Below are 57671 nucleotides of genomic sequence, written 5' to 3' on the forward strand. Positions count from 1 at the left end.
CCGTGAAAGCCCCATCCTTCCCTACCATTCCTCACGGGTGGGAGGCGTCCATACCATTTCTCTCAGATGTTGGAGCCTCCTCAAAACCCGGGGCGGTTCATAATGCAATTTTCTTTCGATCAAGCCATGTCCCTCCAAAGCGCAACGCATTTCGGCGACGGAAAGAACTTTAACTTGGTCTAAAGCGTCATAAACCTTTCTCCTTATCTCAATTACCACCGCATCCCTACACTTCAAATCGTACCGAATTGCCCGCTACCCGATGTTTGCGCCAAAGTAGCAAAGCAGCAACTTATACGCCCGTCACCTTCCGTGAATCCTGGCACCAAGCTCCGCAAATATCCTGTTCATTATCACAGTAACGTCTTCCGGCTTCGTCATTCCCCCGAATCGGGCAGCAATTTACTCCCAACAAGCCGGATCCTTTAACCGTTCAGCAATCCCGATAATCGCAGCAGTCTGAGCGTGCTGCTCATGCACCGATAAGCGCGACAGCAAAGGATTCCCACTACTTCAGGCCCTGCCCTTATCCACACGTCGACGTTTACCGAGTGCTGGACATATTCGGCGTAATGGATCCATGTATTTGGATCCATGTATTCAGCACGCCGCAAAGAAGTTGCTTGTTGCTGGCAACCGGGGCGCGAAGGATGTCGGCAAGGACATCCAGGAAGCGATCGATACGCTGGAACGCTGGAAAGAAATGAGGGTTGAGGAATCATGAGACAGTACCACGACCTCAAATCCATTTCCGACCACTTCCAGCCGTCGGCGGAGGTATAAAGAGTTTTAAGATACGCAAGAATGACCGGAACTATCAGATCGGAGATACGGTAACGCTCCACGAGTATTGCTACGACCCCACCACCAAGCAAATGAAGGTTAAAGAAGGGCGAGATATTTACGTGACAGACGCAATGGTCGCGCTAGTGTACAAATGCGCTTCGGCAGTAACTTAGGATGCGATCGATCTGGCCTATTTAACCGGCCAACGCCCGGCCGACGTGCTTAAAATGCGATGGGATCAGGTCAAGAAAGAAGCGTTGTGGGTAGGCGAGGCTTCAAATCGATGTTGTCGGCGAACTCTCGCAACTGCTTGATCGCATCAAGTCACGCGGAGTCGTAGGTACAACCCTGCTCTGCGATCCGAAGGGGCAACAATTGAAACATTCGGGATACTTTCGTAGTCAGTTTAAACTTGCTCGTGATCCGGCAGAGAAACGCGCCGCAGAACTCGGGATTTAGCTTACCCTATTCCAATTCAGGGATCTTCGAGCCAAGAGCGCCCGAGATGGAGAGCATGTCTAAAGCACGGAAGTTGTTGTGCCACTCTACAGAATCGATGACTTACCGAATACGCCAGGGCGAGAGTCGGAGAAAAAGTCTCTCCGGTTTTGATCGCAGGTTATGCTAAACGATAAAAAGCGTAATTATGGCGAAACGTTTCGCCATTTCTCTATTCAATATTTTTGTAACTAATTGAATTGATGGAGGCGGGGGTCGGAATCGAACCGGCGTCCACGGCTTTGCAGGCCGCTGCATGACCACTCTGCCACCCCGCCATTGCTGCGTTACGCAAACTGGTTACATTGCACCGTTGCAGTGCGATAGGGAAAACTAAAAAGGGAAAACGGATTTCAGCAAGGGCGCAGAATATGCAAACGATGCCTCATGCAGATGAATCCATTTTCCCACTGACTGGAGCGGGAAACGAGGCTCGAACTCGCGACCCCAACCTTGGCAAGGTTGTGCTCTACCACTGAGCTATTCCCGCAAAAAAACAATCTGGCATTATAAGGATGCTGCTGTCTTTGTCAAGAAAAGGCGATGCAAGAGCAGGATTGGGACGTTTCAGCCATGCTTCAACGCCTGGGGTATTGCGACTTTAAGATAGTAGGCCATTGACCATAATGTCAGTACTGCCGCCAGATAGATCAGCCATGTGCCCACTTCCTGCGGGTTGAAATTTTCACCTATTTTTTCGTGATACAACAGCAGCGGAATGGCCGCCATTTGCGAGGTAGTTTTCAGTTTTCCCAAAAAGGAAACCGCCAGATTTTTTCCTTTGCCAATTTGCGCCATCCACTCGCGCAGCGCTGAAATGGTAATTTCGCGGCCGATAATGATAAAGGCGATAAGTGCGTCAAGCCTGCTCAGGTAGACCAGAACGATCAACGCCGCCGCCACCATCAACTTATCCGCCACCGGGTCAAGAAATGCCCCAAAAGCCGAAGTCTGGCGGAGTACTCTCGCAAGGTAGCCATCCAGCCAATCGGTGATGGCGGCCACGGTAAAGATAATGGTGGAAATCAGGTTCTGCTCGGACGGGGACAACCATGTCGAGGGAAAGTAGAATATGCCCACGAATAGCGGAATCGCCAAGATGCGCATCCACGTCAGCACGTTGGGCAGGTTAAGAGGCATAAGGATCAGTATATGCCATTAAGGTGCTGCTTTGATGAACCCGGTTGCGAACCTTCGATTCAAATTGTATTGTTACCCTGCCTCGTCGCGACACTGCTTTTTGCTCAAATAAATATTCCCTCTCATATCAGTCTATGGGGGGTCAACATTTTTGGATACGCCTCAGCGGCAATATGCTGTCCCAAGTTCGGGACGTCTATATGGCTGGAACTGGAATAGGCTCTTTGCAATCAGTGCACCTCTGCAATCAGTGCAATTCCCTGTAAATTTTTTCTGCCAGCGCACGGCTGATACCATCCGCCTGCTGCAATTCTTCAATGCTTGCGGTCTGCACGCCTTTCAGCCCGCCAAACCGCGCCAGCAAGCTTTGACGACGCTTGGCGCCGACGCCATCAATTTTCTGTAAACTTGAGCTGGTGCGGGATTTACCAAGTTTGGCGCGGTGGCCGTAAATTGCAAAACGGTGAGCTTCATCCCGAATCTGCTGAATCAGATGCAACCCGGGATGGTCCCTTGGCAATTGTAGCGGCTTTTCCGCTCCCGGGAAAATCAATTGTTCCAATCCGGGCTTGCGCGCTTCACCTTTGGATACGCCCAAAAGATTGGCGTCATTCAGCCCAAGCTCGACCAGTACATCTCGCGCAACGCTGACCTGGCCTCTGCCGCCATCGATCAGAATCAGATCAGGAAGACTCCCCTCGCCTTCGGCAACTTTTTGATAGCGCCGGGAAAGGACATCGCGCATAGCGGCGTAATCATCTCCCGGCGTTATGCCGGTAATATTGTAGCGGCGATATTCGCTGTTGCGCATGGCGAAATTGTCGTAAACCACGCAGGATGCGATAGTCGCTTCACCCAGCGTATGACTGATGTCAAAACACTCGATGCGGCCAAGACCCGACATATCCAGAGCCTGTTGCAAGGCTTGCAGACGCTCCTCCTGGCTGGCCTGCCGGCTCAGCATCTGCTCCAGCGCCAGTCGCGCGTTTTCCGCGGCCATATCCAGCCACATGCGCCGTTCGCCGATCGGATTACAGTTGATAACTACCTTATGGCCGGACTGCTCGGCGAGCGCAGCTTGAAGTATGTCCCGCTGAACTTTCTCGCCGACGATGATAAGATTTGGCACGCTCCGGTTGAAATAATGCTGGGTCAAAAAAGCCTCCACCATTTCGGGCGGGTCGTACCCTTCCGCATTTTGTGGAAAAAAACTCTTGTCTCCCAAATGGCGCCCTCCCCTTACCATGGCAAGATTGACGCACGCCCTTCCCCCACCGTTGGCCTCGGCAACACAAGCAACCACGTCAGCATCCAGCGCCTTGCCGCTATCGACGAACTGTTTTTCCCGAATTTTTCGCAGTGACTGAATCTGGTCGCGAAACAATGCGGCCTGCTCATACTCCTGGGAATCCGCGGCTTCCCGCATTTTTCTGGCGATGCTTTCCAGAACCTCGGTCTGTTTGCCCTGCAAGAAAAGCTCAGCGTCTCTGGCATCCTCTTTATATGCTTGGGCTGTGATCAGATCGACGCAAGGCCCGCTGCAGCGCTTGATCTGATAGAGAAGACAAGGCCGGGTGCGGTTGCTGAATACGCTATCCTCGCAAGTACGAATCCGGAATACTTTTTGCAGAAGCTGTATGCTCTCTCTCACCATCCCCGCATTCGGAAACGGGCCAAAGTAACGATGGTTCTTATCCAGTGCGCCGCGGTGAAACCCAAGCCGGGGAAAACGATGACCGCTCAATATCACGTACGGATATGATTTATCATCTCTAAACAGGATGTTAAATCGAGGAGTTAAACTCTTTATTAAGTTGTTTTCGAGCAGCAATGCTTCTGCTTCCGAGCGGGTCACCGTAGTTTCTATTCCCACGATTTGGGAGACCATCAATTGCATGCGGGGCCCCAAGCCGCTTTTCTGAAAATACGATGAAACGCGTTTTCTGAGATCGATAGCCTTGCCAACATACACCACCTGCCCTGCCGCATTCATCATGCGGTAGACTCCCGGCTGCGATGGCAGGCTCGAATAAAATGCTTTGGCGTCGAAAGTAGATTCTACCGCCAAGGCAATCAGTCCCCCTCACCCAGCAGTTTTCCCCCGATGGCCCAACTTTCGTGAGGCAATTCATCGAAAGCAATATAGGTGTAGGATTTCGGTTTGTGTGCGACTCGCTCGAGCGTATCGGTTATCTCCTGGGCAATCTGTTTCTTCTGCTCGCGGCTGAGCGTGCCGGCAATGCGTATGTTGACGTAGGGCATGGGTTAGTTAGTCTCCAGTTTTCTGATGAAAAGCCAGGTCGTTGCAAATTTTCGCAAATACCTGTTCGAACATCTCTGCGGTCAGACGCCGGGTCTGGGTATTGTAACGGCTGCAATGGTAGCTGTCATATAGTGTCAAGCTGTTGGGTTTCAAGCTATCGGATGCCACGCAGGCAGTTAATTCATGGACGGCACCATGGCCGAAAGGAAAAGCTTTTCGCTTGAGCCCCAGTGCCATGAGCGTTGCCTGATGAGCAACCCCGCCAAGAGCGAGCAGCGCGGTGCCGCCGTCTTTTGCGAAATCAGCAATCTCGGCTGCCAGGTATCCATTACATTGTCTGATCTCGCCTGGCTCGGGCTTGTTTTCAGGGGGAAGACATTTGACGGCGTTAGTAATGCGGCAATGCGTGAGCTGCAAGTTATCTTCCACCGAAGCCGAACCTTCATGGTTGGCGAAGCCGAATTTATATAAGGTCCGGTATAACAAAATCCCCGCAAAATCACCCGTGAAGGGCCGGCCGGTGCGATTTGCTCCATGCATTCCGGGAGCCAGGCCGATAATGAGGAGCTTGGGCGCCACATCCCCAAAAGCCGGCACAGGGCGGGCGTAATAATCCGGATAACGAATTTTTACCTCGTCCAGAAATCGGGACAACCGGTGACACTGGCGGCAATCCGCCGAGAACGTTGATTGCATGGGGTTATCGAGAGCTTTTTATAGTAAGATGCGCGTTTTCTTGATTCACTGGAACAACAATGGCTAAAGTTCTTGCAACGGAAATCCGTGTCGGTAACCTGATCGAGTGGGACAAACGCATCTGGCGCGTCCTAAAATGTTACCACGTTCATGTTGGAGGCCGAGGGGGAGCATTCATGCAGGTAGAGATGAAGGATATCGAAGCAGGCACTAAAACCAACCAGCGCATCCGAACTGACGACAAAGTGGAACGTGCTTTCGTCGAACCGCGCGACATGACTTTTCTCTACCAGGAAGGTGACAATTATATTTTCATGGATAAGGAAAACTACGAGCAATTGGGCCTGTCGCAGGAATTTCTTGAGGGTCAGTATGAATACCTGCTGCCGAACACGGACGTGCAAGTCAATTTCCACCACGATCGCGCAATCGGCGTACAGCTTCCCTCCAGCGTAGTGTTGACTATTACAGACACCGAACCCAACTTGAAAGGAGCGACCGCCACCAGTTCTTACAAACCCGCCAAGATGGAGACCGGGCTTGTTGTCATGGTTCCGCCATTCGTCCTCCAGGGCGAAAAGATCAAAATCAATACTGACAGCGGCGAATATATCGAACGGATGTAACAAGACAGATTCTCCCCGCTTCTCGCCCTCATCAAAAACTTAGCTGGGTACGGAAGGAAATAACGGAAGGACTGTCCCTACGGTTTGGTGTGCCGGCGCCCGCGTTTCCGAGTTCTGCTTCGGTAAGATAATAATTGAGCATTAATCGTATCCCTTCCCGAACATACCAGTTCACTCCCAGCGTGAGTATCTGGACATGACATTTGGTTGTGCCGGTGCCACACGAATTCTCAACCAGGCTTTGATCCTTGTTCTCGACAGCGTCATATCGTGCAGCAAGTTCAATCGCTCCCCATTTCCTGCTTGGCTTGGGCTTACCGAAAGCGCCGCGCTCTTTCCGGTAGACCGTCCTTTCACCGGTTACAAACCAGCTCGCCTGTACGTAATATGCCTGCACGTGAGAGTCCTTCTGCGCCCCCGCCAATAGATGAGTATTGTCAAGTTTTACGGCTGCGTATTCTCCTTGCAAATTGACAGGCCCAATCGCATAAGCTGCTTCCAGTGCCCACGTGGTCTCGCTATGATTATCAGATAAACCCGCGGCAGCACCGGCGGAGCCAAAGGATTGGCTAAAACCGCGGCGTCCACCATAAATATCAACCACTCTCGCCGAAAGTGATTCGGCATCTTCTGTATCGATACTGTAAGAGAAGCCAAAATGAAGGGTATCGCCTTCTTGCGAGCGGGGTACCCAGAACAGTCTGCCGCCCCGCATAAATGCCGGTGGACGAGGTCGAGGGGCGCTCCATCATCGTAATTTCATTTGAGCTGGTCAGTTCTTCCATGCCACGATAAGCCTTGAACTGGCCGACCGTGAGTTGACCTGGTCCGATTTTGGCGGCGACCCAAGCTTCCCGAAGGCTGCCAGGAAATGTTCCGGCCGCAAAATCGTTCTGAAATTTGAAGCTGAGATCATAAAATCGGGCGGTTATATCGGTATAGCCGCGGCGAAAATTGAAACCGCTGCGCGGCTGACCATCGGGTACCTGGCTTCCGAAAGCGGGATAAGCGGGATCAGCTTTGTCGTTGTCGAACGAGTGCACGTCTAGATGAGCGCGAGCGCCGAAAACCATTTCAAAATTGCCATCATCCGTCCTGATTTTAGGGCCATCTTTAGTGTCAATGACAAACGCATGAGTCGAGCCAATGTTTGCGCCTATTGACACAACCAGAGCGCAACATTTCAAGATTTTATTTATCGTTTCGGCTGTGAATTTAATTGGAGGGCCCCGGTTTGCTTTGTCTCTTTGTCTTTGTGGTGCGGAATCGCATAATTCGTATGTACATATGTGAACCCTGCCTTGGAGCGCCTGCCTGCCACAGGCCCATCATGTCGTTGGATGTGAGTGTAATAGAGCGCTGAACGATGGCGCATTGAACATTTGAGATGCGCCGTCCAATATCACCATGACCCATACTGAGCTTGGTATAGGAACAGTCCACTCAACTTTTTTCAATATTATCAGTAAAAACATTGGCATTGAATTGGCGTGGCGTGCAGACTTCCTGCGCAGGAGTATCGCGTGATGCCCGGTTATCCTGGAATTGAAAGCGTATTTGGTGTGGTACCGCACTGAAGAGTTGCGAGACGGCACGTAACCTTTTAAACACAGCAATATCGCTGGATAGACAAGAAGGAATAGCCATGAAATTATTCTCTACATCATCTTTTTTAGCTTTGGCCAGCACGGCGGTATTCAGCGTTGCAGGTATAGCGCAGGCCCAATACGGCGGCAGCACATCCGGCCAGGGAAGTTCAGCCGGCCCAAGCGGCTCTACCAGCAGTAGTTCTACCGATAGTAGCAGCGCTTCCGGCCAAGGTAATTCCCAACCCACTTCAGGTGGAACTGCCAAGCCTTATGACGCTACTGGCGCTACTGGCGGAGTGGACACAGGATATGTGGATCAGCAAAAAAGAGATGAACGGAACAGAGATGCTGCATCGCCGAGCAAAGATTCACACGTACCCGACTTCCCTGTGGATAAAGAAGGGAAGCCGAAAAAAGATCCCAAGTATGAGCAAGGGGGACCTATCGGTCCAAACTAATCCGATATAACAAAAATTGCCTCGGATTTCAGGCGTGAACATCTTGATTGCTGCGGCCGCAGGCCAATTCGAGCCGCAGCGCCATTCCGCAGGCTATGCTGTTGCCCGGTATAGGGCGCCGCCCTTGAGGTCTTCTTGAGATCCAAAGGTTTACCGGGTGCTGATCATTAGGTGGGTGGTAAGGTCTGGAGTGTTAGGCGCGCGTCGCCGGCCTGCTTATCCCTGCATCCTCGCTATTCCGTTAAGAAAAGTGAAAAAATTAATTTATATTTTTCTGGCAGGGTTCAGCCTCCTTCCAAACGCATCTTCGTTTGCCGAGGATGGTAATACGGCCGGTGCCGTTATTATCCGCGTCGGCAGCACCAACGACAATGTGGATCCTGCATCGCTGGAATTGGTAAAAAAAGCGGTCGGCAATGCCATTGCCTCTGATACCGTCGATACCTTCGATGTTTATTATCCCAGAGCGGATGGACCGACATCAACCAAGGTTGGCTTATCCGCTTGCGCGGAAGCAGGCCTTAGCTCAACACCGCGTGAATTTCGCAATTTCGTCGAGCAACTGCGTTCTATTCGTCCCAAACCCGGAACCTTTGTCAAGGTGGAATTAACGGATCGTTGCAAGGAAATCGAACCCATCGAGCCATTAGACTGTGGCGGACTTCTGGGAACGTTATGTCCCGATGCGCAATACTGCGAGGTCGGTGCCGGGCAATGCAAAATTCGCGATGCGCAGGGAACGTGCAAGGCCATCCCCAGCACCTGTACCAAGGAGCACAGGCCTGTTTGCGGTTGCGACGGCAAGACCTACGGAAACGCATGTGAAGCGGCACGCGCAGGCGTCTCCGTGGAGCATCACCAGAAATGCGAGCTCGAAGAATTGGTGCGATGACATACAAAGAGCAGATGCGGTCAATCTAAAGACAAGAGGTGAAGGCAGCAACTCGTTTATAAGTATTTGCTGCTCTTAGCCGGTTTATATTTCTGTTGGTGCACCGCAAGCCATTGCGTCCTCTGCCCGTGACTCGAGTGATTTGATAGTGGCTGGGTCAAGGGACCCCGGCAAAGTGCCAGTGCTCCATCGTGCTGGCTGTCATTCACAGTCCATCGCATTTGCTAATTTGCCTGGAAGCGCCGGCAGACTGGCGTAATCTCGCAGCCATGATACCCGCGGCTACGATCAAGCCCATGCCGAGCAGCGCGATTCCTGTCACCGGGTCGCTGAATAGCAGCACGCCATATACGTAGGACCATGCAATACTCAGGTACTGGAGGCTGGCATTGACGAGTATGCGGCCAGTAGCGTAGGCCCGCGTCATCAGCAATTGTGCGAGGGTTGCCAGCAAACCGACAGCGAGCAACATGCCGAGACCTTTCAGAGTATGGGCGTGCCAACCGCTGGCCAAGGGCACGACCGCCGCGCCCGCGCAGATACTGCACAACGAGAAATAAAATACGACACGTGCCTCCGGCTCGCCGGCCCTGCCAAGAGCAACTACCTGCAGGTAGGCCAGCGCGGTAAGCAGGCCCGACAGCAGGCCCATCAGGCCCGCGCTTAACTGATTCCCTTCCATGGCGGGCTGGAGGATGCAGATTACACCGGCGAAACCGGCAAGCACTGTACATGCCAAACGAATATCAACCTTGCCGCCTCCACTGAGAACGGACCTGACGAGTAGCAGCAGCGTCATCCAGATTGGGGACATGTAGTTCAATGTCACCGCAGTGGAAAGCGGCAAAGCGCTGATCGCATAAAACCAGAGACCGAGTGCGCATACGCCGGTCAGGCTCCTCCAGAAGTGCATTGCCGGCATACGGGTGCGAAGCGTTTGGCCATGTGCGCGCGTAAGCAATATCATGGCGGCTGTCCCAATGACGCCACGGTAGAACACGATTTCGGCTGTACTATAGTCCGCGGAAGCGAACTTCACACACATACCCATCGTTGCGAAAAGCAAAGTTGCGGCAATCATCAGCATGGGTGGCGACATTCTTCCTTCCTTTTCGAAGATGCGCGTTTTGGCGCTTGCCGCCTCGCCGACGCGGTGAGCTAACCTGTAAGATATTACAGCTATTCATGCCCGCTAATCCCGAGTTAAATTGCCGTCATTGTGGAAAACCGTTCACAAGCTGTAATCATTGTGGAGGTATAGTGAAGGCGGATAAGCAAGGGAACCCGCTGTGCGCCACCATGGCCCCAACGAATTCTCTGCAGAATGCGGAGGAATCCTTGTGACGCATCATCCTGGGCCGGTCACCGCGCAGAACAATCCAGTGGTGATGCGTTATGTGGAAAAGAAACATGCTGAAGCCGAAACACTTCTGGAAGAAGCGCTACTGCTGTCGAAGCAGCGAAGGGAAGGCCTGCGCGATCTCGATGTAGCAGCCAGCCTGAGCAAAACGGCCGAGAATCATCATGCTCGGGGAAACCTGGAGTTGGCTGCGCCGCTTTTTCTGCGTGCGTTGAACATTCGGGAAAAATCCCTCGGGCCGAATCATCCCGAGGTTGCTGTGAGCCTCCATAACCTGGCTACGCTCTACCGCGATCAGAAGCGCTATGCGCAAGCCGAGCATCTCCTTCAGCGGGCGCTGGAGATTTCGGAAAACAGGTTCGGGCCGGATAATCCGATTGTAGCGATATGCCTGAACAACCTGGCTGAGATGCAGCGCGAATTGGGGCAGTTTCAAAACGCAGCAATCCTTCTTGCGCGAGCATTGCAGATAGGCGAGAAAACGTTAGGCCCGCACCATCCCGATGTTGCTACGAATTTAAATAACCTTGCATTGCTTCATCTCGCGCAACGGCAGTATGCACAGGCCGAGCCACTTCTTAAGCGCGCGCTGAAGATTTCAAAAAAAACCTTGGGTCCGCATCATCCCGATGTTGCCACCACCCTGCACAATCGGGGTGCGCTTTATGCGGGCCAAGCTCGATATACGCAAGCGGAACGGCTTTATAAGCGGGCATTGAGGATAAATGAAAAGAGCCTCGGCCCAAACCATTTGAATGTAGCCATAACGCTGAAGAGTCTGGCCACGCTATATCGGCATACACATCAGCCAGAAAAAGCAGAATCTTTCGAAAAGCGGGCATCGGCTATTTCATCGATACGCTGATAGCCATTTTTAAACAATCGCGGAATCCTTTCATAAGCCGAAAATTCCGCCTAACCCGGTTGTTTTCTAAAAACGGTTCAACCTAAATCTGGCGGTTGGACGGGGTGGAGTGAGCGGTTTTTGGGGTGCAGAGCAAGGCGCAACGACGCGGAATGGTTATTCCATTCCAAGGAGTTGCAACGCAGCGCTGTGCCGCAAAAACTGTTCAATCCGCCCCGTAGCGAGCTCACCAAAAAAGTGAAGCTTACGTAGTACGAAAAATCCTTTTTCGGCCATAGCGCTTAGCTGACAAATGAGCGGTCAACTGCCGGATTTAGGTTCATACGTCCAGGAGACGGTTTCGGTTCTCAGGCTATCCGTATAAAATTGTTGGCATGAATACCAATGCGCCACCACTTATTGACCTTTTTTCCGCTTCCTCCGTTGACGTGGCTCGGTCCGTGATAGGTGCAACCTTATTTCTCGATGGGGTCGGGGGACGCATTGTAGAGGTGGAAGCATATGATCACGAAGATCCTGCATCGCACAGTTTTGGCGGGCCCACCAAGCGTAACAGTGTGATGTTCGGCCCGCCCTGTCGAGCCTATATCTATCGGTCCTACGGAATCCACTGGTGCCTCAATTTCGTTTGCCGTACGGAAGGACATGGCGCAGGCGTCCTGATTCGCGCAATCGAACCGCTCGCAGGGCTGGAGGCCATGCGGACGCGGCGCGGCCTTAACGAGGTGCGTCTCCTTTGCTCCGGCCCGGGGCGTGTCTGCCAAGCGCTCGGTATAACGAGTGAACATAGCGGCATGCCCATCGACGCACTACCATTTCAACTCACACTCCCCCATTCCGGGGAACAGATTTCAATCGTGACGGGCCCGCGCATCGGTATTTCAAAAGCCGCGGATGTGCCATGGCGGTTCGGTTTTGCCGGGTCTCGCTTCCTGAGCCGCCCATTTCGTTGACCTTGAATTACTTATCCATCCCTATCTCCCAATCTCGGCTCATGGAAAACTCATCGCCAGAAATCCGCTTCTAATCCCCGCTTTCTTCTAATTGCTGACGCTTTGGCTTAAATACTTCCCCGTTTTCTGGCAGCCTATATCCCTGCTCTTGATCGTTCAGAAACCAGCGTCGCTCGAACTCGGCGGGCGCGCCCATAATGTGAAAAACCAGTTTTCCGCTTGGGGTCGTGAACCTCGCTGATAATCGCGGACTGAACAGAACCCGCCTAATCGTGTCCTTGTCAGCCTTTTTGGCCCGATGATAGCGGTCCGTTTCTCACGTTTACGCATGTCGATACCGCCTCGATTCCGTTACCGGCAATTTGGGGCAACCTATCCTCTTGGGACACTCCTTCGGTTACTTTTTTATTGAGGCAACGCAGACACTACTTGCTTGCTATTTTAATGCTGTGATCTATAAAACAAAGGAAGGATGTTTTATACCCCTTTGAAGATATAAATATGCAGTCGAAGTGCGCTTGTCCGCTTGCTCCCTATAGTAAAAATAAATTTTTAACACGCCGATCAACGAGGAACCAGCTATGGCAACCAAGTACCTCAGCAATTATTACAGCTACAAAGTCGTCCCGCAGGTTTTCGGCTTCCAAGTAGCCGAAGTTGATCCGAAGTTGGCGCTGGAAAAACAGGTACAGGGGCATCTCGCGAACGGGCATCGTTATTTTTTCCAGGACGAGTTCCAGAACGCCCTGAGTGAGTATCAGACAGCCTACTCCCTGCTGCACAAGTTCCTTCATCCCTATTTCCCGGTCAACGTCACCGCAATCGCTACCTCGGTGCTCCAGCAGATGCAACTGACGGACGTGATGGTTACCGCTGCCGCTCAGGTTGCAAAGTACCGCTCTGCCGTCGCAGACCGTCCGATAGTAGCGCCCGGTAATCCCCCGCAGGAAATCTCGTCCATCGTGCAGAAGTTCGGTGGCACGGGGAGCGCTGTTGTGGCATCGTCTGCGTCGGTCCTTTATGAACAAGCTTCGACGTATCTTCAGGCTGGAGCTACCGCCGAAGCCCGGCCCATCATTCAGCAGGCGCTCGAACTCAATGGGGGACGTGACCGCGAACTGGAGTCGAATCTCATGGTCGCGTCCGGCATAGCGGCCGTGCAGCAAAATGAATTTGATAACGCTCGCGACAGTTTCGCGAAAGCATTCCTGCTTGCGCAGCGCACAGGCGCGGGTATTGAGCCGGCGAACATACCCGGCATGCCCGGCGCGGTGGTCGCACCCGGAACGCCCGGCGCAGCTGCCGCTGCAGCGGCCGGGCAAGCGCCGCAAACTCCGGGACTCGGGGCAATCAGCAACAATCTCGGTGTCGTGGCGGCCTTGGCCGGGGATGCGCGTAGTTCCGGCGCCGCTTTCCAGGCGGCGGGAGACTCCGTTCCCTTGTCGTTTGGGCGCACGCTTTCGCAACCACTCAACCCCGGTACAGCCACCGCAATGCAGAGGCCGATGGGTAGTGAGGGACTCGGCTTCATTCTTAATTCGCCGTCAGGTTCCAGCCAATATTTGAACGTATCACCGGCAGTTTCCCTCACCAGCGCCGCACAGCAGTTCGGAGTCTTCAAAGGCGACCAGACTATCAGTGTCGATCTGCAGGGCAATGCGGCCGCAAACCTGACAGCAAGCATCTACCAGCCACGAATCAACGCAAGCACGCTCGCGGCACTCGCTACTTTCGAAATCATCGAAACCAATTTCATAGCCTATATTCCACACACCTACGGCTTCACCATTCCGTTGAGTCTGGGCGATTGTCATCTGGAACTGGGCGACTATGAAGAAGCGATTACCTGGTACGAAAAGGCCCGCGACTATCAATACCTGAACCAGGCCATTGAAGCGCCGATGGTCTGGTTGAAGCTGGCCAATGCATACACCAGGTGGGGTAATTTTCTGTTTGAATCGGGTGAAAAGGCCGAAGCCAGGACAAGGTACGAACAGATCGTCCGTCTGACCGACCCCATCCTGGATCCGGCCTCGGCGCTCTACAAGTCGCCGGTGTTCGACGGATTGACGGCACAGGTACAAGCCATTCTCGCTGCGCCGCAGCCTTTGGATGCCGAAGTGCACAACCCGTCCATCGCAGCGGTGGTATTGCTTGCCAAACTCAACATCCAGAACATCGAGGATGGGATCGACTTTCCCTTGCTCAGCCTGGCCCGCGAGCAAGTCCCTGTATTTCGCTTCGACTATTTGCAAAATACCGCGCGCTATTTCGCCGAGCATGCGATTCAGGCGGAGCGGACTTACATCAATTTCAAGACCAGCGCCGAGCAGGAGGAATTCCAGCGCTCCATGCTGCAAAACGCGGTCGACCTGGAGGCGGCGAACGAACAACTCGAGATCAAGAAAGTTGAAATTGCGCAAGAACAGAAGGAAGCAATCGAGGCGAACCAGGCCTACGCGAATACGCAGCTCGAAAACGCGAGGGATCTGAAAACGGAATATGCAGACGTGAGTCTCGAAGAGATGGCTTTGGACTCCGAAATCACGTATGTCGGCGCGCCTACGACCGAATACGACTTCTCCGGCTATGAGGGATATGGAATCTCGAACGGAACCCACCGCGTCGATGAAGTGCTCCGTACGCTGACACAGCGTCGGAGCGAGATCTCGCGCGAGTTCGAGCTCAACAACATGGATCGCCGGATCAGCGAGTTGGAGGCTGCGAAGAAAGTCGCGGATGAGCAGGTGGACATTGCGACCAAACAAAAGGAGGCCGCCGATATCCAGAAGAACATTGCCACGCTTCGCAAGCAGCAGGCCGAGCAGCAACTGGCGCTGTTCGACTCGCAGGAGTTCACGCCTGACCTCTGGAACCGCTTGGCGAACGAGATTCGCCAGATCTCCCAGTCATACCTCAGCCAGGCTATCGTGATAGCACGGCTGATGGAACAGGCTTACGAGTATGAGGTGGGCAAAGCGGTGAATATCATCAAACCCTCGTACAACCGGAACGACCTGGCCGGTCTTCTGGGCGGCGATTTTCTGCTTCAGGACATCGATTCGTTTACCTTCATGCGGATTATCCTCGGCGAGAAAAAACAGCCGATGAAGGAAATCATCTCTCTGGCGGACCGCTACCCGGTTCAATTCCTGCGCGATTTTCAGCGGACGGGGACCATGGGTTTCCGTACCGAGCTGAGCGATTTCGACCGGAACTACCCCGGCGCCTACCTGCAGCGCATCAAGCGCGCCGAGGTGATTGTCGAAGGGTTGATCGGCCGTGGTGGAATACACGCGAGCCTGACCAACACCGGACTATGCCTGTCACGCATGCGCAAAGGGGGGATCAAGATGCGGCTGCTACAACCGGAAACGCTGCTGGTGTCGCAATATCGTATCGCTGCGGACGCTTTGATATTCACGCCGGATGTCGAGATGTTGGGGATCTTCGAACACAGCCCGGTCTCAACTTCATGGATCTTCGAGCTCAATCCGGCGGCAAACGACATCATCCTGAACTACATTACCGACATAAAGCTCGTACTTTATTACGAGTCGTTTTTTGATCCGAGCCTGAAGCCGAAGGTTCTGGAAGAGCTCGCGGTCGAGCAGATGAATGCCGGACGCCGCACCGTCGCACTCCGGTACGAGCTTTTTGACGAGTTCTTCGCGTTCCAGGATACCGGCGAGGTGACGTTCACGCTTCGATCGACCATGCTTCCTTTTTATCATACCGATCCGCGCGTACGCGAACTCACCTTCCTGATCGAAACGGACGAGGGCGTAGAGCCGGGGAACCTCATTGTCAAGGTATCCAGAGCGGATGGCACTGCGGCCACCCAGACCACGACTGCGGACGGCGCGCTTTCGACGGGTGGATCGAACCCGCTTAACGCGTTCATCGGCAAACCGTGGTTGCAGGAGTGGAAGATTTCGATTCCGATGGCGGAGAACCAGGCCCGGTTCGATGCCGGCTTTGCATGGTCGCAGGTGCAAAACATCGTAATGACGACCGAGTACGAATTCACTCCTCGCCGCATTCCCGGTCAGCCCTACCTGTTGCTGCTGGATCGCTTCGATGCGGACACGCTTGCGGATTTTGATGTTATCGATGATCCGCAAGCCACGGTGTCGGCGCCCTCGGACTGGGTCTTCAATGCTGAGGCGCATCGCATTGATCAGCTGTCGGATATCCATGGAGGTGCGTTTGAAGCCGGGGCGACAGGACCTGACAAGCCCGGTACCTACCTAGTTCGGAAAGCAACGGCCGCACTGCCGGCAGTCCAGAATTGCATCGTGGCCGTCGATGTCAGCTCTGAAGACAAAGATGGTATTGGCGTGGTGTTCCGCTGGCAGGACGCGGACAATTTCTACTACTTCCTGATGGACCAGGAGCGCAACTATCGGCGGATGGGCAAGAAGGTCGCCGGCGTATTCCAGGAACTCGATACCGCCGCGCTCGATGCGACTCGCGGATACGACGCCGGTACAAGCTATGCGTTGAAGGTACGCATCAGTGGAACCCAGTTGAATGCGTACCTGAATGACGAACTGGTATTGTCAGGGCAGGATGCATCGCTACCTAACGCAGGGCGTGCCGGGCTGTTCTGCTGGGGCAGCGCGGGAGCACACTTCGACAACTTCCGCATCGTCGATCTCTGAAATAAGAGGATAGCCTGTGGCCAACAAATCGCCTGTCAATCGTCAATCTGCATCCAATCCGGCCGGCGGCGGCGACGTTCGCGGTCTCGGCGAGACGTTTCAGCCGGACCTGAATTCCGGTGTCGGCAACTATCGGGTTCCGCTCGACCTGTTGCCGGGCATCCGAAACTTTCAACCCAGCCTGGCTCTCGGCTACAGTACCGGCGCCGGGAACGGCGCCTGGGGCTTGGGTTGGTCCCTGCCTTTTGCCGCCATCAGCCGCCGCACGTTTCGAGGCACACCCTCCTACACGGACGACGATACCTTCCTGTTCGCCGGACAAACGGAACTCCTCCCCGTAGGCTCTGGCAATTTCAGGGCGTCAATCGAGAATGGATTCGAGCAGTTCAGTCGCACGGCCTCCGGGTGGCAGGTTACGGAGAAGTCCGGCATGCGCCATACCTTCGGGACTACGGCCGAGAGCAGGATCGAATTCGACGATAATGGGACGATTCGGGAGTTCGCATGGCTTATCGAACGCACAGAGGACACCGCTGGCAACACCATTACCTACCGGTATCGAACGGAACAAGGCCAGCGATATATCGATGAGATACGCTACGCCGTCTATGTGATCCGGTTCGAATATGAGGCCCGCCCGGACCTGTTCTCGGATTTTCGCAGCGGTTTTGATTTGCGCACTGCCCTTCGCTGCTCACGTATCACGCTTCACGTGGACCCGCTCGGTCCAGCCGCTGTTCGTACGTGGGCGCTGTCATACGATACGGAGCCTTTCTCAGGTTTGTCGCTTCTTCGGTCGGTCACTTTTTCGGGCCATGATCCGGAAACGGGAGAGTCGGCGGCACTTCCACCACTCGAATTTTCCTATACGGAATTTGCGCCCTCCAGCCGCCGTTTGAGAAAATTCGTGGCTGGAGCGGGCGCCGCGCCGCCCGGCCTCGACCAGCCGAACCTGGAACTGATCGATCTGGACGGCCGCGGTCTGCCCGGTATTTTGTCGATTGAAAACGGCGTGGCACGGTACTGGTCCAATACGGGTGGACTCAGGTGGGGACCACCGCGTTCCTTGCCGCAGTTCCCGGCTGTCTTCTCCACCGCTGAAGATCGCGTGCAATTTGCCGATATGGACGGAAACGGCGCGGCGGATGTACTGGTCGGCAGCGGAACACTGAGCGGCTTCTACCGCAATGAAGGAACCGGCGCTTTTGCCGATTTCAACCAGTACGTGCGGCAACCGCAGCTAGCTTTTGAAACCGGTGGTCTGCAGTTGATGGATGTCAATGGCGATGGTCTCGTTGACGCGGTGCATGACGGTAGCACCGGTCTTCAGGTATACGACAATCTGGGGTCCGCAGGGTGGAAACCTCCGAGACTGGTGCCAAAAGACGACCTGCCGACGCCGGTTCCTAATCTATCTTCCGGCGATCCCCGCATCCGTGTTGCCGACATCAATGGTGACGGACTAGCGGATGTGGTGTTATTCAGCAGCGGGTATTTCGAATACTGGCCCTCGCGCGGCGGAGGCCACTTCTCCGAGTCGCGCAAGATGACCGCCGCGCCGAGATTCCCATATCCGTTCGATCCGGCGCGAGTGTTCATTGTCGATATCGACGGGGATGGCCTGGCCGATGTCGTTTTTGTAGGTTATGACGAGGTAACGTACTGGATCAATCAGTCGGGGAACTCGTTCAGCGCTCCGCAGACGATTCGCTACACCCCGCCAACCTCGCGCGCCGACACCTTGCGAATCGCCGACATGAGCGGAACCGGAACGGCGGGGATCTTGTGGACGAGTCCGTATCCGGACTATCGCTACCTTGACTTCACCGGCGATGTGAAGCCCGGCCTGCTTTCGCGCATTGATAACGGACTTGGCCGCATCACGGCCATCGAATACACCACCTCGACAGGAGAAGCGACGCGTGACCGCGAACTGGGGGAACCATGGACGTCATTTCTTCCGTTTCCTGTGCAGGTGGTCTCCGCCGTCACCGTCGATGATTCGATCAGTGGTCTGCACAACGTGACCCGCTACCGTTATCACGAGGGCCATTACGACGGGCATCGGCGTGAATTCGATGGGTTCGGCCGATCCGAGCAGATTGAAGAAGGCGATGACTCAATTCCTTCGTGTCGCACTGTCTTTCATTACCACACTGAAGCCTCGGGGCGGCCAACCGTTCCAGATCCCGAGCTTCGGCGTAGCCTGAAGCGCAAACTTTTTCGGGTGGAGATATTCGGAGAAGACGGCGGTCCGCTGGCAGCAGCCCCTTATCGAGTGGAGGAGAGCCGATGGACCGTACGTGTCGAGCAGACGCTGCCGGATAGCCGGCGAGTTCTGTTCCCCTTCATTGAGGAGACGACCACGTCGACGTTCGAGCGCACGCCCGGCGCCCGCATCGAGCGGCGCCTGCTCACCTTCGATATATCCGGAAATGTGACAAGCGAAGAGCGTAGTGGGGAAGGAGGGGCAGGCGTACCTATCGATATCGTTGTTACGACCCACGCCGAGTACGCGCTGGACCTGGCAGGGCGCGTTCGCGACCGCGTCTCCCGCATTGTCCAGCGTGATGGCGACGGCAATTTACTCAACGAAGTGCGCCAATACTATGACGGCGCCGCATTCCAGGGCCTGGCGCTCGGCCAGGTCACAAATGGGCTGCTCACTCGCACCGAAAAGGTTGCGCTGCACAAGGATGCGGCTGCGTCCACATATGGCGCCCATGAGCCTGACTTTTCCGCGTTGGAGTATCACGACGGAGAGGATCAGGATGGCAAGCCCGCCTGGCTGTACGATCATAGACGGATCAGCCTTGATGAGCGCGGCAACGTTCTAGTCAGCCGGGATGCGCGCGGGAACGACACGCTCTACACCTTCGACGAGTTCGGTCTATTCGCCACGTCGATCACTGATGCAAAAGGTTTTGTTGCGACGGTCGAGCATGATCTCCGGGTAGCGAGGCCCCGGCGGATGGTGAATCCTAACGGCGGCGTGACCGAGTCGCGCTACGACCCCTTGGCCCGTATCGCGGTGGTAGCGGCGCCGGGCGATACGCTCGCAATCCCCACCGTCACCTATTCATACGAGACCACGACGCTGCCCGCGCTTCGCGCTGCCCACTATCGCGTCCTTACGGGTGATACTCGTACCATTTCCGTCAACGAATATCTCGATGGGGCCGGAGCCCTGTTCCAGCGCCGGACCGAGCATGACGGCGATATGGTATCCGTCAGCGGCCAGGTCGTTCCCAATGCCCGGGGTAAAACAGCCGAAAAATTTGAATCCTTCTATGCCGAAGGATTGGAGTTCGAGCCGTATTCAGCTGATCCTTCCGCGCCACGGCGCAGCTTCTTCTTCGACCCATTGGGCCGCGCAATCCGTACCTTGCATCCGGATGGCGGCCAATCCGGCGCGGAATATGGAACGTTCGACACGCTGTTTTCGGATGCAGGGGATAACGACCCTGGCATGGCAGGATCGTTCGGGACGCCGCGGCGCGAAATCTACGACGCTTGGTACCGCCTAATGGCAGTGGAAGAGCGTGACCAGACCTCCGTCCGCGCGACCAGCTACGAGCTTGATGCCACCGGCCGTTTGCGGCAGATCACCGATCCACGCGGGGTGGTCCTTACCCGCATCAATCGCGATCTTACGGGACAGGAGATCTCGATCGATCATGTGGATGCGGGCCATCGCCTGCTGGCTTATGATGCTGGCGGCAACCTCGCGCTACAGGTGGATGGGGCTGGCGAGCCGATCAATCGCAGCTACGATGAACTGAATCGCATCATCGGGACGGCTTATGGGGGAGCCGAGCCGGAAACGTACTTCTACGACGCCGGGGCGGGCGCAAACCTGACGGGCCGGTTGGCACGCTCGATCGACCCCGCCGGCGAGACCACCTACAGCTACGATTCCCGCGGCAATGTCATCGAGCGCTCGCGCATGGCGCCAGGCCAGACCGAAGCACTGACGCTGACCTATTCATTCGACCGCATCGGCCGCATGACCCGGTTGACCTATCCCGATGAAGCCGCTATTGATTTCGAGTATTACTCGGGATTTCTGCTTCGGCGCATTCCGGGATGTGTGAACGCAATCGAATACACAGCCGCTGGCGTGCGGACGGGAATGGATTATCAGAACGGGGTCCGGACTGAATACGGCTATGATCCGGCTTCTCTTCGGCTGCGGGAAATCCGAACGTTCCGGCCCGATACCGGAGCCGTATACTTTCATACCCGTTACGATATCAGTACGGTCGGCAATGTTGCGTCAATCGAGGATCTGCGGCCCGGTACCCCGGGATTTGTGCGGACGCAGAGCTTCGGATACGATGCGTTTCACAATCTGCTGGAGGCTTCCAGTCCCGATCCGGCGGCAGGGTACTCGCATATCTACGAGTATGACGCGGCGGCAAATTTTATTCGCAATCCACTGATCAGTCCCAACCCGCTCTTGTATGAAAACAATGGCAACAGCAACCGGCTGAGCGGCTACGTAGACAGCGACGGCATTACTCCCGTTAATCTGTTCGGATACGACCTGAACGGCAACGTCGAGTCCATGCCCGGGCGCACTTTCACGTTTGACGTGAAGCAGCAGCTCGCGCGGGTGCAACTGGATAGCGGCGCGGATGTCGCTTTTTTCTACGACCATAAAGGGGTGCTAAGTCGGCGTGAAGCGACCGACGCCGGTTCGATGGAAGTGACGCATTACGTTGACAACCTGTTCGAGTCGCGTGATGGTTTGGACATACGCTGGGTAATGGCGGGAGACCTGCCGGTCGCCCGTGTCTCCGGCGGGACGACGGTATTCATACACAACGATCATCTGGGCAGTGCGGTCATCTATACCGATGCGGATGGTAACCTTCTGACCGAGACCGCATTCCACCCATTCGGGAGCGTGCTCATTGCGCCGTCCGGTACACTGCCCCCAGCGTTCGCGACGAAAAGGCTGGATGCGGATATCGGCTTGTACTACTTCAACGCGCGCTGGTACTCGCCGACGATGGGACGCTTCATTTCCCCCGACTCGCTCTACCTGTACCAGCCGGAACAGGGGCTCCAGGAACCGAAGCGCCTGAACCCTTACGCATACGCCGGCAACAATCCGGTGCGCTATGTCGACCCGAGTGGGCTCGGCTTCTGGGACGTGCTGGGCGCGATTGTCATCGCCATTGCCGTGGTGGTGGCGGTCGTTGCCGTTTCGGTGCTGACCTTCGGAGTCGGGACCGCGATCGGGTTCGGCACGCTCCTGGCTTATGCGGCAGTTGCGGGGCTTGCAGGCGCTGCAATTGGCGCTGTCGTCGGCGGCATTGCCTATGGCAGTTGGGAAGGCGCGCTGCGCGGCGCCCTGATCGGATTTACCGCCGGAGCCAATGCTATGATCGGCGGCATGATCTTCGGGCCGATTATCGGCGCCGCTCTTGGCGTTATCACCTTCCTGTCGGTCATCCCGCCAGTGGCTAAGAGCGATGTCTACCAGGGCATACTCGGCTGGACCAGTTACCTGATGCCGATGAGCTGGCCTGGCCACGCGATTGGTCTTACCTTGTTCGCCTTGAATGTCGTCGGTTATTTGGTCACCTTCGGGCAAGTGGATGCGCTACGGATTCGGGATATGCAGGTCGACTGGAAAACGGGAAACATTTTCACAGTAGGGGGATGGGTCGGCCAGCTGGATGGGAGAGCATTCAACTTCGGCGCATTCAGTTTCGTGAACACATCACGCTATGTCGGCGGAGAAATTATCCCCGCTACATTCGAGCATGAGTCGGGTCATATGCTGAGCAACGCGGCATTCGGTTTCTTCCAGGCAACGCGCGTGTTCGAGGGAAACGGACTGGACAGCTTCTGGGAGCGCATTGCCGAAAGCAATGTGCCTCCAGGTTTGCGGGGCACCGATCCCGTGACGCCAGAACCCGATCGTCCCAAGATCCCGCAATGGGGTTGATGTGCGATAGGCGGGGAAGTCTGCCGGTTCTTCCCGAGGCCAAGTGGGAAATGGGAAATTTTCTTTGAAAACCTTTTCGAGGGGTCCGGGCTGTGCGCTACGCGCGAGCGCAGTTGTCTTGGGTCGGAGTCAGATGCTAATTCTTGGCTCTGACGGGCGAAGTTTCAGCGTCAGCTCTTGTCGTACCAACGCGGATAGCTCACTGATAAGCCCCTCATTCAGGATGCCGATTCCATGCGGACTCCGTCATAAGCGCGAGTTGCAAAGAGGTTATCACTGTTCTTTTTCTCAAAATACATGGCCTCGTCAGCATATCTGAGAAGTTGCTGCGCCTCCTCACCATGATCAGGGTAGAGTGCAATCCCGATGCTCGGCATTATGCAGAGGCTGCGGCCCTCTAATTTTATGGGTTGACTGACAGCACTGCGGATTTTTTTGGCCACATTCGAGGCGTGCTCGGGCAACTCGATGTTTTCTAGCAGCACCACGAACTCATCGCCCCCCATGCGCGCGACAGTATCCAATTGGCGTACGCACCGCTTCAGGCGATTGGCAACCTCCTGCAACAACTCATCCCCTGCAACATGGCCCAAAGAGTCGTTGACTTGTTTGAAATTGTTCAAGTCCAGGTAGAGCAGCGACATTTGTCCTTGTTCACGTCGTGTTCTTGCCAGCGCCATTTTCAGGCGATCATATAAAAGTCCTCGGTTGGGCAGCCCGGTCAACCCGTCGTATTGCGCCATGTGCTTCAGTCGGGCGTGTAACTGTTTGCGCTCGATAGCGGTCGCAACCTGAGTGGAAACAAATTGCAGCAGTTCCTTGTCCTTTTCAGTGTAGCGTGCACCGTCGGAGTTGCCTTTCAAAACCAGGGCACCGATAGTACCCTTGTGCGAGTTTAGGGGAACAATCAGCCAGCATAAATTGCTGTCGTTGACAGCTCGTAATTCCTGGGGACGGCTAGCCAGCGACCCGGGCCCCAGCAACAGGGACTTCCTGGTGCGAATGACTTCTGCGCAGAGCGTACTTACGGTTGTTTGCTGTAGCTCGGACGCCTCGTCGTGGTCACCGGTGTAATAGGGAAAGCTCAGCTGATCATTGCTCTCATCGTACATTGCCACGGAAAAATGAGTCGCTGACAGCAGCCTACCGATTATTTGATGAATTAGCTGAAACAAAGAGAGTAGACCCTCTGCAGTATGCGCGGCCTCGGAAATGGCGTAGAGCGCTGCCTGCATTGATTCAGCCTGCTTGCGCTCGGTGATGTCTCGTGCAACGGCAATCCTCAACTGATCGGCTTCGGACCAGCGGGCCGACCACATAATGTGCACCACTTGTCCATCCTTGCGTATATAGCGGTTCTCAAAATCAAGTGTGGGATGCCCTGCTATGATTTCATTGGCCGCCTGCAGAGTTCTCGCTCTATCCTCGGGCACCACCATCTCCAACATAACCTTGCCGATCATTTCTTCCGGTGTATAGCCAAAAATGCGCTCGCATGCTGCACTGACAAAGATAAAACGCCCCTCTCCATCAACAACGCAAATAGCGTCGAGCAGTTGATCTATAAATCTAGCCAAAGGTGCGTAAGTTTTTGCATGCATATATAAAGGTACTACCTGGGATTTGACCAGCCTAGTCTTTTGTAGCCAACTCCAGAGTTGAAAAGGGAATCGAATAGATCGACGGAGAACAGGAACTCAGGTTATTGGCTTCCCGTTTGAAGCTCTCGCGCGCTTTCTCCCGCTCAACGTATTGCTGGATAGCTCGCGCATGCTCCAATGCGCCGATCGCTGTCGCGCGCCTGGTTTGCTATTTCGATGATATGAGCTATAAAAAAAAGTAGGCAATGTTATATCACGTCGCACCAAATAATTTAATGTTCTTTTATCACCTTAATGCTTCTCTCAATCCAACTATGACATTTCCTGATCGCCATTGATATTGAATCACCATGAACAAGTGGGCTAGCGTTAGTCCATTCATCATCAGGGGGAATAAACATGCAAGCATATCGTGGTCGCTGGCAGATTACCGTCATAGGTAAGGATTCAGCCTGGGATCAACGTATTTCGATTACCGGGGCTTCAAGCGGGGGCGGCATCATCGCGGGCGTCCTGGGCTCGACTCAGGTCGTGGACGGTGCTCTTTGGAACCTGACGATCGAACATAATGACGGCACCCACGGGTGGCAGGAGAACGCTGCCGTTTTCCCCGATCCGTTACAGAAGAACGGCGCACACCTCTCGCAAGTCGTTCGTTCCAAGGATGTCTTTACCCCTTCCGATACCGACCCGAATGACCTGGTGATCCGAGTAGACAAGATCGGTCCGATGTTTGATATTACCCTTCGCCCCTTCTCGATCGATGGCCAATCCTTATTAATGTTCGCCGATGGTGTTTTTCTCGGCGTCAACGGAATGCAGTACATGGGTGTCGAAATTAAAAACACCTGGGGAGAAGCGTTCCAGGACGAACTCCTGTTTGATATCTCCAACGTTGGGCGGGCTACGCTCGCATCGTTCGGAATCATGGTCGTTGACACGTGGACTGCCGCCGACCTGGCGGCTACCCAGCAGATGGTACAGGGGCGTGCAATCCGTATACCTCCTTTGCAGATCGGGGAAAAGACCACGGTCTATTTTCTAGTGGATGCGAGCGGCGCGCGACGCGGCAAGCCGCCCGTCGAGTTTGTTTTGCATAACCTGGGGGGCGACCCGGACCCAGACGATACGATGCGACACAATGCCAGAACTATCTTCATCGCTGAACTCGACTATGATCCCAGCACAGGGACATCCGTGGTTTATATACCAGAAGGCAAGGTTTCGCTGACACTCAAGTCTCTGGCGGTTGACCCGGTCGCGCTGCAGCAACTTTGTAAGAACGTGCTCAAGCCGGGAAGTGGATCAAACGGATCGAGAGTGGGCGACGACATTACTCGCCTGATGCGCGGGATGCACGGAGGCAATTGCAACCCGAAAATACTGCGCGAGTTGATTACGCTACTGTGCAGATGCCTCGTCGGTGCGGATTGCCACGGCAATGACGGCGGGGGTGGTGGTGGCGGTGGTTCCGGTGGATGGCAGCGGGTATGCCTGCCAGGCGGCATGTGGTTACCGCTTGCCTTCGATTACAGCGTCGAAATCAAAGGCGGCTTTGTCGGTCAACACGGCCCGCTGGCCTTTCAAGACCCATGGTGGAAGATCGTGTTGCTGATCATCGCGCTTATCGCCTGGTTGGTCGGACTCGTGGAATCCATTGTCGCCGACAAAACCGGATGGGGGAATGTTGGCGACCACCCTCGCAAAATCGGCACGGTGGGTGTCTCCAACCGGACCACTACCGATGCCTGCCTGATAGAACTGGATAACAGCAGGCCGTTCGTGCAGCAAGTCCTCGACGCCATCACGGGTGAGCCGAATGCAAATTTCATCGTCGGCACAGATACCTTGATCTCAATCGACCCTCAGATTGCGTTCCCCAGCCTGGCGGCGGCAGATGTGGTTGGGAAGAAGGTGTACAAATCGGGCTCCCGCACCGGCCTGACGCACGGCATCGTCAGCAGCATTGCACCCTTTACGCAGACCAGAGGCAATGATTCGACGCCGGACCCGAATCACCCGGATCTGGTTTTTCAGCGGAACCAATTTACCATTGGCGCGGATCCCGCATTTGGGGAGGAGTTATTCGACGACCATGGAGATTCGGGTTCCCTTGTTCTTTCCCGAGAGCCTGCAACAATGAACCAGGTTGTTGGATTACTCCATTCCGGGAACGGGGGGACTTCGCCCATCCAAGACGTGCTAGCCGCACTCAACCTCAAGCTACGCTGACAACAGGAGTAGGAAAAATGTCTGACTTGAATCCGCTTGACCCCAGCTCATTCGCTCAACTTGAAGCCATGATTGCCAGGATCGCTCCGCAGTGGATGGCAAACCCAAACATCGTTGCTATCGTTCCCGCGCTTAAAACCAAGGGTGGATATGTCCAACCCCAGAAACTCGTTCTGGGCTTCTACGTCCGCGAGAAAGTCGCGCCTGCGCTATTGCAGGATCGCGGCTACTCTTTAATACCCAGTGAAATCGAGGGCATATCCACTGATGTGATTCCTGCAGTCCGAAAGCCGCTGGGTTCCGTAGATACAAAAGAGACGCGCAGCCAGATGTTCGATACGCTCGCGGGCGGCATGGCGGTGGGCAATGCGAATATGAACGCATACGGTACGCTAGCCATGATCCTGTTTGCCCAGGATGATGGTCGCCCCGTCGGGCTGACTAACGAGCACGTGTTGGTGTTCGATGGAGACGGTCACGTTGGAGACGAAGTGCAGCAGCCGCGCTTCTATCTGAACAGTGAAGTCTCTATCGACAGTGCGGCCTGTTGCCCCAACGGTCAACTTCACTATCGACCTGTCGATAATCCCATTGTGGATGCAGCGGCCGGAGTTTTTGCCGCTGCCGCCGTCGCAGCAGCGTTGTCGGATCAGATTGACCCTCATCGCCGTGGTCAGGACGCAACGGTGCCCGACCTTACTGAGCGTACCCTGCGTGAGACCGTTTCGGTTGAGATGCAGTATCCGGAGATACCGCTACCAGGGTATCCGTATAACCTCGACGTGAAATGGAAATACCAACGGGTAACAGATAGGCGCACACTGGAATACTCGGCCTCGGAGACCAAGCCGAACCTGCACGTCGTGCAAATGCAGGAATTGCTCACCGACCGGCCTGTCTACCAGCGCGGTAACCAAGTGGTGTTTTTCGCCCTGCTGGGAGCGGAACTCAATCGAGAGACCTGCCAAAATTACTTTGTGACAGCAGCAGCGCTGTCCCCGAGCCATCGTCGGGCCTATAAAATCATCCTTAAACCCTGGGAGATCGATAATGCGCCGAGAATTGACAACCCTAACCATAGCCTGGTGGGTGGCCAAGCTGTACGGCGTTGCATATCCTTCAATGACCAAAAATCCGGCGATTGTTTTCGGCATCCGCGCAGTATCAGTGGAATAATTTTTGACCCTGAGGACCACACCGCATGCTTTGTGCAACGGGGCGCGACCGAACCACCCGCGCTGGTTTTTCCGCATGCCGGCTTGACCATACGATTTTCGACACCGGTACAGGAGGTGTTAGGTCGTGTCGTGTTCAACGCATCGGTGACCATGACGGCATTCAACGGGGCCTCAGAGGTGGGGACCGCAACCACATCAGGCGCGTCTCCCACAAACCTGCATCTCACCGCTCCAGGCATAACTCATGTCGCTTTTCATGGCAATGACGAATCGCCGGAACTGCTGGAAATTTGCACCGTAAAGCACCTGCGGAAATACTGTGCCTATCGGGGTGAATTTACCTTGCTGCCAGACGAGGAAATCGGCATGTGGTCGACCTATCTGTTCGCGCAGACGCGCAACGATGTGCCGTTAGGGGCCGACCCGCTTATCGCCGCGACAACCATAGGCGGCCTGCCGGTGACCAGCAATTTTGTCGACGCAGGCGGCTCTGACAACATCACCTATGGCCACTCATGCTTGGTGGATATTGTGCCGAACGGCCAATTTGAGGTTACGCCGGCAGTGGTAATCGGTTAACCGCACGCGGGTAGCGGAGTAAGCTTATTTCGCATAATGTCAGGGTACTATGCGGTATTGTTCCGGCCGCCTGTCTCTACCCTTGGCCGCCGGCCTTATCCATTTTTTCAATGAACAAATGCACCTGGTTGGTCATCAGCACATAGGCGTGCATGTCATGAGTCAACACATTTAAAGTTAAAATCACCGTCGAAACACGGTGGTTTTACCCATTTTATTTAAATAAAAGAAAGAATTAGGAGTAACGCCGCAGTTGAACGAGAGCAATTTATTGCTGCAGTGCACGGACAGCTGCGACGCAAATATAGGCGGAATATTCGCAAGGCTTTTTCAGTACCTGATACCGGTACTTCGTTACGCAGACAAAGCGGTACTCAATTTGAAAAACTGAGTGACTGGTATCCGTAACCATATGCCACATCTCCCTCTGTGCAGCATATTGTCGCAGCTAAAGCTGACTGGCTAAAGCCGATTTAAACCTTGGAATGGAAAATCAAAAATCTGACCCTGTTGATTATGTTAATCGACTTTTTCCGATTTTATCTTGATGAGCTTGCCATCTTCGCCGACCTTGATCTCAATCTCCTTGCCGTCTGGTTTTTCTACCTCGGCTTCATAAACGGTAACAATTTTGTCGTTGTCGAAATGAAGAGCTCGAGCGTGCTGTATTTTCGTTTCCTTCTCAATTTCCTCGATTTTTCCGCCACCTGCGTGATCGGTTATCGTTTTCTGAACGGCAGGCGGTACATCCGTCCACTGAATTCTCTCCTGATCTCCGGCAAAAGCCGAGGTTGCGAATACCATCGCCGCGGGCAGGACAACTGACATGAATAACTTCTTTTCCATTTGGGACCTCCTATTTCATTTCAAGAAACATACTCCCCAAAAAAATTATATTTTTTGGAATAATGGGCGCGAATCAAAAAGTAGTCTGTTCGGTATCGCTCCTAAACCACTTTGTAAAAAAGGTTAAAGGATGTGCTCGGGATGTGCGCGCACGCTGCTCTTAGCAAATAAAATTGCCAGTATTGCAGCACAAGACGGTCAATCGATGAAAAAACCAATAGGTAGAGTAGAGAAAAGACTTCCGCCTGCCCTCCCTCCTAAAACCGTGCATGCGGTTTTCCCGCACACGGCTTTCCGATGTTCTTTTGGCTCGGGAATCGGCCTAACCCGGTTCCATGAACCCCGATCTTGCGAAAATTTATAGGGTCAGACTGTCAACCATGCTACTCACGGCTAACCACAATTATTTATTCTATATAAAAACCGATAATCCACCTCTACACAAAAAAATCGCACCCAATTATTGCCACGTAAAATCATGTGCTGCGGTTACCATTCTGATCTTTCGCATTACTTTATTTATAATTCCAGTATGCGCTCGCTTAATAAGATAATAATTGGCAGGTTGAACACTGGGCTTGTCGAAACAGCCTTGCTTTAACCTGAAGCGCTGAACGTTTCTGACCAATTTCAGATAATGAATCATCCCATCACACCCTGGAACAGATAATGAATTATCTAATCACTAAGCTCGGCTGGTGGGCATTTGCCGCTCTTGGCGCGTTTGCATTCGCTTTCATCGCGCTGCACCATGGCGAATCGATAGGCGCCATCTGGATCGTTATTGCCACCGTCTGCGTCTACACCATCGCCTATCGCTTCTACAGCCAGTTCATTGCCAGCCGGGTGCTGAGGCTGGACCCTACCCGCATGACGCCGGCTTACAAATTCAATGACGGCCTGGATTATGTGCCAACCAACAAATACGTATTGTTCGGGCATCATTTCGCCGCGATTGCCGGCGCCGGTCCGCTCGTCGGCCCAATATTGGCAGCGCAGATGGGTTATATGCCGGGCATGTTGTGGCTGCTGGCGGGTGTCGTCTTTGCCGGTGCGGTACAGGATTTTGTTGTGCTATTCATTTCCACGCGCCGCGATGGCCGCTCGCTGGGCGACCTGATCAAGTCGGAACTGGGGCAGATACCCGGCATGATCGCCCTCTTCGGCACTTTTTTCATTATGCTGATCCTGCTGGCGGTGCTGGCGCTGATCGTGGTCAAAGCACTGGCGGAATCGCCATGGGGCACCTTTACGGTAGCGGCTACCATGCCCATTGCCTTGTTCATGGGCGTGTATGCACGTTATATCCGCCCTGGCGCGATCGGGGAAGTGTCATTGATCGGCTTTGTCTTATTGATGCTGTCGATCATCGGCGGGCAGTACGTGCAGGAAATTCCCGCGCTGGCAGTCATGTTCACCCTGTCCGGTGAACAGTTGACCTGGATACTGATCGCCTACGGCTTCATCGCTTCCGTACTGCCGGTCTGGCTCTTGCTGGCGCCGCGCGACTATCTGTCCACCTTCCTCAAGATCGGTACGATTGTCGGCCTGGCCATCGGCGTCATCTTCATTTCGCCAACACTCAAGATGCCAGCGTTCACACAGTTTGTGGATGGCTCCGGCCCGGTCTGGTCGGGCAGCCTGTTTCCCTTCCTGTTCATTACCATCGCCTGTGGCGCGGTATCCGGTTTTCATTCGCTCATCTCGTCCGGCACCACCCCGAAGATGATCCGAAACGAGACTGATGCCCGCTTCATCGGCTACGGGGCGATGCTGATGGAATCGTTTGTCGCCATCATGGCGCTGATTGCCGCCTCAACGCTTGAGCCCGGGGTGTATTTCGCCATGAATAGCCCGGCCGCAATCATCGGCACCACAGCGGAATCGGCTGCGCAAACCATATCGCAATGGGGTTTTTATCTCACGCCCGAGATGGTCACGCAGACCGCGCGGGACGTTGGGGAACATACCATTATTTCGCGTACCGGCGGCGCCCCGACGCTGGCTGTGGGCATGGCGCAAATCCTGTCGGAGTTTGCCGGCGGCAAGGCAATGATGGCGTTCTGGTATCACTTCGCGATCCTGTTCGAGGCGCTGTTCATCCTGACCGCGGTCGATGCGGGAACCCGCGCCGGACGCTTCATGCTGCAGGATTTGCTGGGCACCTTCATCCCGTCGATGAAACGCACGGATTCATTGATTGCCAGCCTGATCGCGACCGGTATCTGTGTTGCCGGCTGGGGGTATTTCCTGTACCAAGGGGTGGTTGATCCGTTGGGCGGGATCAATACACTGTGGCCGCTGTTCGGCATTTCGAATCAGATGCTTGCGGGCATTGCGCTGATTCTCTGCACCGGCGTGCTGTTCAAGATGAAGCTTGACCGTTTTGCCTGGGTGACGATCGTGCCTGCCACGTGGGTGCTGGTGTGCACGCTGACCGCTGCCTGGCAGAAGATATTCGATGCCAATCCGCGCATCGGTTTTCTGGCGCACGCGGGCAAATACAAGGACGCTGTCGCAGACGGCGTGCTCCTTGCGCCAGCCAAGTCGCTGGAGCAGATGCAGCAGGTGATTTTTAACGACTATGTGAATGCATCGCTAGCGGGATTGTTCATGCTGGTACTGATCAGTATCCTGTTTTTCGGTATCCGGACAGTACTACACGCACGCGCCACGGGCAGACCTACCGCTAAAGAAGCGCCATTCGAATTGCTGCCGGTCGAGGCGGCAAGAACATGAGGGCGGCAAGAACGTAAGGGGCAAGAACTAAGGGTTCACATCTATGCTAAATAAAATAAGCAGAACGGTTCAGTACCTGGGACAGAGCATGCGGCTCATGGTTGGCATGCCCGAATACAGTACTTATGTCGACCACATGAAAAGTGCGCATCCCGAGAGGCCGCTCATGTCTTACCAGGAATTCTTCCGGGAGCGCCAGGAGGCGCGCTATGGCGGCAATGGTAAAGTCACCCGGTGTTGCTAAATTTCCACGCGCACAGGTAGCGCATCAATACGCCTCACTTATCGCGTTTGTCCGTTCGTTTACCGGCTGAAGATATCGAATTATCGCCGCAATATTGAGCTTCAGCGATTCGCTGAAGCAGATCCAATTTTCTTCAATATTACGGGGGTGAATAATGAACAAGACCAAGCACTTTCTGGCGGTGATCGGATGCTCAATCGGTGCTGTAGTAAGCCAACCTTCATTCGCAGCGGATAGAACGTCGGATGTCACTGTCGACTGGAGCCAACTACAGATTTCGGTTACCGGAGTCGACGGTACTGTGCCCGGGGTCACCTTTTCCGATCAAAACACATCCTTGAGCTCATCCGCGCAGGTTCCTCAACAAGGCAGTGAATATAATTCGAAGTCGATTTATGACTGGACATCAAGCGCCGCAGTAACTGCCGACGCAACTTCCACCACGTTCGCTCATACCACCGGCTCGGCGACAAATCTCTCGGCAAATGCACAGTCCGTGGGTGGTGGCTCATATGATTACTGGAACAATCCGGGCGCTTCCTCCTCCGGCAACCGGTCGGAATCCTTCTCTTTCGATGGCCCCGGCGTACTGACCGTAACGGTTCCCTATACATTAAACATTAGCGGAGGTGACCCCTACAATTACTATGATTCAGTTTCAGCTTCCGTTAATGCCAATGCCAGCTTCTATGGCTATGGAGACAACGGCAGTTTTAATTCTGACTCCCATGCGTCTTTTGCCCTTAGCTCCTACTATGATTCATCCCCGCAATCTCGGTCGGGAAACCTGGTCTTTGGTATTTTTGCCGCCGGCCCGGGAAGCGGAACGCTCTCGATCGATCTCGGAGCTTCTACCTCCGGCTTCGTAAGCTCGATACCCGAGCCACAATCATACGCGATGCTTCTTGCAGGGCTGGGTTTGATGGGTGCAGTGGCCCAGCGCCGCGGTATAAATAAAAGCGCTCAAATTTTCCCGGCGGCCTGACCTGAACGCTGGTAGTTGCTGACACTCGTAATTCTTGCCCACGCCGGGTCATGGGCACATCTGGTTCACCATTTTGTCCCGCGAGAAAACCTAAAAATTGGCGACGACCGTCAAACGAAAAATGCGGGGCGCACCCGGCGTGATGTTGTTATTGCTGTTGGCTGACGCAACATAGTTGACATTGGCTATGTTTTCAATATTTGCCTGGACCCGCAGGGTCTTGTTGAGGCGGACGAACATGGCCGCATCCAGTCGCGTGAAGCCGGGCAGGAGCACGGTATTGTCTACTGCGGCATACATGCTGCTGCGATGGATCACGCCCAGGCCCAGTCCGATAAACGGTGTGAAATCGTAGCGGTTCCACATGGAAACCGTGTGCTTGGGAACTTGTGCCACAACCGAACCGGCCGGAGTAGTGCTTCCTGTGCTGGTGACTAACGCCTTGCTAATCTCCGCATCGGTATAGGCATATCCCCCCATTACGCTCCACTGCGGAGTGATGCGGCCCATCAAGCCTATCTCCGCTCCCCGGGAACGCTGGCCATCGACCAGGTTTGTCCGGCTGAGATCGCTGGGATCCTGAGTAATTACATTGCTGCGGTCCAGTTGATACAGCGCCGTGGTCAATGCAAGATCAGGGCGGATATCCCACTTGGCGCCCAGTTCCAGGTTCATGAAACTTTCGGGCTTGAGCGCCGCGTTGCTCAGCGTTAACGAACTGAGCTGATCACCCGCACGCGGTACATAAGCCAGACTGTAGTTACCGAAAATGGATACTTCTTCGATCGGTTTATATATCAATCCGACCCGAGGCGAAACCAGTCCATCATTGGTATGTATCCGCTGGCCGTTGCGATTATTGACAAAATTCGCATCGAAATTATCGTAGCGTATGCCCAGGACCGCCTTCAATTGGGGGAGAAGCGTGATCTGATCCTGTAAATAGATTCCCACCACCTCTACCACACCGTGATTATCGGCATCAGTGGGGCTCTGTGAGAAGGAGACCGGGCCCAGAAAAGTTGGATTAAGAAAGGATACTCGATTATTGAGCGGACTGATAACTCCGCTATTGCGGAAGTTGTCTGAAACCTGGCGGCCATACTCCACGCCCGTCATGAACTCATGCTTCACACCCCAAGTTTCGAGGTTGTACAGAAAGTCTGTCTGAGTGAAAAGATTCTGGCGCTGGGTTGCATTGTTGTAGGCCGAAATCGCTACTGTTCCCGTAGCATCTTCGGCCGAAGCAGCACTTCCGGCAAATACGTTCTGGTAGAACTTGTCGTAACTGGCATAACGGGTACGGTTACGGATTTTAAGATTGTTATCGAACCTGTGCTCGATGAGCGAATTCAGCGCCCAGGCGTCGACATTCGTCGGGCTGTTTTCCGCATTGCCGAAGAAGGTCGAGCGGTCCGTATTGGCTGGGCGCCCCATGAAAGAAGGAATGCCACGGTCTGCGGTACGCCGATCGAAGAAATATTCCCCGCTCAGCACGACCTTGGTTTGAGCAGTCGGCTTAAATGTAAACGTGGGATTGACCCCGCCTCGCTCAAGGTCGACGCCGTTACGATAGCTGTTCGAGTGTTCGTACATCGCGTTGAGCCGGAAAGCCGCGACGTCGTTGATGGGTTGTCCGATATCGACCGCAATCCGCTTATGGCTGAAGGATCCATACTGCGCCGAAATTTCACGAATGGGCGTCCAACCGGCCTCCTTGATGACGCGATTGATCACGCCACCCGCCCCGCCCCGCCCGAAAATCATCCCGTTGGATCCTTTCAGAACCTCGACCCGGTCTACATTGTAGAGATCGCGGAAATACTGAACGTCATCGCGCAACCCATCGACATAAAAGTCTCCTGTCGAACTGCTACCACGAAAAATCACGGTATCGCGATTACCCTCCCCTTGTGATGTGTTGACACCCGGCACATAACGCACCACGTCGCCGATACCCTGCATGGTCTGATCCTTGATCATCTCCTGCGTTACAACAGTGATGGATTGCGGTACATCGCGCAGCGGGGTATCGGTTCGGGTGGCGCTAAAACTTTTTGTGGCCATATAACCATCGGTCGGGCTGGTTATAGTGCTTGCAGAGACTTTTATTGGCGGTAGCGCCGTAGGTTGATCTGCCACTATCGCGGGTAGCTTCCTTACAATGTACCCATTAGCCTGCGGTACCGCCTCGAGGCCGCTCCCAGTGAGAAGACGGTTCAATCCGCCCTGCACTGAAAAATCGCCGTTTAGCCCTTGCGTCTTGACATCTTTAACATCGGCGGCAGCGAAGGAAAGCTTGACCCGTGTCTGCCTTGCAAAATGATTGAGAGCATCTTCCAGCGGGCCAGCAGAAATATTGTATGGCTGCGCATGGGTGCTGTTGCCAACGCCTGACTCGGCAAAGGCCGCATGAGGCAAGGCTATGGCAGCTGCGCCAAGAAAAAGTAGCGCACCCTGTACTGCCGCTGCGAGGGAAGATCGGTATAAACTGGATTTTGCTTTCCTGCCATTGCGCTTTCGTACCACGTTGTGGTTTTCGGAGCGAATCACACAGAGTGGCCAATCCTCGGCCACATCCGCGTTAGTCGCTCTTGTATCGTTCGGCCAGGACGCAACAATGCCGGCGCTGCTTCTTCTATATTTATTTTTCACCGCCAAGAATCTCCCGTAAATCGGATAAAAAAATTGGCTGGCTTGCCTGGAATAGGCTGACTGGCTGCAGAACTGCTGGTTTCAAGGCTCGATTCTGCCCATGCCAGCAGTGATGGATTGGTTTATTTACCGGCGGCTTCGCGGCCGCTTCTTATACCGTTCGGGTGGAAATAAGTACATTTCCTTCCCACAAGAGTGAAGACCCCGCATCGTTTTCTTATCCTTGGAAAGTAGCGCCTCTGGCATGGGAATCGGGTACGAAACCGTTCGATATTTTTTGTAAATGAGAACTATTGCTATTCTAATTTACAAAGGCGTTAAAGGCAATAATAAAAATAGGGCCTTATGACTTTGGCGGACAGCCATGATGTCACCGATGAGCCGCGATTGAGGGATAGGTGAGCGGTGACGGAGAAAATTATCGGCTGGCCAGTGCATCAGCCTGCCGAATAGTTCGGTATGGCTTGAAGCTTTGTCGCTATTCGGAGACAACTTTATTCCTTTTATATTCAAAGACTTATAGCTCTACAGGCAACGTTTTCAGTCGCTCGGAAGCGACGTTCTATCGAACACAGCCGTCCTCGCTATTGGTAAGTTGCTGTTTTTAAACTTAAAATGCATACGGCATGATTAATGCTTGACAAAGTAAGGCTGCATACTCTCCGGCTTTTATCACAGAAATAAGGTTCCTTAGAGTCGAAAATGTACAGCATATTCAAAAGAGAATGTTTATTTCAATAGAAGGAGTAAGTCAACTACCAGGAGAACAACAATGAACAATTTGTCTAGGTTAGCTATAGCTGCTTTAATCTTCGGTGGCTCTATTTCTACCGCATCCGCTGCCGGCGTTATTACCGGCATAACGGCTAGCGGACCAGGTATGGGAACGTTTGACATTATGAGCAACACCAACGACCCAAACGTACTGGATCTTTCCAAAACCTTTGACAGTGTCAACCCCATCGTGCTGACTTTTACGGTGGGTCACACTACAGGTGGTTCAGGCAACCCTTACACTGTCACCGAGGCAATCACCAATAACACCGGCCAGTCCTGGACTGACTTTCACTTCGCTATTTCAGAACCCACAAGCGGAGACCAGGGAGACGTGTTCACTAATTTTGAGAGCTCAACCCTTAGTGGTTTTACCCTCGATGCCCCTACTTCGAGCGGACCACGTAATCTCAACTTTACCGGAGCACTGGCGGATGGGGGTACGGCTACCGCCGCTTTCAACCTGAGCCCGTTTGATCCTGGTGCAGGAAATACCTCCACGTTCACCCTGACACAGGTTCCGACAATTCCGGAACCCGAAACTTACGCAATGCTGCTCGCGGGACTCGGGCTGATGGGTTTTGTTGCAAAACGCAGAAACAATAAACAAGACACTTGATTTTGGCTTTAGCTGTATCGCTGCCTTTCCCCGCCCCGTTTGGGACGGGGAATGTAAGATAGTATTCCCCCCTCCTTTCTAGCGATGTGGCTGCTGTTTCTCAATCTATTTCGCTTAATAAACTGTAGATCGCAGGCTGCTTTACCTTACGGTGCGGAAGGCGCAACTGGCTTAAATACGATAGATATACCAACGCCTGGACACCCCCTACTTGTTGCGTGGCAATACTGTAGAGCTTGTAGCCAAATTCCTGGGCGATTTGCTATATGCTTTGGCCTTCGTTCGATTCCTCCACATGAGATAGCCGGTAACAAATAGTACAAGAGGTGAAAATCCTATGATCACCTGCAAAATTCGGGTGAACGTTCCCCCTGCCACGCCGATATGGAGAGGGTAAAAAAAGTTATAAATCCGGGTTCCTGAAGGCGCTGTCAAAGCATTTTCAGTACACAGCACGCCTCCGGTATATTGATCGAAATAGATGAAGCTTCTCCCATTGGGATGGAACTCCTCAGGCATCTTTTTGCGCACTACCAAAGGCGCCGCGGGCGTTTGCGGCAGATTGATCCAGGTAGTGGGGCCGGAGAGGATGCTGTCCGCCTGATGCAGCAGGTCGTCTAGCGGAGGAATCATTCCTCTGGCGCCGAGAGGATCGGAATGAGGCGGGGCGGCTCTTGGCACACTCGCCGTCAGAAAATTGGTGAGCTCAACTACGGCCTTATTGAAAACGAGGGAGACACCGGTGAAGGCAATAATCAGGAGAAAAACGATAGTGTAGATGCCTGACGCACGGTGCAGATCAAAAATAACTTTTTTCCATGGCGCAGACCAACCGACCTTGAAGCCCCGCGCAAGCTTTCCTATTCCCTTTCCATTAGGCGGCCACCAAAGGAAGAAACCGGTGATGCTCATGCAAATCAGCAGTAATGCGCTAACGCCGAGAATGGTTTCGCCAGCCTCGCCAATCAGAAGTTCGGTATGCACAAGGGCTACCCAGCCCATGAAAGTGTCTTCCTGCCGATGGGCGCCGAGCAACTTACCGCTGTAGGGATCCGCATAAACGAATAAGCCATGCGGCTCGTTCATTTTCAGCAGGTAAGTCTGCTCCGGCGTGCGCGGCATGCGAACAGAGAAAATCGTGTCGTCAGGATATGCCTCCCTGGCCGCATTCAGCACAGTTTGTAGCGCAACCCGCTCGCCGCTTACCGCGGTTTCCATCAATTCGGGATGTAAAAGCGCTTCGATCTCCTCTCGGAACACGATCATGCTACCGGTCAAGCCGCTCAGTACCAGGAACAACCCAGCCGCCAACCCGATATAAAGATGAACATTGAAGACGATTCTTCGTATTTTCATGACGAATACTTCATCTGGATATTTAGGCATCCCAAGAGGGTGCGTTTTTGCTTCACGAGTTCAGCTTCCCGAATACCCTTTTGGAACCCGGCAATCAGAATTCGACCCGAGATGCAATTTTGAACATGATGGGCGCGCCGACGCCCAGCAATCCATTACCTGCGGTACTCCAATAATTGCTGTTGGTCGCGTTATCCACGACTGCCTGGAGCATGGTGCGTTTGCCTGCAATACGGGTCGCGTAGCGTGCACCCAGGGAGAGTATCGCGTAATCATCCACGAAGGCCTGGTTGGCGCTGTTCACCGGCCGCCTCCCCACGTAATGCACGCCGCTGCTGAGCGCCAGTCCAGGTATGCTGGTCAGGCGGTACTCGGCAAAGAGGCTGGCCGTGCGCTGCGGCGTGTTATCCGGTATCTTGCCGAAAGTCTCGGCATTGGTTCTGTTCAATTGTTCCGCCTCCATGAATAGGGCCGAGCCGATGAGCGATAACTGCTTCGTCACCTCACCCGAGGCCGACAACTCGAAGCCGCTATACCGGGCCATGCCGTTGAGAACAAAACGATTGGTGGGCACGTCAACCGTGGTCGAGGCGCGCTTGATGTCGAAGTACGCTACTTGAAGCAATATGCCCTGCGCGACAAGCGCCTTGACGCCCACTTCCTTTTGCTTCGACACCGCCGGCGCCAGGATCTCCCCATTATTGGCGCGATTGGCGGGCGCCTGCCCGCTTTCCTCGACCCCTTCAATGTAGCTAGCATATATCGACACGTTGGGAATGGGCTTATACATCAAGGACAACGAGGGGTTGACCCTATCGGCCTTATAATGGGTGGTCGCAGCGACACTTTCATAAAAACTGCTGCGTACCCCCAACATGACTTGCAACCTGCCCCCAATCAAGATTCGATCGGATATATACAAGCCCAGATCCGTTATTTTTGATCGGTTTGCGCTAAATGGCATAGTGGGAGACTGCCGCGCAATATCAATGGGGTTATACAGATTCTGGGTAGTATCGAATGTGGATGAGGTGCGGGGGTCCTGGCTGCGCTCGTTGCCGGTAAAACCCACGGATACCTCATGGGTAATGGCCTGGCCCGGAAAGCGTCCGAATACTTCGGCGCGAATATTTTGATTATCCCAATGCTGGCCCCGATTGAAGAAAGTGCGCAAGGTTCCCTCGCCGGTGGCAAGGTTGTAATTCTGGAATTGGGAGAAATTGCGGTCCCGCCTGGTTTGCGCTTTACCGATCTCGAATAGCACTCCCCAATTGTCGCTTATTGCATAATCAGCGCGCAGCAGCAGGTTGGTTGCCTCGGCGTCATACTTCTGCCATTCCCCAGCAAGATTACGACGGGCATTCGGAATAGGGGGTAATGTGATCACGCCATTGACCGCTGGAAGGGCCTGTATCGCCGCTTGCTCGGAAACCTCCTTACGGTAATGCTCCACATCAAACTTGACGGAAAGTTTATCGGTGATACGCCAGTCAAAGGCGCCCGACATCAAAGCACGGTGCCCCGAGAAATTGTGAATGCCGATATCCTCGCGCCCGGCGAGAAGATTAATGCGCGCCCCGAACTGCTGCTCGCTGCCGAAGCGCCGCCCCAGATCGATATGCGTGTTGGCGCCACCATACATATTTGCCATCAACGAAACATTTGTAATGGGATCCTTGCCCGCACGTTTGGTTACCAGGTTGACAATGCCGGATGGCGGCACGAAACCATAATATAGCGATGAGGCGCCTTTGAGCACTTCGACGCGCTCCTTGTTCTCCATCGGAATATCGATCAGGTTGATGATCGGAAGGGATCCGTTGAGTCGGTAATTGCTGCGGTTTTCCACGAGAATACCGCGAATCGCAATATTGTCGTAAGTCGAACCGTTCAATTGCGAACGCGTGACACCCGCCGTATTGCGCAAGGCGCCAAATACACCGGTTATGGCCTGTGCATCGAGCACTTCCCGTGTGACCACATTACTGGTTTGTGGCACATCGATTGGCGCCATATCCCGGAATGTTCCGACCTGAACGGAATCGGAGTTGAAACTCCCTGTGCGCTCGCCGGTCACGATTACGGCCGGCAGCTTTTTCCCTGCGTCGGATTGGCCACTGGGCGGGGTCTCGGCTTCCGCCTGCTGAATCCAGGAAGTCAATGACAGTGCAACGATTGCCGGGTACAAATTAATTTTCATGATGCCGGCTGCCTCTCGATGAACCTAAATTTACGCCCCACGATAAATCCGTGACCGAATGTTGCTCATCCGTCGCCGCCATCATGCTGATTTCATAGCGAGACATGAAACGCGTGGATACAGGTAAAGAAGATATGACAGCCGGATCCTGTAGCAACGGCACCGAAATGTTGCAAATGGGAAACGGCGATGAAAACCGGTGGTGGGTAGTTTTAGGGGGGTATAACTCCCCGGTTCTGGCACGACGGACGATCTCATGCGGATTGACCAGGTAGCCCTGGCGTGTCGCATCCACCTTCACGCAGTCATAGTCGAGCAGCAGGCAGGGGATATACTTCAGCCTGAGCTGGCGCGCGGCCTCCAGGCGGTGGTGACCATCCATGACAGCCAGACTGGTGCGTTCCACAGCGATGGGGATGCGCCAGAGCTGTTCGCGCAAAATGGTATCCGCCAGGGTCACCGCGTGATTGGAATAGTGGCACTCATTCGGGCGAACCCGCTTGACGTGTACAAAATGAATAGGGAGGGAACAGAGCATCGCGAGTCCTTTTTAACAATTGTCCAGAAACACACGTTCGGGATGAGGGTGGCTTAAAAAATCGTGATGGGAGATATGCCAGCCATAGGCTCCGGCCAGCAGGAAGGCGACACAATCCCCGGCTCGAAGCTGTTTGACATGGACATCGCGTGCAAGGGTGTCCTTCGGCGTGCATAGCTCGCCGCAAAGCGTGACAGGTGCATCGCGAACCGAAGGGCGCGAAAAAGGGTAATGCCAGCTTTCGCGCTCCAATATCATGAAAGGATGGTTGTGCTGCCATGAAACCGGCAGCCGGAAGTGGTGGGAGCCCCCGCGGAGGATGGCGAAGTGTTTGCCATAGGCGGTTTTCACGTCAATGACTTCACTCATGTAGCAACCACAGTCTGCGACGAGAAAACGCCCGCACTCGAATACGACCTGAAACCCGGGCTGGCGCGTGGCGATGAGCGCCGAAAGGCCTGCGCAGAAGCTTTCCCAATCGAAAGACAAATCCGGATCGGTATAATTGACGCCAATGCCGCCGCCGACATTCAACCAGTCGAACTTCAGCCCATAGTGGCGCTGCCACGCCTCCGCCAGGTCAAAGTAATGCTCCATCAGGGCAAGGTGGGTATCCGGATTCAGGTTGTTGGAGATGGCATGGATGTGCAGGCCCTTGAGGCGAATGCCCGGCAGGGTCTGGATCAGTTCGAGCAAGGCGGGGATTTGTGCCTCTTCGACGCCAAACTGGGTCGCCTGCCCGCCCATGCGCAATGTTGCCTCTTGGGGCACATGGGCCGGATTCACGCGGAGCAGAATATCCGCCACTTCGTGACGGCATCGCGCGATCCAGTCGAGTCGCCGCAACTGATGCTCACTTTCCACATGGATCAGCATGACTCGGTGATGGAGTGCACCCTCCAGTTCTGCGTCACTTTTGCCGGGCCCGCCGAATACGACGGGAACGGCATCATCGATGGCGCGCACACGCTGGATTTCGCCCAGTGATGCCACTTCGAAGCCGTCGGTGTGGTTGAGCAGCGCCTTCAATACCGGCTCGTCGCTATTAGCTTTGATGGCGTAAAAGAGCTGGCACGGTGAAGGCAGGCTGCGGCGCAGCATGTCGGCACGCCGGCGCAAATGCGCCAGATCATAAATATAGGCGCATATGGGCTTAAGATCGGGCTGCCAGTGGGGCTGTAACTCGGATCGCGCTCGGCTATGCAGATAGTCGTGCAAGCGTTGCGGGTTCATTGGTAAAGCACCGTGGCCTGGTGCTTTACCAGATGCGAGGCCATGGCGCGCCGCGCAATACCGCGATCATCGCCAAGAATGAACATGCGAACCGAGCTGCGATAATCGGATTCGAAGTCCCCCGGTATCCGAGGCAGGGCGCAAAACATCTTATTGTGGTGTTCAGCCGCGGCACGAACAAGTGATACCGCTTCACGTACGTCCGGATGACTGGTTTGCCAGGGCAGGCCCAGCGATTGCGAGAGATCCGCCGCACCCGCCAGCAATACGTCCACCCCTTCCACCGCCGCAATTTCATTGACATTCTCCATCCCTTCGCGGTCTTCAATCATCGCTACCACCAAAGTGCATTCTCGTGCTGCACTCGTGAATCCGGCGAGGTCATCGCGGCCGTAACGGGTATGCAAGGTAGCGTTCAAGCCACGCTCCCCAAGTGGGGCGAAATGGCAAAGGCGCACTGCATCCCGTGCTTCCTGCGCCGAGCGGATATGCGGAAATACAACACCTTCCGCGCCGGCATCCAGTACCTGAAGAATCTGATGAGGCGACGCTACCCGGACCAGCGCCGCAATGCTATTGGCGCGGGCTGCCAGCAGCATTGCGGCGAGTTGCCCTGAGCTGATCAGTGTATGTTCCAGATCGATCACAACGAAGTCATAGCCGGCCGCTGCGATTATTTCCACGCTCAGCGCGGCGGGGGTGGAACAGAACAAGCCATAGACGATATCGTCCGCTTCCAGGCGCTTCTTCAGACGCATGACGGTTCCTCGACTTTTGCAAGGGGGTTTTGCGTTGACCGCGTACGTAACCGGATCTCGGACTGGAAGCGCCGGCTGGCAAGTAACTCGACACCCACCTCATCGGCAAAACAGTCGAACAGCGAATAACGCGCCTCACTCTGAGGATGGCGTTTCTGGTGTGCCTGCAACACTTCGCAGGTAATTTGCCAGAACTGTTTTTCCGCTATACCGTAGTGGCGCAGGAACAGCCAGGCCAGTTCCGCCAGATTGACGAAAAAAAGCGCATCGAAGGTGAAATCCCGTAATTCCTCGGCGTTTTCGCTTTCAAGAAAGGAATTTGGATTGATCTGCACATGCTCGGGCGGCGGTGCGGTAAGCACGGGCGCAGGCGCGGATAATAGCGCTCTGCTGAAGCGTACCCCATCGTGGAAGTCCTTGAGTGCTACGCGCGCCGGTAGCCCCTCTTCCACCAGCAGGACCATATTCTGGGCGTGCGACTCCAATGCGGTCCCATGTTCCCAAAGCAGATGCAGTACCGGCAAGTATGCCCGCTCCACGAGCCGCTTTAGCCATTGCTCGGGCCCATGACGCCGAACCCAGGGATCGATGAAGGGCCTTCCGTCGATATCGATATGCATGACGGCGGTCATCGGCACCGCTCTTTCACCCGGACGCAAATAGTTATGCACACTTTCGCGCCAGATGCACGATAACGCGCCGTACTGGCCGTGAGCCATGGCCACCGGCGTGAAACTCACGCCAGCGACCTCTCTCAACAACACGGGGCATGCCAGGGGCAATGACCAGTCGGTTCGCTCCGCCAACCCATGCAACCAGTCGCTGATGACGGGTGCATTCTGCACGGTGTGCGGCGCCAGTACGCGCGAGGTGGACGTATTGACGAGGCTCATCGAAAGCTTGAGCGACAAACGGTTGCGGTCGCTCGAATTACTTAAGGTACGGATCGATTGCTGAGGCAGATACCGGTCAGGCAGCACGCCGAGCGCAAACAGTTCGCCTCGCGCCAGCGCCTGGTGATAGCCGGGTAGAACAACTTCGTCCCATTGCCATGGATGTACCGGTAGCGGCAGATAATCGTCGGGCTGCAGCGAGCGCCGGAACAATTGATCGCAAAAGTACTGCCAGCCGGGCTCACCCAGCAGCGCAACGCCCCTTTCAGCATCATTATTCAGCGTTTTACTAACCGCCCAGCGGCAACGATCACGGCGTACGGCGAGCAGCAGCGGCGCTACCGAGGTCGCGATTTCGGGTGCGTACATTTTATTTTCATCAAGTGTGAAGCCTATCCGCGACTTGTAGACCGGATGATAGAGATGACCATCGGTCAGCCTTGCTTCCAGCGTGTCATAGTCCGCATCGCGCAACGGCTTGCCGTTGTGTGCGGATAATGTTTGTGCATCCTTGATCTGCGTAGCCAGCAGTTCGGATGAGAATTGGCTCAGCCGTAGTTCGTCGGCAAACAGCCAGGGGGCAATTTCCGCCAGGAACAGCGCGGGGTCGCAGGCTTCATGGGTAACGCCGCTATTGATGCGCAGCAGTGGCGTGGTGATGCGTACGCGGCCAAAGCTCATGGTTTGGCGGGCCTGGCATTGATACCTGACGGGAACGTTATCCGCACGGAGCCCTGGTAAATTCAGTGTTTCGCCATCCCAGGTGCAATGCGGTACAGCACGCTCAAACAGCAGCGCCTCCAGCAGTTGGCGTAATACGCGGCGGCTCGCCTGGCGGTAAGCCGGACTATTAATCAGGTTTTCGTAATCGAGTGAATTCATTGGTTTACTTTTGCAATCAGTGGATTGGGTATCTCAACCCATGATGGGCATTCCCCATGCTGGTAGAAACTGCTGAGCATGTTGGCTTTGGCCGGCCAGGTCGGCTGTGTGAGCAATCGGCGTATCAATGGGTCATCGATCGAGCTCAATATCAATGCGGCGTCGCGCCACAATGCCGGCTCAGTAGTCAGCCCGGTGCGAGCCAGACAGGCACCCACATGGCCTATATGATTAACCAGCACGTAATACTGGAAGCGGTGCCAGGCCTGCTCCTCCGCATAGAGAACCGGACTGTCGCCAGGCAGGCGATCGAGGAATTGGAAACGTGCGCGGCTGATGCTGACGCCCTCCATGTCTCGCGCATAGCCACGAGACGGCCAGCCGTCGTGGAAGGCGATCAAGGTATTCTGCAGGTGGGCTTCAAGGCTGACGCCATGTTCCAGAAAGAGATGCAGCAACGGCAACAGGGTGACATCCAGGTAGCATTTCCACCACATGCGTATCAATCCTTCGCTGAGCGGGTTTCCCCTGGCAGACAGCCGCAACAAGGCCAGCAACGGAATTTCTCCATCGGCAGGCTCTTCCAGTACCGCCACGATTGTCCGGACGTGCTCCGCCTCGGTTGCTGGCATCGCCTGCCGGTATATCACCGCACAAGCCGCGCGCAAGGCTTCATCCGGCAGCCTCAGCGTCTGGCTCGCCAATTCAGGAAGAATGCAGAATGCCGATTGCTCGGAGATATGACGCGGTAGTAACGACAGAGCGAGGCTGGCATCCAGCGCCCGCCTGACCTGCTCGGATGGGTTGTTGCGTATGAAGTTGGTGATACGGATATTGAGCGACAGCTTGAGAAACAAATTTTGGCGGGGTAGCCAGACGGTGCGCACCGAAGATGTGGGCCACGCCACTTCACCCATCGGGCCGAGCGAAATCAGCATTCCTTGATTTATCAGCGCGCTGATGTCGGGCAGACCCAGCAAATAATTGGCTTGCCAGGGATGGCAAGGCAAGAGCTGGTAATCGCCGTGCGCAAGCAGATCGCGGACGAACGATGTAACTTCCGGATCGACTGCGGGCTGCTTCCCATCGATAACACGGGTCTCCAGCATGCCGGCCGCGACCGCAAAGTAGTGCAGGCGAAATGATGCGCCCAGTTCAGGCGCGTAGCGTTGCATGTCTTCCTCGCTGAAACCTTCCGCGGCCTTGGAAGTAACATGAAAAATGTGACCAAAGCGCAGTCCCTGCTCGGCAGAGAGGAAAGGCGAGCATTCCCTGGCGGGTTTATGCAAATGGAAGCGGCGGACCTGGGCTATGCTGTTTCGCATCAGCGTTTTTAACCGGCGTCGGCTGTGATCGGCCGTTTCCGCAGGCTGATCGGCGGCTGCAGCGAGCGCGTCGGCGATCAGATCAGCCAGCAACGCCGCATCTGTTGTCAGGGGTTGCCAATTACCGCGCCGTCCAATCCAGGCAAATGGCGCCAAGCGGTGGTAGCCAACTGGCGAAAAGTAGGTAAACGCCCCCGCTAGCTGGTACTCTGTTTTTGCAAGCGAAACCAGATACGGCGCTGAGCCAGCGGCGCGCCAGGCCTCAATATGCGAATGAAGTTCGGCGGGCCCAGCGTCATCCGCTGCGAGACGTGGATCGAAAAAGCCTGTTTCCCGGCAATAGGTGTTGACATACTGCTCCACCAGGCGCCGCTCTATCGGCGCCATTTCCAGCAGATGTGAAGGCATCGGAATCATTTTTTTAACTCCGCAAATGAAAAGCGAGCTGTACGATCGCTAAAAACCAGTAACCCGCCCGCGAAGAACAGCACGGCAACAGGCCAGATAAGATCGATGGGGGAAAGAAACGGCAGCAGGAATAAAATGAGTAACGGGCCCACCAGTTGGCCGACGACCATGAAGCTCCTGCTTAATCCCGTCACATAACCGTATGCCGAGATGGGTAGCTGGCGGCTGCAAGCCAGTAACACCGACTGCATCAACGCCGCGTAACAGGCGCCCTGGGTTATACGCAACAGCGCGACGATCCAGATCTGATCGATAAGGATCAGTAAACCGCTCGATAGTGCGCAACCCATGGCAGCGAACGCGAAGTAGCGTCGCGGTTCACCGCGATCGTTCAGGCGGCCCCATAACGGAGCGGCCAGCATGGTCGCAAGCCAGCCCAGCGCGTGCAGGAACCCGATCTTGCTGGCCATTGCCTCGGCAGCAGGGAAACGCGCCGTCAGATAGAGTGCGAAGACATTGACAAAGGCGAATGCAGCCGCCTGAATAAAACATGCTGCAAGCATCCAGTTGCGCAGGTTGCTGTCGCCCAGCACGGTACGCAACCCGGAAAAGGGCAAGGCGGAAATTCCTGCGACTTTTCGCGGCTCGCTGAGTTGGGTCCACAGTAGTCCGCCAGCTACACCCGTAAGTACGGCACTCGTCAGAAGCAACGGCTTGAGCGACCAATAGTCCAGCATCATCCCGCCCAATAACGGGCCAGCCAGCGCCCCGCACGCAATGGCGCTTTCCTGCAAACCCAGCGAGCGCCCGCGTAAAGTGTCATCGCTGACATAGCCGATGAAGGCGGTGAGCACCACGCCTATGGTACTTATGCCTTGCAGTAAACGGCCCAGCATGAAGCCGTGCACACCCGGGCTCAACGCCATCAGCAGCATGCTGACAGTGAATACGGCCAACGATGTCAGCAGCATTCGCTTGTAGCCGAAACGATCGCAGCACTTGCCGACGTAAGGAGCGAAACACAGCGTACCTACGGCGGGTGCCGCCAGTGCAAGACTGCTCCAGTGCGCGGCCCCCGCGGCATCCATCTGTTCCAGCGTTGCAATATACAACGGCATGATGGGTACGAAGACCATCAGCCCAAGCGTGGTAACGGCTTGGCAGACCAATAGCAACGTGAGGTTATTCATGCCTGTTATCACGGTGCCTGTCTGTCATCTTCGGCCACGACGGACTGCCGGTCAACAAGGGATTAGGCAGACGCCCCATGGCGCTGGGCATGCCCGTGCCGAAACTTGTGATATTTAATAGCGGAGCAAGCAACTGCTTGAAGGGCCACTCCGCCTCCTCCAGCAACATTTTTCTTGCCTGGCCGGCGATTTCAACCGGCAGCGGAACGCGTGCCAGACAGGTTTCGAGCGCTTGGCGGACAATACCCCAGCCATGCGCTTCGTCCCGGCCATAATAGGTGGCCAGCGCAGCAAGAATCGCATACAGATTGACCTCGATCGCCAGGGTTTGCAGATAAGCCAGCAGTTCCTGCGGGGTATTCAGTTCCAGTGTATTAGGCGTGCTGCGATCGATTACGTAGTCCGGGATCGTGACGCCTTGGGCCTGCATCAATGGGCAGCACACGCGCAATGTGTCATGGTCACGCAGCACCAGCGCGGCAACTTGCTGGCCCTCGAAGGCCAGCAATACATTCTGCCCATGCAACTCCGGCATGACGCCGCGTGCAAAACAGCGCAGTCCCAGCTCGAGTAAAGCCCCGGCAATGTCGCCGAACAGGCGCCAGGCGGCTTCTTCCGGCGCTGCGGAACCGATCAAGTGATCGAATGCCGGCAACTTGCCGTCAGCCCATACCGCCGGCAGCGCCGCCATCGGGATCAGTGTGGCGCCGGGGAGTGTTGGATAGCGGCGAATCATGCAAGCCAGTTCACCTGATTCGGATTCGAGCGCATCGCATTGGCTCAATGCCCACCACTGGTCCTCATCGCACAGCAACAGGTGAGCCGCCAGCCAGTCGTCGCGCCGACGCAAGGATTCCAGGCAAGCACTGGCAAGTGTGCCGTTATGTAGATACCGTGGCGGCAGGGCGCGAGTTGCTCCCAGCGTACGAACAGAGAGTGCGAGCTTCAGATGCGTGCCGGGGTTTCCTGTGACGGCAAGCGAACGCAACGACGCAGTGGGAGTCGCCGTACCAGGCCCGATACTCAGATAAATGCACTCGCTGAGCTTCAGGGGAATCGATCGGTTGAGCCAGGCCCACTGCCATGGATGAACCGGCATCCATAGCCAGTTCTCGCCATCGGCATGGGAGGCGCGAGCGGCCTGAGTCAGCCTGTCGCGTTGGCCAGGATCGAGCAGGCGCTCCGCCAGAGGCTGACCGGCGAGTGGAGCCGCCGGTCCGCTTACTATTTGATCTCGCGGTACCGCAACCCAGTGAAGCGGAAGCGATGCCATTGTTTCCGTGGCATAGCCATAGCCATGGTCACCATTCCAATCCTTGGCACGGGCCAGGGGATGAAACGGCCGGTCTTTAAGGCAGCTCAACGCTTCCCAGGGCAGCAAGTCTTCGGGCGCAGCCATGAGACTTTCCAGGATATTTTGCTCATGCACTGCCGCAAACGCGGCCTGGTCATAGGCAAGTGTGAAGAACCGCGAAAAACGGCCTGTCCCGTCACTCCACCAGTCTGCGGTCTGCAAGACCTCGACAATCCTGCTGAGCTCGAGGTTGGTCGCCGTATTCGTATTTGTATGCAAAACCCCGTTGGAACCCTGCACCCGAAACGGGCGCAAACCATTTGCCTTTTGCCCCTGCCAGCGTAACGACCGCGTTTCGTCAAGCGCAATTTCCATAACTGCTTTTCCATCGGCCTCCGGATGCAGGATGCAATGCCCGCGAAAATCGTAAAGGTTTTCCAGCCAGAGCGCATCGAACAAGTCCTGAGCCAGCCGATTCGCATACGGATGAGGTGGGATGATCTGCATGCGGTTCAGCCGTATAGCGGCAGTCGAGTACCGGTTCCACGCTCATGCGCAAGGCGATAAAAGTGACGCGCGCAAATGATGTCGTCGATGGCCATGCCCATGGGGTTAAGCAAAATGATTTCGTCTTCATCCTCCCGACCCGGCCTGTCCCCGATAACAATCTCCCCAAGCTCTGCATGCAACTGTTCACGGCTGAAGCGCCCTTCCAGCACCAACTGATTGATGATCTTCTTTTCGCGATTTGACTGGTCCCAATCATCCACCACCACCTTGTCGACCCTCTCATAGACATCCTTGTGAACGTCCATGATGGATATATTGCTGATAAAAGCACCGGGTTTAAGCCAATCGAAGGCCAGGTAGGGGGTACTGGTTACGGTACAGGTCACAACCACGTCAGCCGCTCTCACGGCGGATTCGGCCGAGTCCGTACAGAGAAAATCCACATCCGGATTGCCTTCTGCCAACATGGCAGCTAGCGATCTGGCCGCCTCAAGGGATAAATCAAACAGATGGATACGCCGGATATCCGGAAACTGCTCCATCAGTGTCTGCATCTGCATACGCGCTATCGGGCCGCATCCTATACAGCCGACATCGGTAAAGCCCCCACGTGCCAGATAGCGGGTACCCACGGCGGTAATGGCTGCCGTGCGCATTCCGCTGATCAGTCCACCTTCGAGGATTGCAATCGGATAATTGGTCTCCGCATCATTCAGCACAATGACCGCGCTGGCACGCTCAAGACCAAATTGAACCGGATTGTGCTGGCGGCTACCGACCCATTTCAGGCCGGCGACCGGTTGTTCGCCGCCCAGATAACAAGGCATGGCAATAATACGGTCGGCGATGTGATCGGCGCCTGGCCAGCGCAGATAAGGTTTGAGCGGTTGTACATAGTCGCCCCGCGCATGCGCCGCCAATCCATCCACTATTGCATCTACATAGGGTTGCGAATGGGTGCCGCCTAACGCGCCGAGATCGCTGCGGCTAAGATAGAGCAAATCGGGTGAGGTAGTATCTGACATGTTCATGCTGTTTGCCCCAGAGGAGTGCCGGTAAATCCTTTCGTCATACGTGCAAAATGGCGTTCCCTCATGCGCAACAGCCACTGGTCGTTGTATACCGTGTCCAGATAGCGCTCGCCCCGATCGGGCAAAATGGTCAGGATGCGTGCCGGTTGCAGCAGGCGGGCGGAAAGGCGCTGGATAGCGGCGATTACGGAGCCGGATGATCCCCCGGCAAAGATTCCCTCCCGCTTTACCAATTGCCGGCACGCCACGGCGGATTCATAGTCGTCGATCTGGATCACCTCACCGAGCTCATCGCGCTTCAATAATTCGGGTACGCGGCTTGCGCCAAGCCCGGGTAATTCACGAAGCGCCGGTGAAGTACCGAACAGTACCGAGCCGAATGCATCTACGGGGATGACCTTCAGGGCAGGCCAGGCCTCGCGCAGACGCCGCGTAATGCCGTGGATGGTTCCAGAGGTGCTGACACCCAATACCAGATAATCCACAGGGCGGTCCAGATCCCGCAGGATTTCCTCGCCCTCGCCGTGGTAATGGCTTTGCCAATTACGCTCGTTGGCATATTGATTCGTCCATACCGCATCGGGTTGCTCGCGCAGCATCTGCTTGACCCGATCGATGCGGGTTTCGAGATAACCGCCCTGGCGATCCTTCTCGGTGACAAGTTCGATATTGCCGCCGTAACATTGAATGATCTGGCGGTTCGCAGGCGAGAGCTTCGGGTCCACCACCGCCGTGAAACGTAGCCCGTGCATGCGGCAAACCATAGCAAGCGCAATGGCAAAATTCCCGGAGGAGCTTTCGATGATATGCGAATTGGAACTTATGGAACCGTCCGCCAGTCCCCGCTCTACAATATAGTGCGCTGGCCTGTCTTTAATGCTGCCACATGGATTGAACATCTCCAGCTTTGCCAGCACTTCACACCGCGAATCATTGAACAAACGAGAGAGGTTGACTATTGGCGTCTTCCCTATGCCATCGAGAATACTGTGAAGGATCATTTGGTACCTTCCATTAAATAATAATAATGATTAAGTAAATAAGAACAATAACGAGAGTAATAATTATTACTTCACGATGCAGAGGCCTGAATCGGCCTTCTCTGCTTTGTTCTACTTTTAGAGCTTGATTTCGATCAGAAACCGGCCTTGGCAAGGCCCAACCAAGCGATGTGATCCGGTCCGGGCTAGTTGTCCCGGCTATGTTGGCTTCGGCCGAATTCCTGTGGTCACCGGACTAGAAGTTATGATGTGGCGCTGATTACGTCGAAGGCAGTCCAGGCGAAGCGACGCGCGAAGCACTATTGTTGATATTTCCATAGCCAATATTCCCGGTAGATAGGGTTAAAAAATTGGCTGGCTTGCCCAGGACGGGCTGGCGAGCTATAGAACTGTCAGCGTAGAAGAATGGGTGAAAAATTATTCAGGATGAGTAACAGTGATTTCTTGGCCGGCTTTCTGCCATTCCCTGATGAAGCACAAATGTGGTGCATTTCCTCATATGGATCGGCTTTGTACTGTCCCTCTTTTCATGAATTTGCACCTACGACCGAATGTCGAAACATCGGCTGGAGATGTACTACTATTACATTTAACGGTTTCTATGTTTGTAAACGGGAATGATTCTTATTATATTTAATCAAAACTGAAAAGCAAGTCTTTTTATCGAACATTTTCACATAAACATAACAATAATGCCGTATCAATGTTTCAGTGACTCATAGACCCACGCCAATCATGAGCCCATTTCGCAAGGGCATTGGAATTTCTCCAGCCAGATTTGGCAAGAAAAGCGCTTATACGGATTTGCTGCAGGAATTGAGGAAACTGCAGCAGGATCTCTTAATGCTTGAAGCCGAATCCGCCGAAATCTTGCAAAGGGTGGATCCGCGTCATCGCGCCAGCGCGGCTAATCTCGTTCATTATCTCGCCTTGCGACGGCGCGATATGCGCCCCCTGCAGGAGAAGCTCGCCACCGTCGGATTATCTTCCATGGGACGCGCGGAATCACACGTGCTGAGCAATTTACATGCCATTATCATTCTGCTGCAGCACGCGCTAAGAAAAAAGGCGCAGCAAACGCCTGCCTCTTTCATTGCGTCTTCCGCCCCAGGCGCGGATCTGCTGGAAATCAATACGGATCGCCTGCTTGGCAAGCCTCCGGCAAACAGGCGTGTACGTATTATGGTTACATTGTCGTGCGACGCTGCGGATGACTACACATTGGTCAAGCAGATGCTTCTGCAAGGCATGGACTGTGCCCGCATCAATTGTGCGCATGACAACATAGATGTCTGGAAGCGCATGATCAAGCAAATAAAACGCGCTCGCAGCAAAACGGGTCGCAGCTGTCGCATCCTTATGGATCTGGGCGGTCCCAAACTGCGCACCGGAGAGATCGCGCCGGGCTTGCCGGTGCTTAAATGGCAACCGCAGCGCGACATGTACGGCAAAATGACAGCCCCCGCCCGAATCTGGATATGCTCGCAGAACGATAGTTTCACTTGTCCGGCGCATGCCTGCGCTTGCCTTCCCGTAAAAGGAGAGTGGCTGGCGCAGGTGAAGCCACTGGACAGGCTTGAATTCCGCGACGCCAGAGGCGCACTGCGCAGCCTGCAACTGCTGGAAAAGGGGGATAAAGGCTACTGGGCGGAGTCTACGCAAACTACCTATGTCAAGCCTGGGCTGAAGCTTTACTTATTACGGACGACCCGCTCCGGAGTAGTACGAAGAGCTGGTCATGCAGGTGAGATAGGCGCGCTACCCGAGATGCAAGGAACAATCCGGCTGCATCGAGGAGATAACCTGATCGTGACGCGTGAACCAATTCCCGGGCGCCCCGCCCAGTTCGGTGAAGATGGGCAACTGTTGTGTGCTGCGAGCATTGCCTGTTCGTTACCGGAAATCTTTACCAGCGTGCATCCCGGTGAGCGGATACTGATTGATGACGGCCGCATCGGCGGCGTGATACGCAACGTCAATATCGGGGAAATCCTGGTTGAGATCACACAGGCCCGCGATAGCGGAGAAAAATTATTGGCTGACAAGGGCATCAACCTGCCTGATAGCCATCTTGATCTGGACGGGGTGACGGCCACGGATATCGAGCACCTCGAATTTGTTGTCCGTCATGCGGACATGATTGGGCTTTCCTTCGTGCGAAGGGCCGCCGACGTCGCGCTGCTGCAGGCGCATCTAAAGCGCCTCGATGCCGCTAAACTGGGAGTCATAATCAAGATCGAGACACGTGCCGCTTTCGAGCAATTGCCAGATTTGATGTTTACACTGCTACGCTCGCCGATTGTGGGAGTCATGATTGCACGCGGCGACCTGGCCGTGGAATGCGGTTACGAAAGGCTGGCGGAATTGCAGGAAGAAATCCTGTGGCTGGCAGAAGCGGCGCATATCCCGGTAATCTGGGCTACCCAAGTGCTGGAAGGATTAGCCAAGACCGGTAAACCGAGCCGGGCCGAAGTGACCGATGCGGCCATGGGCGCACGGGCCGAGTGCGTCATGCTGAACAAGGGTCCCTACGTCGTCAAGGCCATTCAGATGCTGGACAACATCCTTCAACGCATGCAGGGACACCAGCAGAAAAAACGCGCTTTATTGCGCCGTCTGCATTGGTAGCGCCCAAATACTGCAATTCATCTCGTAGAGTTATGCCATCAAGATACGGACTGAACAGAAGAGGGCAACGCGAAAGTGCGACCTCTGCCCTCTCCGTTGTTGCCATATGCGTCTGGAGATCCTCCCCGATTTAACCGTCAGAGGGGAATTTTCTACGGCGAACCACCGCTCCCATCAACACAAGACCCGCGAGCATCATGGCATGGGTCTTCGCTTCAGGCACGGCGGAAATCTGGATCATGCGGTCCACATCGCTTCCAGCATGCTGGATGTTCACATATGCAATGTTGTGGTTGAACTTGTCGAAATACAGGCCCGTAGGCTCAGCATCGGTAGTTGACATCGATGCCCAGCGGCCAATTGATTCAGCCACGCCGTCACGGTCCGCATCCTTCGCAAACCAGATGTCCGCCTGTCCGCCCGGCTGGTCTTCAACTATGTATATATTACCTTGTGCGTCAATGGCGAGATTGTCCGGAGAGTTGAATGCGTCCCCGACGGGTGCATGGGTTACCTGATCAAAGGTAGCCTGGGACGCAAAGAGTTTTGCGGTATTGGTATCCAGGTTGAAAGAATACACTTCGTCAGTTGAGGTGGTTGCGGCATAGATTACTTGGTGGCCGTTGGCAAGGGTCTGGATTTCCAGGTCCTCCGGACGCTGATACTGGGTTCCCGGAACGTTATTGGCTGATGCACGACCGTCGATCTTGCCATCTGCGGCAAGAACCGATACACCTGCCAGCGCCGCTCCGTTAATATCCGTTATTGCGGCCCAGGCGATGGGGCCTGTGGCGTTTGCGTTATTGCCGCCAGCGACTTGCATGGCAAAGGTTTGGCCGGCCGCAAAATAGCCGTCGCCGTTCGATGCCTTCGGATTGGCAGGGACGTACTTGTAAATGCTGCCGCCGTTAAATTCATCAATGAAATATAGATTGTTGTTTTTGTCAAAAGCCAGACCTTCGTGGGATACGTGCGGCACGACGTTGCGCTGTATGAAATTTGAAGTTGCCGGGCCAGTGGTTGTGGTCGGATTGGTGAGTTCGAACAGGCGGCCCTTGGCGCTGCCCTGGCCCCAGGACTCTTCGGCTGTCAGGTAGCTCCCCCAAGGGGTCCAGCGCGAGGCATCTCCGGAAACAAAATCTTGTGTTCCGTTCGCCACAACGGTCAGGGACGTATTGGTCAGCCGGTCGAAACGCTTCACGCCAGACATATTGTTTTCAAAAGGGCTGAACAGGTAGCGGCCGGCATCGACACCTGTTTCGTTGGCGGTAATCATATCCCAGTTATCGCCGCGGCGTCCGGCACCCGGTGTATTGGCATCGAGTGTACGCTGGGTAAACAGCGGGCTGGAGAGCTGGAAGGGACTCGCTTCCGGGAGAGAACCGCCCGCAACACTGCCGGGCAAAGCGGCGAAGTTGTCGAAATTAGTGCTTGCAGCGATAGCGTCGGTAAAGCCAGCCAGGACAATGAATGTACCGGGAACTAAAAAACTCAATTTTGTTTGTTTAAACATACCGTTCTCCCAAGAAATTGATAGGACGTCGATTACGAAGTACTGCTGATCCTGTTTGTATACGATCGGCTTTCCCCGAGTTTTCCGATTTCTTCCGGATCAGGTGGGTGCGCCCAGCCGTGCAGCACAATGAAAATATAACGCGTAAATATGACAGGCTTGCGTCCAGCCTGTAATCACTTGTGACACGCTTCAGGCAGTCTATTTTGGGCGGCATGATATACAGCAGAGGCAACGGAACCGATATGACGAGCCGCTGGCGGTGTCATTCGGAACCTCATTTTTTTGTCCTTCGTGCGGGGGGACCAGCAACTGCATGGGGGGTAGCGGAGTTCCGGTAACTACAGGCCCCGGTTCGCATTTGAACCTGGCGACTCCGGCTCTTGGCGCATTCGCATTACGACAAATGCCAACGAACAACTAATTCAGGTAAATCGCGGCTTGCGCCGGCGACTGGGAACGCAGACAACCCGTCGGCCGAAAAAAACGCATATGGCGACAGCCCTTGATCAGCCCATCTACGAACCGTTGATTGGCGCCCTGCTTGCTTTGTGTCTTGCCCTCGCTCTTGGCATTCTCTAGAGCGATTCCCCCGGCCTTGGCTTCAAGATCTGGCGAGGGTACTTCGCTTTCCTCGTTTTTATTCCTTATTTGGGCCTTCTACAGACCTGATCCTTAAAAGTTGCGCCTGCAATCCCAGGCGCAACTGGCGCGACATTAATGTTGCCAAACGATCAGCCGCAGTATGTATGGATCAGACTTCACGCCCGAATAACCCTCCAAGGATTCTTCTGTCGATATGGTTATTAAGATAGGCTGCTCCAAACCCCCCGAAGAGTTCCTTCTTCGTAACATCCAGTTCTGATTCTTTAGCCGCCAGTATTTCACGGGTAGAGGGACGCTCGCACATTGCATCGTAAAACGTCTGTAATGCAGGATCGTCCCGAAACAGATGCATCTCCGGTATTTCGAACAGTTCAGAAAACATTTGGCTAAGCTCGAGCGTGTAGAACAATTGAAAATCTGGCAGAAAAGGCTCTTTGCCAAGCAGGAACGGTTCCATTCTCGAGCCATTAACTAGTCTGGGTAACCACATTTTGCTTAACAAGACAGAACAAAGATTATAGATATGTGCTTCTTTTTCAACTTTGAGTTTCCATGCTTTTGGAAAATATGCGCTGACAACAAACCAGTTGAAGAATGGACCCGCAATGGAGAAAGTGATGAAGTCATTCTTGGCATCGACCTGTGCACAGAGTATTGGATCATCAATAGGATAAAACTTTCGAGCTTCTGGGTAGATTCTCGCGAGATAACGACAGATCGCGTGACTTTCCGCAATATCAACACCATTGACATCCCTGAGAGTGGGAATTTTCCCAAGAGGATTCCGTTCCATGTGCTCTGGCGTAAGCGTGCTCCCCTGAAACGGAGACACTCGCTCATAGCGATAAGTTAGACCGGTTTCCGAGAGCATGTGGGCAACCTGACTCATATAAGGTGAGAGCCAGAATCCGTACAGCGTACGCTCGACATTTAATTGATTAGACATAGAATATTCCTTCTGCATTGCAGTTCAATTTTAAGTAGATGCCTTATTAGGGGCGTGGGACTGGTGTGCCCCGGTAGTAGTGCCAAGGACGTTCCAGTAATTCGGTTAAAATTAATCATCTAATCCCTCTATTCTTTATTCGCTTCATTCTCTTTACG

39 protein-coding genes and 2 tRNA genes are annotated in these 57671 nt (G+C 54.6%); 15 read left to right on the forward strand and 26 right to left on the reverse strand.

Annotation, left to right across the window (positions count from 1 at the left end):
* Window positions 1–586: 586 nt before the first annotated feature.
* The gene (locus tag BLS94_RS14890; RefSeq protein ID WP_176767832.1) at window positions 587–724 is read left to right on the forward strand and encodes a hypothetical protein; all 138 of its coding nucleotides are present in this window, start codon (window positions 587–589) and stop codon (window positions 722–724) included.
* Complete coding sequence (locus BLS94_RS15445; RefSeq protein WP_090959544.1) at window positions 711–959, forward strand: DUF3850 domain-containing protein; 249 nt, start codon at window positions 711–713, stop codon at window positions 957–959. Before BLS94_RS14890 ends, BLS94_RS15445 begins: the two co-directional genes overlap by 14 nt.
* A 529-nt stretch (window positions 960–1488) precedes the next feature.
* Here BLS94_RS15445 and BLS94_RS08300 read toward each other — a convergent pair.
* From BLS94_RS08300 to BLS94_RS08325, 6 genes are all read right to left on the reverse strand, one after another.
* Window positions 1489–1562: transfer RNA gene (locus BLS94_RS08300), tRNA-Cys, on the reverse strand.
* 137 nt (window positions 1563–1699) lie between these two features.
* A tRNA-Gly gene (locus BLS94_RS08305) sits at window positions 1700–1774 on the reverse strand.
* A 77-nt stretch (window positions 1775–1851) separates the two neighbouring features.
* Window positions 1852–2424 (reverse strand): CDP-diacylglycerol--glycerol-3-phosphate 3-phosphatidyltransferase, encoded by a 573-nt coding sequence (gene pgsA, locus BLS94_RS08310; RefSeq protein WP_025039798.1) that lies wholly within the window; start codon window positions 2422–2424, stop codon window positions 1852–1854.
* Window positions 2425–2671: 247 nt separating this feature from the next.
* A complete protein-coding gene (gene uvrC / locus BLS94_RS08315) occupies window positions 2672–4492 on the reverse strand; it encodes an excinuclease ABC subunit UvrC (protein WP_090959547.1) in 1821 nt (606 codons plus the stop codon).
* A gap of 5 nt (window positions 4493–4497) precedes the next feature.
* Window positions 4498–4686 (reverse strand): tautomerase family protein, encoded by a 189-nt coding sequence (locus tag BLS94_RS08320; RefSeq protein WP_025039800.1) that lies wholly within the window; start codon window positions 4684–4686, stop codon window positions 4498–4500.
* 7 nt (window positions 4687–4693) lie between these two features.
* Window positions 4694–5383: a uracil-DNA glycosylase gene (locus BLS94_RS08325; RefSeq protein WP_090959550.1), complete on the reverse strand. Its 690-nt coding sequence runs from the start codon at window positions 5381–5383 to the stop codon at window positions 4694–4696.
* A 59-nt stretch (window positions 5384–5442) separates the two neighbouring features.
* Between BLS94_RS08325 and efp the strand changes: the two genes are divergently transcribed.
* Complete coding sequence (gene efp / locus BLS94_RS08330) at window positions 5443–6009, forward strand: elongation factor P (RefSeq protein WP_072766897.1); 567 nt, start codon at window positions 5443–5445, stop codon at window positions 6007–6009.
* Window positions 6010–6040: 31 nt separating this feature from the next.
* On the opposite strand, the gene BLS94_RS15240 is transcribed toward efp, so the two are convergent.
* From BLS94_RS15240 to BLS94_RS14895, 3 genes are all read right to left on the reverse strand, one after another.
* A complete protein-coding gene (locus BLS94_RS15240) occupies window positions 6041–6724 on the reverse strand; it encodes a porin (protein WP_256325345.1) in 684 nt (227 codons plus the stop codon).
* A complete protein-coding gene (locus BLS94_RS15245) occupies window positions 6606–7175 on the reverse strand; it encodes a porin (protein ID WP_256325346.1) in 570 nt (189 codons plus the stop codon). Before BLS94_RS15245 ends, BLS94_RS15240 begins: the two co-directional genes overlap by 119 nt.
* 277 nt (window positions 7176–7452) lie before the next feature.
* Window positions 7453–7845: a hypothetical protein gene (locus tag BLS94_RS14895; RefSeq protein ID WP_176767833.1), complete on the reverse strand. Its 393-nt coding sequence runs from the start codon at window positions 7843–7845 to the stop codon at window positions 7453–7455.
* Between the two features lie 461 nt (window positions 7846–8306).
* On the opposite strand from BLS94_RS14895, the gene BLS94_RS15050 reads away from it, so the two are divergent.
* Window positions 8307–8948, forward strand: a complete 642-nt coding sequence (locus tag BLS94_RS15050; RefSeq protein WP_218124770.1) for a Kazal-type serine protease inhibitor family protein — start codon at window positions 8307–8309, stop codon at window positions 8946–8948.
* Between the two features lie 205 nt (window positions 8949–9153).
* Here BLS94_RS15050 and BLS94_RS08350 read toward each other — a convergent pair whose 3' ends face one another.
* Window positions 9154–10047 (reverse strand): DMT family transporter, encoded by an 894-nt coding sequence (locus tag BLS94_RS08350; protein WP_256325347.1) that lies wholly within the window; start codon window positions 10045–10047, stop codon window positions 9154–9156.
* Between the two features lie 241 nt (window positions 10048–10288).
* Here BLS94_RS08350 and BLS94_RS08355 point away from each other — a divergent pair, with 241 nt between their 5' ends.
* From BLS94_RS08355 to BLS94_RS08370, 4 genes are all read left to right on the forward strand, one after another.
* Window positions 10289–11173 (forward strand): tetratricopeptide repeat protein, encoded by an 885-nt coding sequence (locus BLS94_RS08355; RefSeq protein ID WP_090959555.1) that lies wholly within the window; start codon window positions 10289–10291, stop codon window positions 11171–11173.
* A gap of 374 nt (window positions 11174–11547) precedes the next feature.
* Window positions 11548–12126: a DNA-3-methyladenine glycosylase gene (locus BLS94_RS08360; protein ID WP_090959558.1), complete on the forward strand. Its 579-nt coding sequence runs from the start codon at window positions 11548–11550 to the stop codon at window positions 12124–12126.
* A 581-nt stretch (window positions 12127–12707) separates the two neighbouring features.
* The gene (locus BLS94_RS08365; protein ID WP_090959561.1) at window positions 12708–16790 is read left to right on the forward strand and encodes a Tc toxin subunit A-related protein; all 4083 of its coding nucleotides are present in this window, start codon (window positions 12708–12710) and stop codon (window positions 16788–16790) included.
* A gap of 16 nt (window positions 16791–16806) precedes the next feature.
* Entirely contained in the window at window positions 16807–22749 is a 5943-nt protein-coding gene (locus BLS94_RS08370; RefSeq protein WP_090959564.1) for a toxin TcdB middle/N-terminal domain-containing protein, read from the forward strand.
* 218 nt (window positions 22750–22967) lie between these two features.
* Here BLS94_RS08370 and BLS94_RS08375 read toward each other — a convergent pair whose 3' ends face one another.
* A complete protein-coding gene (locus BLS94_RS08375; protein WP_090959567.1) occupies window positions 22968–24350 on the reverse strand; it encodes a sensor domain-containing protein in 1383 nt (460 codons plus the stop codon).
* Window positions 24351–24749: 399 nt separating this feature from the next.
* Between BLS94_RS08375 and BLS94_RS08380 the strand changes: the two genes are divergently transcribed.
* Both BLS94_RS08380 and BLS94_RS08385 read left to right on the forward strand, forming a co-directional pair.
* The gene (locus tag BLS94_RS08380) at window positions 24750–26582 is read left to right on the forward strand and encodes a chymotrypsin family serine protease (RefSeq protein WP_090959570.1); all 1833 of its coding nucleotides are present in this window, start codon (window positions 24750–24752) and stop codon (window positions 26580–26582) included.
* Window positions 26583–26599: 17 nt separating this feature from the next.
* Entirely contained in the window at window positions 26600–28339 is a 1740-nt protein-coding gene (locus BLS94_RS08385; protein WP_090959573.1) for a hypothetical protein, read from the forward strand.
* Window positions 28340–28858: 519 nt separating this feature from the next.
* Here BLS94_RS08385 and BLS94_RS08390 read toward each other — a convergent pair.
* The gene (locus BLS94_RS08390) at window positions 28859–29185 is read right to left on the reverse strand and encodes a hypothetical protein (RefSeq protein WP_072766888.1); all 327 of its coding nucleotides are present in this window, start codon (window positions 29183–29185) and stop codon (window positions 28859–28861) included.
* A gap of 669 nt (window positions 29186–29854) precedes the next feature.
* Here BLS94_RS08390 and BLS94_RS08400 point away from each other — a divergent pair.
* The 3 genes from BLS94_RS08400 to BLS94_RS08410 all read left to right on the forward strand — a co-directional run bounded on the left by BLS94_RS08400 (window position 29855) and on the right by BLS94_RS08410 (window position 33153).
* Window positions 29855–31924: a carbon starvation CstA family protein gene (locus tag BLS94_RS08400; RefSeq protein WP_090959579.1), complete on the forward strand. Its 2070-nt coding sequence runs from the start codon at window positions 29855–29857 to the stop codon at window positions 31922–31924.
* 43 nt (window positions 31925–31967) lie between these two features.
* The gene (locus BLS94_RS08405) at window positions 31968–32168 is read left to right on the forward strand and encodes a YbdD/YjiX family protein (RefSeq protein ID WP_090959581.1); all 201 of its coding nucleotides are present in this window, start codon (window positions 31968–31970) and stop codon (window positions 32166–32168) included.
* A 154-nt stretch (window positions 32169–32322) separates the two neighbouring features.
* Window positions 32323–33153 (forward strand): PEP-CTERM sorting domain-containing protein, encoded by an 831-nt coding sequence (locus tag BLS94_RS08410; protein WP_090959584.1) that lies wholly within the window; start codon window positions 32323–32325, stop codon window positions 33151–33153.
* 90 nt (window positions 33154–33243) lie between these two features.
* Here BLS94_RS08410 and BLS94_RS08415 read toward each other — a convergent pair whose 3' ends face one another.
* On the reverse strand, window positions 33244–35808 hold the full coding sequence (locus tag BLS94_RS08415; RefSeq protein WP_256325348.1) for a TonB-dependent siderophore receptor: 2565 nt from the start codon (window positions 35806–35808) through the stop codon (window positions 33244–33246).
* Between the two features lie 772 nt (window positions 35809–36580).
* On the opposite strand from BLS94_RS08415, the gene BLS94_RS08420 reads away from it, so the two are divergent.
* Complete coding sequence (locus BLS94_RS08420) at window positions 36581–37201, forward strand: PEP-CTERM sorting domain-containing protein (RefSeq protein ID WP_090959588.1); 621 nt, start codon at window positions 36581–36583, stop codon at window positions 37199–37201.
* Between the two features lie 207 nt (window positions 37202–37408).
* On the opposite strand, the gene BLS94_RS08425 is transcribed toward BLS94_RS08420, so the two are convergent.
* From BLS94_RS08425 to sbnA, 11 genes are all read right to left on the reverse strand, one after another.
* Window positions 37409–38557, reverse strand: a complete 1149-nt coding sequence (locus BLS94_RS08425; protein ID WP_090959651.1) for a PepSY-associated TM helix domain-containing protein — start codon at window positions 38555–38557, stop codon at window positions 37409–37411.
* A gap of 94 nt (window positions 38558–38651) precedes the next feature.
* Window positions 38652–40757 carry a TonB-dependent siderophore receptor gene (locus tag BLS94_RS08430; protein ID WP_090959591.1) on the reverse strand — a complete coding sequence of 702 codons (2106 nt, stop codon included), beginning with the start codon at window positions 40755–40757 and terminating at the stop codon, window positions 38652–38654.
* Window positions 40747–41295, reverse strand: coding sequence for a ParB N-terminal domain-containing protein (locus tag BLS94_RS08435; RefSeq protein ID WP_090959594.1), 549 nt, complete (start codon window positions 41293–41295; stop codon window positions 40747–40749). The genes BLS94_RS08430 and BLS94_RS08435 overlap by 11 nt, the downstream gene beginning before the upstream one ends.
* Window positions 41296–41307: 12 nt before the next feature.
* Complete coding sequence (locus tag BLS94_RS08440; RefSeq protein WP_090959597.1) at window positions 41308–42528, reverse strand: type III PLP-dependent enzyme; 1221 nt, start codon at window positions 42526–42528, stop codon at window positions 41308–41310.
* A complete protein-coding gene (locus tag BLS94_RS08445) occupies window positions 42525–43286 on the reverse strand; it encodes an HpcH/HpaI aldolase family protein (RefSeq protein WP_090959600.1) in 762 nt (253 codons plus the stop codon). Before BLS94_RS08445 ends, BLS94_RS08440 begins: the two co-directional genes overlap by 4 nt.
* Window positions 43277–45061, reverse strand: coding sequence for an IucA/IucC family protein (locus BLS94_RS08450; RefSeq protein ID WP_090959603.1), 1785 nt, complete (start codon window positions 45059–45061; stop codon window positions 43277–43279). Before BLS94_RS08450 ends, BLS94_RS08445 begins: the two co-directional genes overlap by 10 nt.
* Window positions 45058–46794, reverse strand: a complete 1737-nt coding sequence (locus BLS94_RS08455) for an IucA/IucC family protein (protein WP_090959654.1) — start codon at window positions 46792–46794, stop codon at window positions 45058–45060. The genes BLS94_RS08450 and BLS94_RS08455 overlap by 4 nt, the downstream gene beginning before the upstream one ends.
* Window positions 46795–46799: 5 nt before the next feature.
* Complete coding sequence (locus BLS94_RS08460) at window positions 46800–47984, reverse strand: MFS transporter (protein WP_090959607.1); 1185 nt, start codon at window positions 47982–47984, stop codon at window positions 46800–46802.
* Window positions 47977–49785, reverse strand: coding sequence for an IucA/IucC family protein (locus tag BLS94_RS08465; RefSeq protein WP_090959610.1), 1809 nt, complete (start codon window positions 49783–49785; stop codon window positions 47977–47979). The genes BLS94_RS08460 and BLS94_RS08465 overlap by 8 nt, the downstream gene beginning before the upstream one ends.
* Window positions 49786–49790: 5 nt before the next feature.
* On the reverse strand, window positions 49791–50819 hold the full coding sequence (gene sbnB / locus BLS94_RS08470) for a 2,3-diaminopropionate biosynthesis protein SbnB (protein WP_256325349.1): 1029 nt from the start codon (window positions 50817–50819) through the stop codon (window positions 49791–49793).
* On the reverse strand, window positions 50816–51820 hold the full coding sequence (gene sbnA / locus BLS94_RS08475) for a 2,3-diaminopropionate biosynthesis protein SbnA (RefSeq protein WP_090959613.1): 1005 nt from the start codon (window positions 51818–51820) through the stop codon (window positions 50816–50818). The genes sbnB and sbnA overlap by 4 nt, the downstream gene beginning before the upstream one ends.
* A gap of 735 nt (window positions 51821–52555) precedes the next feature.
* Here sbnA and BLS94_RS08480 point away from each other — a divergent pair.
* The gene (locus BLS94_RS08480) at window positions 52556–54448 is read left to right on the forward strand and encodes a pyruvate kinase (protein WP_090959616.1); all 1893 of its coding nucleotides are present in this window, start codon (window positions 52556–52558) and stop codon (window positions 54446–54448) included.
* Between the two features lie 130 nt (window positions 54449–54578).
* Here BLS94_RS08480 and BLS94_RS08485 read toward each other — a convergent pair whose 3' ends face one another.
* On the reverse strand, window positions 54579–55961 hold the full coding sequence (locus BLS94_RS08485; protein ID WP_090959619.1) for an alkaline phosphatase PhoX: 1383 nt from the start codon (window positions 55959–55961) through the stop codon (window positions 54579–54581).
* A gap of 754 nt (window positions 55962–56715) precedes the next feature.
* Complete coding sequence (locus tag BLS94_RS08490; protein WP_176767834.1) at window positions 56716–57513, reverse strand: glutathione S-transferase family protein; 798 nt, start codon at window positions 57511–57513, stop codon at window positions 56716–56718.
* Between the last annotated feature and the right edge of the window lie 158 nt (window positions 57514–57671).

It is taken from the genome of Nitrosospira sp. Nsp18 (genome assembly GCF_900103145.1).
In the GTDB taxonomy this organism is placed as follows: Bacteria; Pseudomonadota; Gammaproteobacteria; order Burkholderiales; family Nitrosomonadaceae; genus Nitrosospira.

Excerpts from the sequence above, each read along its gene's own strand:
- BLS94_RS08440 (WP_090959597.1), bottom strand. The coding sequence starts at position 42,528 with ATGAACCCGCAACGCTTGCACGACTATCTGCATAGCCGAGCGCGATCC.
- BLS94_RS08460 (WP_090959607.1), bottom strand. The coding sequence starts at position 47,984 with ATGAATAACCTCACGTTGCTATTGGTCTGCCAAGCCGTTACCACGCTT.
- pgsA (WP_025039798.1), bottom strand. The coding sequence starts at position 2,424 with ATGCCTCTTAACCTGCCCAACGTGCTGACGTGGATGCGCATCTTGGCG.
- BLS94_RS08425 (WP_090959651.1), bottom strand. The coding sequence starts at position 38,557 with ATGAAAATACGAAGAATCGTCTTCAATGTTCATCTTTATATCGGGTTG.
- BLS94_RS08465 (WP_090959610.1), bottom strand. The coding sequence starts at position 49,785 with ATGCAGATCATCCCACCTCATCCGTATGCGAATCGGCTGGCTCAGGAC.
- BLS94_RS08350 (WP_256325347.1), bottom strand. The coding sequence starts at position 10,047 with ATGTCGCCACCCATGCTGATGATTGCCGCAACTTTGCTTTTCGCAACG.
- BLS94_RS08435 (WP_090959594.1), bottom strand. The coding sequence starts at position 41,295 with ATGCTCTGTTCCCTCCCTATTCATTTTGTACACGTCAAGCGGGTTCGC.
- efp (WP_072766897.1), top strand. The coding sequence starts at position 5,443 with ATGGCTAAAGTTCTTGCAACGGAAATCCGTGTCGGTAACCTGATCGAG.
- BLS94_RS08385 (WP_090959573.1), top strand. The coding sequence starts at position 26,600 with ATGTCTGACTTGAATCCGCTTGACCCCAGCTCATTCGCTCAACTTGAA.
- BLS94_RS08445 (WP_090959600.1), bottom strand. The coding sequence starts at position 43,286 with ATGCGTCTGAAGAAGCGCCTGGAAGCGGACGATATCGTCTATGGCTTG.
- BLS94_RS08450 (WP_090959603.1), bottom strand. The coding sequence starts at position 45,061 with ATGAATTCACTCGATTACGAAAACCTGATTAATAGTCCGGCTTACCGC.
- sbnA (WP_090959613.1), bottom strand. The coding sequence starts at position 51,820 with ATGATCCTTCACAGTATTCTCGATGGCATAGGGAAGACGCCAATAGTC.
- BLS94_RS08320 (WP_025039800.1), bottom strand. The coding sequence starts at position 4,686 with ATGCCCTACGTCAACATACGCATTGCCGGCACGCTCAGCCGCGAGCAG.
- BLS94_RS08410 (WP_090959584.1), top strand. The coding sequence starts at position 32,323 with ATGAACAAGACCAAGCACTTTCTGGCGGTGATCGGATGCTCAATCGGT.
- BLS94_RS15240 (WP_256325345.1), bottom strand. The coding sequence starts at position 6,724 with ATGCGGGGCGGCAGACTGTTCTGGGTACCCCGCTCGCAAGAAGGCGAT.
- BLS94_RS08360 (WP_090959558.1), top strand. The coding sequence starts at position 11,548 with ATGAATACCAATGCGCCACCACTTATTGACCTTTTTTCCGCTTCCTCC.
- BLS94_RS08485 (WP_090959619.1), bottom strand. The coding sequence starts at position 55,961 with ATGTTTAAACAAACAAAATTGAGTTTTTTAGTTCCCGGTACATTCATT.
- BLS94_RS08490 (WP_176767834.1), bottom strand. The coding sequence starts at position 57,513 with ATGTCTAATCAATTAAATGTCGAGCGTACGCTGTACGGATTCTGGCTC.
- BLS94_RS08420 (WP_090959588.1), top strand. The coding sequence starts at position 36,581 with ATGAACAATTTGTCTAGGTTAGCTATAGCTGCTTTAATCTTCGGTGGC.
- BLS94_RS08380 (WP_090959570.1), top strand. The coding sequence starts at position 24,750 with ATGCAAGCATATCGTGGTCGCTGGCAGATTACCGTCATAGGTAAGGAT.
- BLS94_RS08400 (WP_090959579.1), top strand. The coding sequence starts at position 29,855 with ATGAATTATCTAATCACTAAGCTCGGCTGGTGGGCATTTGCCGCTCTT.
- BLS94_RS08405 (WP_090959581.1), top strand. The coding sequence starts at position 31,968 with ATGCTAAATAAAATAAGCAGAACGGTTCAGTACCTGGGACAGAGCATG.
- BLS94_RS08375 (WP_090959567.1), bottom strand. The coding sequence starts at position 24,350 with ATGCATGCAAAAACTTACGCACCTTTGGCTAGATTTATAGATCAACTG.
- BLS94_RS08430 (WP_090959591.1), bottom strand. The coding sequence starts at position 40,757 with ATGAAAATTAATTTGTACCCGGCAATCGTTGCACTGTCATTGACTTCC.
- BLS94_RS08325 (WP_090959550.1), bottom strand. The coding sequence starts at position 5,383 with ATGCAATCAACGTTCTCGGCGGATTGCCGCCAGTGTCACCGGTTGTCC.
- BLS94_RS08390 (WP_072766888.1), bottom strand. The coding sequence starts at position 29,185 with ATGGAAAAGAAGTTATTCATGTCAGTTGTCCTGCCCGCGGCGATGGTA.
- BLS94_RS08365 (WP_090959561.1), top strand. The coding sequence starts at position 12,708 with ATGGCAACCAAGTACCTCAGCAATTATTACAGCTACAAAGTCGTCCCG.
- BLS94_RS08455 (WP_090959654.1), bottom strand. The coding sequence starts at position 46,794 with ATGCCTTCACATCTGCTGGAAATGGCGCCGATAGAGCGGCGCCTGGTG.
- sbnB (WP_256325349.1), bottom strand. The coding sequence starts at position 50,819 with ATGAACATGTCAGATACTACCTCACCCGATTTGCTCTATCTTAGCCGC.
- BLS94_RS08480 (WP_090959616.1), top strand. The coding sequence starts at position 52,556 with ATGAGCCCATTTCGCAAGGGCATTGGAATTTCTCCAGCCAGATTTGGC.